This is a genomic window from Shewanella benthica KT99, assembly GCF_000172075.1.
GTDB lineage: Bacteria > Pseudomonadota > Gammaproteobacteria > Enterobacterales > Shewanellaceae > Shewanella > Shewanella benthica_A.
The window spans coordinates 1-57,671 of sequence record NZ_ABIC01000020.1 but is presented as its reverse complement, the minus strand read 5'-3'; the positions used below and the strand labels follow the sequence as shown (position 1 = coordinate 57,671).

The window sequence follows — 57,671 nt, the reverse complement described above, 5'->3', positions numbered from 1 at the left end:
ATCGGTAAGGATTTCGTAAGCTTCCTTTATCTCTTTGAAATTGGCTTCTGCGGCTTTATCGCCTGGGTTGCGATCCGGGTGAAACTTCATGGCTAAACGCTTATAAGCCTTTTTAATTTCACGTTCGCTGGATTCACGACCAACACTTAATACTTCGTAATAATCTCGCTTCGACATATTCTCACGCTTTCTTTGCTGATGTGGTAGCTATTCTAGTCGCTAATCTTGTAGCTCAAATCACAACTACGGGCATTAGAGTTTCCCCTAACGCCCGTATTCAATAACTCGGGGTTAGCCTTTATTACTTCTTGTCTTCTTTAACTTCTTCAAACTCTGCATCAACAACATCTTCGTCAGGCTTAGCCGCTTGTGCTTCGCCTTCTGGTGCTTGTTGTCCCTGCTCCGCTTGGGCCTTAGCCTGGGCAATTTCCATCAACTTAGACGATGCTTCCATCAGTTCTTGAATTGCTTTGTCAATTGCTTCCTTGTCTTTACCTTGAACCGCGGTGTCGACAGCAGCAATAGCAGCTTCGATCTTCTCTTTATCGTCACTTTGCAGTGCTTCACCCGCTTCTTCTATCTGCTTCTTAGTGGTATGAACCATGCCATCGGCCTGGTTACGAGCCGTTACTAACTCTTCGAACTTAGCATCTTCATCGGCATGAGCTTCGGCATCACGTACCATAGCTTCTACTTCTTCCTCACTCAGACCAGAAGAAGCTTTAATGGTGATTTTCTGCTCTTTGCCCGTTTTCTTATCGGCCGCAGAAACATGCAATATACCATCGGCATCGATATCGAAGGTAACTTCAATCTGTGGCTGACCACGTGGCGCTGCACCAATTCCTTCCAGGTTAAATTGACCCAGAGACTTGTTACCGCTCGATTGCTTACGCTCACCCTGAAGTACGTGAATAGTCACTGCACTCTGGTTATCATCGGCAGTAGAGAAGGTTTGCTGTGCCTTAGTCGGAATAGTGGTGTTTTTCTCGATAAGTTTAGTCATCATGCTACCCATGGTCTCAATACCCAGAGACAGAGGTGTAACGTCGAGTAGCAGTACATCTTTCACTTCACCAGAAAGTACACCAGCCTGAACTGCTGCACCGATAGCAACCGCTTCGTCCGGGTTAACGTCTTGACGAAGTTCTTTACCGAAGAACTCAGAAACCTCGGCGCGAACCTTAGGCATACGAGTCTGGCCACCAACAAGAATCACTTCATTGATATCTGACACTGAAAGGTCTGCATCGGCTAAAGCAATTTTTAATGGCTCAAGAGTACGAGTGATCAGGTCTTCAACCAGAGACTCAAGCTTGGCACGCGTGATCTTAACCACTAAGTGCTTAGGACCTGATGCATCGGCAGTGATGTAAGGCAGGTTAACTTCAGTCTGTGTGGTGCTGGAAAGTTCGATTTTTGCTTTCTCTGCTGCTTCTTTAAGACGCTGCATCGCCAATGGATCGTTACGTAGATTTAGACCTTGCTCCTTCTTGAACTCATCGGCAAGATACTTAATCAAACGGTTATCGAAATCTTCACCACCTAAGTGAGTGTCACCATTAGTCGCGAGTACTTCGAAGGTTTGCTCACCATCGACACTGTCTATTTCTATGATAGAGATATCGAAGGTACCGCCACCTAAGTCGTATACGGCAACTATGTTATCGCCTTGCTTCTTATCGATACCGTAAGCCAGTGCTGCAGCAGTAGGTTCGTTGATGATACGCTTAACTTCAAGACCGGCGATACGGCCAGCATCTTTAGTCGCTTGACGTTGTGAATCGTTGAAGTATGCAGGAACGGTAATCACAGCTTCGGTGACTTCTTCACCTAAGAAATCTTCGGCAGTCTTCTTCATTTTCTTCAAGGTTTCGGCCGAAACCTGAGGAGGAGCCATCTTCTTACCGTGAGCTTCAACCCATGCATCACCATTATCTGCTGCTATGATATTGAACGGCATGATGTCAACATCACGCTGAACTTCGTCATCTTTAAAACGACGACCGATAAGACGCTTAATGGCGTAAAAAGTATTAGTCGGGTTTGTCACAGCCTGGCGCTTTGCAGGTTGACCAACCAAAATCTCATCGCCAGTATAGGCGATAATAGAAGGCGTAGTACGTTCGCCTTCGGCATTTTCTAATACACGTGGTGTGCCGCCGTCTAATACAGCTACGCAAGAGTTTGTTGTGCCTAAATCGATACCAATAATTCTACCCATGGGGTGCTCCTGAAATCTTTTCTTAAGGAATGCTAAATTTGTTATCTGATGGAGATATGGGGTTAGTAAAAACGATTTCAAGCCTGAAATTAAGTTAGTAAGAAATAGTTCTTAATAATTTTATCTCAGCGAATGGCTTGCTATATTAGGTTTTACTTTGGCGCTAACCGACCCCATAATCTTGCCTTAACCTCTATATTGGGCCGTTTACATTGATTACAAGTGTAAATAGATAAAAACTGCCCACTTGGGCATTTTTTTGATCTTCGACTCAAACTCAGCACAAAAAATACAGTATAATGCATGCAATCCAAGAGTGCGTTCTCTTTGGCTTAAGTAAACAGCCGGGGAATCGTGTCGTTGTCTCTGCTGTAGTTAAGAGTGAAATCATTGAAACAATCAAATCAGGCCTATCTGTATGGCATTGGTGCCATCTGCCTTTGGTCAACGGTCGCCACCGCTTTCAAGTTGGCACTCGCCCATTTCAGCCCACTTCAGTTAGTGTTTGTCGCTACCATCACCTCTATCTTTGCCCTGGGCATTATTCTGCTGTTCCAAGGAAAGATACACCTAATAAGAGCGCAATTTAAAGCCAAGCCGCTATTTTACCTACAGACAGGTTTACTCAATCCCTTCCTTTATTATCTGGTGCTTTTCAAAGCCTATGACCTGCTACCGGCTCAACAGGCGCTATCCCTTAACTACACTTGGGCCATCTTGATGCCGCTATTGTCGGTACCACTTCTTTCCCAAAAACTAACAAAAAGTGACATGACTGCGGCCATCGTCGCCTATTTTGGGGTCTTCGTTATCGCTACCCAAGGAAATCTCACCAATTTTTCCTTCGAGAGTGGCACTGGTGTCATCCTCGCACTGACCAGCACAGTACTTTGGTCTCTGTATTGGATAGTCAACACCAAGAACAAGGGAGATCCGGTCGTGAGTCTACTACTCAGCTTCCTTGTGGGTTTCCCGTTCATTTTAGTCACACTATTATGGACTCAGGAACTGCCCAGTTGGAACTCACAAGCGTTCGCTGCGGGTATCTATGTCGGCTTGTTCGAGATGGGAGTCACCTTCGCACTCTGGTTAGTGGCACTTAAAAAAGCACAAAGAACGGCAAGCATCAGCACCTTAGTCTTCATGTCCCCCGTCATGTCTATCGGCTTTATTGCCTGGATTTTACAAGAACAGATAGCCAGTTCTACCTATATAGGTCTAGCCTTGATCTTAACGGCACTGGCATTGCAACAACTGCTGCCTCATTTGAATAAGCTGAAAAGAAAAGACAGCAGGAAATCAGCCTAAAACTTAAGTTCCAGAGAGGATGAAGCCCACTGAAAGATGAGCTTTGTGTGGTTAATTAACGCTATTTAGCTCTCTGTTAATCAAAAAACACTTTTGACTAAAATTTGTGGTATACATCAACCTGACCCACTCACACATTGACATTCAGTTGACCAAAACCTGTTTGCTCTTCATTGTGATAAGTTTGCCTTACAAAGTGTCTGCGAACCTCTACTTGCTGTCCCGGAAAGTCAACCGAGACCTCCCCAACGCCAGACTCTAATGACACTGAGCGATATAAAATTTCATGCCTGATTTCTGCATGGCCAACACTTAAGTCTACATGCCTCTGCATATGAGTCAGTTTCAGTCTATTCTTATTGTATAAATCACGACTAGAAGTGAGATTGACGATGAAAACGCCTGAAGCTAGTTTTTTTGAATGGCAACGCCAGTTTGGTTCTGAAATTGATTGTTTAAACCACCTAAAGCACATCAGATGGCCTACTGGTTTTATTTGTCCTAGGTGCAGTTGTGAGCATAGTTATCAGCTCACTACTCGTGATGTCTATGAATGTAGTCAGTGTCATAAACAAACATCTGTCACCGCAGATACTGTATTCCATGGTAGCCGTATTCCCTTAGCGAAGTGGTTTTGGGCCATCTACTTTCTCGGCTCAGATAAAGGCAGCATTTCAGCATTGAGGCTCAGTAAACTCATTGAGGTTAATTGGCGAACGGCACGCTTAATATTGAGCAAGTTGAGAACGGCAATGGGTCATAGAGACAGTCTATATAGGCTTTCAGGTCTCATTGAAATTGATGATGCCTTCGTTGGGGGAAAGAGAAAAGGTAAACGCCTGTGTTAATTGCTGTTGAAAGCAAAGTGAAACGCGCGGGATTTATCGCTATGCAGGCCGTCGACAGTGTTTGTCATGAAGCCGTTAACGATTTTGTTGCTAGGCACTTAAATGCACAGCAAGAAGTTCATACTGACGGACTAGCCGCTTTGAATATCATAGATAACACTCAACAGCATGAAGCTAGGGTTACACCGAGTGAGTTGGTCGATGAATGGTTGCCTTGGGTTCATATTGCAATAGGTAACTTAAAAGCCTTTTTACTCGGCACATTTCATGGAGTTTCGGGAAAATACCTTCAAGAATACCTTAGTGAGTTCTGTTATCGGTTTAACCGAAGAAAAATGGAAAAAGAAATCCCTAATAGGCGGTTAAATCTGGCAATAATTCATGCGCCTGTACATTCGTACTGAGTGAGGTACATAAGCATTAATGTTTTTGTAGAACTAATGTTGAGGTGCACGCCAGCAGGGGCTATTTCAGTCTGATTTAGCTCTGATAGGCTGCCGATCGTCTGGGGCGAGCTCAAAGAGTAAATATAGTTTTCAGAAGTAGCGGAAAAACTATAGGAGGAGACAAGACTGCAAAATATAACACAAGCTAAAGGAACATATTTCTTCATGATTATTGACATAGTTTTAACGTGAGCGGAGTTTACCTCCACATACTTCATCAAGAAATCACAAATCGGCACAAGTTACAAAAGCGTGACCCGGATCACGCCAGTCAAGGTGTGAAATTCAGTCAATAACGCTGGCAATGTCGACTTATTGACCATAAAGCACTGTTCAACAAATAAACGGCGGTATTCTCTGAGTCATTAGCCTCATGGTTAATAATTTTAAGCGCAATCCATCCAACTTTTTCACCACATTCTATTTCGATGTTGCACTGACTTAAAAGTGAATAGCCATTTCTACATCAATGCGGCTTAAATTAAAAATCCTGAGTCGCTCTAAACTGAGCAGATATTTAATGAGCCTGGTATTAAGATCTAGTTTTAGATTTAATCAAATATCGCCATCAGCAACTATAATTATGGATCCTATGTTGCGCCTATCTTGATTGGTGCAGCCCCCAATGGAGAGTCTAAAATGTTATTTCTTATATACTGGGAATTGAATGAAGAGATTGATGCGATGTCTCGACTACAGGCAGCTGAAAAACTTGCTGCCGCCGAGCTATTTCCACCTAAAAATGTCGACGTGATCAGATTCGACAGCACGCCAGATCTCTGGGGCATGACCTTAGTCGAGGCCTCTAATGTGGAAGATGTATCGAACGTAGTCAATATGTGGCGTATCGCCTGTCCGGGAATATTCAAAAAGACCAAGATCTCGCCCGCCAGACCAGTACAGGAATCTATGGCATCGATAGCCGAGCTAATTAAAAAACTTGCAGCGGACAAACATACATAACCGATTTTTTAATACCGACTCCTGAACAAATGGGGGTAAGATTAACCCTCTTTTCCCCATTCACTGATAATTTTCTAGCAGAAAATACCGTTCAGGGCTTCCAGGAAACGCAGGTACAGTTCCCACAATCTCAAAGCCAAGCTTTTGATAGAAAACAGGGGCTTGATAAGACAATGTATCGAGCTGGGCAACAAGGCAGCCCCGTTTCTTTGCCTCAACTTCTGCGAGTTCCATTAATCACTTCAATTTTCACTACACGGCCTCCAGCCGACATAAACCACAAACAGAACCTTATTAACTTGCTGAAACAATGTATAGCATTCCAGCATATAGACTCTGATTCTTAGAGATAATCATCTTGTGAAAAATCCAGTGTGGATGTGAGACTAGCTTTCGGGGGGCTTGGATGCCCCAGCTTCATTCCAAGCCATCAACTCCGAGAGGTATATTCCCCGACTCCGATCCACTTGTAGGTGGTCAAGGCTTCCAGTCCCATGGGACCACGAGCGTGGAGTTTCTGGGTGCTCACCGCCACCTCGGCGCCCAGGCCGAACTGGCCACCATCGGTGAAGCGGGTACTGGCATTAACGTAAACTACTGCCGAGTCCACCTGATTGATAAACGCTGCCGAGGCGTGAATGTTATCGGTTAATATCCCTTCCGAGTGCCCACTGGAATAAGTTCTTATATGACTTATAGCCCCATCCATATCATCGACAACCTTGATGCCTAAGGTCAGGGATAACCACTCTTGAGCATACGTTTCATCGGTGGCCTTCTCGATTGTCAGTCCTTGCTTTTCTGCAATAGTGATGGCCTTATCGCAGCCATAAAAACTCACACCTAAGGCCGCAAGTACCTGGTACAGCTGAGGTAACATCTCAGCAGCGATATCTCGATGGATTAATGCCGTATCCAGAGCATTACACACGGTAGGACGCTGCGCCTTAGCATTGGCGATGACTTGGATAGATTTGTCAATATCGGCATCTTTATCGGCGTATAGATGGCAGATGCCGACGCCGCCCAAAATCACCGGGATCGTCGCCTGTTCGGCGCATAAACGCTGCAAATTTGGACCACCTCGAGGCACTATCATATCGACATATTTATCCAGTTTAAGCAGCGCAGATACCAGACGACGATCCGAACTTTTAATCAGCTGCACCGCATCGGCGGGGAGTCCTTGCTCGACCACAGCCTCGCAGATAGCTTCGCTCAGGGCCAGATTCGACCGCAAGGTTTCCTTGCCGCCACGAAGAATCACGGCATTGCCCGTCTTAAGCGCTAAGACGGCGATATCGACGGTCACATTGGGACGCGCTTCGTAGATCACACCTATGACCCCAAGCGGGACTCGACGACGGGATAGACGCAGACCATTGTCCAGCAGCTGGCTCTCGAGCTCGGTACCCACGGGATCGCTCAGATTGATCACCTTATCGATATCGGCAATCACGGCTTTGAGACGGGGCTCATCCAGTAGCAGACGATCGACTATAGCATCATCGAGGCCGTTCTCTTTCGCGGCGGCCACATCTTTGGCGTTAGCAGCGACAATAACCTCACTGTGTTCATTCAACTTAGCGGCAATGGCTTCGAGCAAAGCCTTTTTTTGCAGACCATTTAGGCCCGCAAGTGCATAACTTGCCTGTTTGGCTTGCTGACCGAGTGCCTGCATATCTACTAGGTTATTCTCTATCACGTCTCTTCATCCTAAATTGTTTCGATGGACCCGCTAGCTAAGATCCATTAATTATCGTTTTAAAGAACGACCATATCGTTACGATGCACGATGGCATCGCCATAATCATAGCCGAGCAGAGATTCGATATTATCTGAATGCTCCCCCGCGATCTTAATAAGGTCTTTGGCGCTATAACGGCTCATGCCTCTGGCATATTCTTTACCGTCACTGTCAATAAGCTGCAGAGTCGCCCCGCGTTCGAACTCTCCCTGCACTGCAATTATGCCTTTAGAGAGTAAGCTTCGACCATTCTGCGTCACCGCCAATACAGCACCTTGGTCGAGCACCAGTTTACCTTGAGTCGCCTGACCCGCTAAGATCCACTGCTTACGGCTCTCCAACGGATTTTCCAACGCGGTAAAATGAGTGCCTACAGACTCCTTACAGACAGCTTTTTGTATCACCTTTGGATGATGACCCGAGGCAATAACCACTTCGACACCTGCCCGACGGGCAATATCCGCCGCTTGCAGTTTTGTCGCCATGCCACCGGTTCCCAGACCAGACACGGCGCCACCGGCTAACATGCGCAGGCTATCATCGATATTGACTACCTGCTTGATAAGTTTGGCATTGGGATTTGAGCGGGGGTCGGCATCGAATAAGCCCTGCTGATCCGTTAACAAGATAAGTAGGTCTGCATCACAAAGCAGCGCCGCTCTAGCCGAGAGGTTATCGTTATCCCCCACCTTAATCTCATTGGTCGCCACCGCATCATTCTCATTGATGATGGGGATAATGCCATGAGCGAGCAGTGCATTAAGTGTATCTCTGGCGTTGAGGTAGCGCTCCCGATCATGAAGATCGGCGCGAGTGAGCAGCATCTGGCCCACGTGCAAGCCATAGATGCTGAACAGTTGTGACCAGGCTAGAATAAGCTGACTCTGCCCCACAGCCGCTAATAGTTGTTTATTGGCTAGCGTATCGGGGAGTTCGGGGTAACCTAAGTGTTCTCGCCCTGCCGCGATCGCCCCTGAAGTACACAAGACGACTTCGACGCCCGCTTTCATCAGCGCCGCCATCTGCCTCGCTAACTCAACCATGTGCGCCTTATCTAGCTGCTTGCTGCCGGATGTCAGTACACTCGTTCCCAATTTTACTACTACGCGGCGGTAACCAATCTCACTTAAATTCATTGTCATTATAAAAAAAGAGCCGAACTTACCTTTATACTCAATCCTGAGGGAAAATGGTAGTCAGCTGGGCAAAAGAAGCATTAAAAGCATTTAATTGTGAATAAAACTCATAAAAAAAGGCCATGCATTGTATGACCTCAAATTAATTTTAATCACCAATATGCAATATTCACTTTGATTTCAACTTTGACGCCCTATTAGCCATAGATAAATTTTGCGATAAAGAGTGCGGCCAACACCACTACGCCGACACTGAGATCTTTATAACGACCACTCATCAACTTGATCACCGCGTAGGAAATAAACCCCATGGCTATCCCAGTCGCAATCGAAAAGGTCAGTGGCATCAAGATACAGACCACGACCACAGGGGCGGCTTCGGTCAAGTCTTCCCACTCCACATGCATCAGGCCTGACATCATCAGAATCGCCACATAAAACAGAGTACCAGCCGTAGCGTAGGCTGGCACCATGCTAGCCAGTGGTGAGATAAATAGCGAGAGTAAGAAAAGAAAACCAACCACCACAGCGGTTAAGCCCGTACGGCCACCAGCACTGACACCCGCAGTTGACTCCATATAGCTGGTCGTTGTCGAAGTTCCTAACATGGCCCCGGCTATGGTGGCCGTACTATCGGCTGTTAATGCACGTTTAAGCTTGGGCAGACGTCCCCTATCATCCAGGAATCCGCCTCGCTGGGCCACGGCGACTAAGGTGCCAGAGGTATCAAACAGGTCGACAAACAAGAAGGCGAATACCACCGATAACATGCTGATATCAAGCACACTGGCAAGATCCATCTTCATGAAAGTCGGCATAATGGAGGGAGGCATAGCAAGCACCCCAGAATATTGCACGTCGCCAAACAGTAATCCAAGTAAGGTAATAGACAGAATACTCACCACCACAGCCGATTTCATTCCCCGTTGTACCATGGCGATGATCAAGAAAAACCCCAATGCCGCCATAACAGCAGGAAACGCGGTGATATCTCCCATAGTCACTAGAGTCGTAGGACTCGCCACCACTATCCCGGCGCTTTTCAAACCAATCAGAGCGAGGAATAAGCCGATACCCGCGGCGATGCCAAGCCTCAAGGACATAGGAATACTGTTGACTATCCACTCTCTTATTCTCACCAAAGAGAGGATCAGAAAACAAATACCCGATAAGAATACCGCCCCAAGCGCCGTCTCCCAGGTGTAACCCATCTCGCCAACCACGGTATAAGTGAAAAAAGCATTGAGACCCATGCCCGGAGCCAAGGCGATGGGATAATTAGCCACGATTCCCATGATTAAACAACCAATAGCCGCGGCCAGGCATGTAGCCACAAACACGGCGCCATGATCCATGCCTGCATCGGCAAGCATCATAGGGTTAACGAAGATAATATAGGCCATGGTCAGAAACGTGGTTAACCCCGCCATCGCCTCCTGTTTTAACGATGTATGGTTCTCTTTGAGTTTAAATAGTTTTTCTAACATGACGCTCAATCCCTGAATATGAGTGTTGGAACATGTGATCCTAATAGGCTTATAGTCAGTGAAATCCAGCTAAATGACAAACACTGATAAGGCAAACACTGAAAGACAATAAGTCTTCAAGCTGAAGTTGACTGGATTGAATTCGCCACCTTGCGCCATAAACTGTTCAAACTGTAGAATAAAAGGCAAAAAAAAGCCTGCTCAATGAGCAGGCAAAGACTAATTCAAGTGTTCCAAATGGAAAGAGTTTCCGCGCTAACAGTTACACTGGTATATAGACTCGCTCAAAAACGATCATCAATATACAACTCGAGTCATAACATCCCAAAATGGATAAGGGTTGATAGATGGTAACTAGCTTGCTATCACAAGGGGTTAACTTAGATGATAGCAGGGACAGTCAGCCCTTTTGTTCTCTATAGATCAGCGTCTAAGGAAGGTTAGTCCTTAAAAGTCATCGGGTATAAGCCGCCACGTAAAGCCTCGGTACAAAACCAAGTGCTGTGCCAATAAGTGTGTTGCATTCCGGTATAAGACATAATCAATACTCCTAAACAAAGTTGTAATACATACTCTAGTCAAACTTGGTATGGCGTTAATCTAAACGCGATACCTCAGAGTCAACTCGTCGCTCGATTCCTTGGAGAATTATCCATCCTGGATAGACTTAGAGGTGGAAGGCATCATTGCCTAACCAACGAGAGAGACTATACCTAATGTGTAATTAAATTACAAGATTTATTTCAATTCAGCCTAAATAAAGCAAAAAACAGTCTATTTACGTAATTAAAGAACATAGTGACTATAAATAGAGACAAAAAGTAAACCAGCAGAAAATTAACCAGTAGTGAGTCACAGGAACAGGTATGAAATTGAGTATGAAAGAAGCTCACTAAAAAATATCGAAAAAAAGCCTGCTCAATGAGCAGGCAACGACTAATTTCAAGCGTTCCGAAAGGAAAGAGTTTCCGCGCTAACAGTTACACTGGCTTATCATTCAGACATTCAACGTTAAATTGAATGGCTTAACAACAAACATCTTGAGTCTAAAGATCCCAAAAGGGATTAAGGTTGATGGATGGTAACTAGATGGTTATCAATCAATATTCAAAATATTGAAGTAGATAACAGGGTAGTCAGCCCTTAAAACTGATACAACAAGGAGGGTTAGCCCTTGAAGCTCATCGGGTACAAGCCGCCACGCAAAGCCTCGGTACAGAACCAAGTATTTTGCCAATAAACGTACTGCATTCCAGTATAAGGCATAGTCAACACTCCTAACAAAGTTGTAATTAAATTACTCTAACCATTCATGCCTGTTGCCAGCGGGTAAGGCTTTTAAAGCAAAGGAAACACGTTAAAGTCAACTTGTCGCTCGATTCCTTGGAGAATTATCCTTCCTGGATAGACTTTATTGAAAGAGACTGTTTGCCTAATCAATGGAGTTATTATAGACAAATGTAGTTTTATTACAATAGTTATTTGATCTAGATTAATAAAACTTAATGATCAGGCTAAAACGACGATAAAGCGTGTAATTTTACAACGAGATGAAGAATTTTAAATCTATAAGCCTATTTTTTGCTACATAATGAAAACTGATGACAAGAATAAGCCACTCGACGTTAAATATTAATAAGTAGGTTTATGGGTACGGGTAGCCGTAAACCATCACATATTCCTAAGTCATGTATTGAAAAAGGCCGGCCAGTGGTGTGGCCGTCGAGCTAGCGTAAAGCGCCTGGCCTTAGATTGCACTGCCCGCGATATCCACGTGGGTAAGGCCATTGGCTTATTAGAGTTAAGGCCATGAGCACTCAGACCCGATGCCTCTAACAGAAACGCTGCCGGATACTGATGACCACGTTCCGTTACCGATAATAGATACCCATTATTCCTGAGTCATATACTTATATAGACCCACCAGCGGCGTGGCCGTCGGACTACCATAGAGCGGATGACCTTCTGTAGCACTGCCTGCTATGTCCACGTGGGTGAAGGCCATTGGCTTATTAGAGTTAAGGCCATGAGCACTCAGACCCGATGCCTCTAACAGAAACGCTGCCGGATACTGATGACCACGTTCCGTTACCGATAATAGATACCCATTATTCCTGAGTCATATACTTATATAGACCCACCAGCGGCGTGGCCGTCGGACTACCATAGAGCGGATGACCTTCTGTAGCACTGCCTGCTATGTCCACGTGGGTGAAGGCCATTGGCTTATTAGAGTTAAGGCCATGAGCACTCAGACCCGATGCCTCTAACAGAAACGCTGCCGGATACTGATGACCACGTTCCGTTACCGATAATAGATACCCATTATTCCTGAGTCATATACTTATATAGACCCACCAGCGGCGTGGCCGTCGGACTACCATAGAGCGGATGACCTTCTGTAGCACTGCCTGCTATGTCCACGTGGGTGAAGGCCATTGGCTTATTAGAGTTAAGGCCATGAGCACTCAGACCCGATGCCTCTAACAGAAACGCTGCCGGATACTGATGACCACGTTCCGTTACCGATGACGGTCCATTATTGGATGAGAGTATATCCGCCGCGCCCGATGGGTCGACGATCTTGGCAAAATCTTCACGCCGCAGCACAGACTGCTCGATAGGCTCGCCCCAGGCCAGACCTAAGTTGGCCATACTGGCAGCCACGCCCGCCTGCTTGGCCACCGCATTTTCTACGGTGGCAGTATATCCGCCGAAGCAGCGCACCACATGGCCGGTTAATGTCGCCACCGAAAACAACTCTGGCTTAACAGATTTTTCTGCTTTGATCCTCAGATGTGACAGCAGATCTGCCAGTATCAGACGTCCTTCCGCATCGGTATTGCCAATTCTGACTCGAATGCCGGCATGACTTGTGATGATCTCATCGGTAACGAAGGCTTCGCAGCCTATGCTATTACGCACCAAGCCAAGTTCGGCAACCACACGAATGCCCTTTGGCTTAAGCATAGATAATGTCTTCATCAGGCCAGCGACTGCCGCCGCGCCACCCTTGTCCCGGCTCATGCCTGCCATACCACCGGCAACCTTGATATCGGCGCCGCCAGTATCATAGATAACGCCTTTACCCGCATAGAAGTAAGTATGTTCTATCTCACCGCTGCCAACATACTCGAGTTTAACCACACGGGGTTGATGTCTGGCAACCGCAAATGAGGAGCGACCTACAGCGCTGAGCAAAGGATAATCACGCTCTAATACATCTCTATCTTCCACAACATCAACCTTGAGGCCTGAATCTTGATAGGCAGCAACACAGTAATCGGCAAAGGCTGCTGCAGACATACGCTCCGGCTCTGTGCCACATAAATCTCTGGCCAAGTTTCTTCCCGCCTCTATGGCATTCAGGCTCTGGCTAGCTTGGGTCGAATTAAACAGGCCTATGGCCTCGAATGCTGGTGTATCACCACTGACTTCACGTCTCTCCAGAGTTTGCCACAACTCCTGACCACAGGATAAGGCGGCAACTTGGGTAGAAAATTGATAGCGCTCATCACTGTCACCAGCAACAACCAATAAAGGACGAATAGCACCGGCATCTTTGGCTAGCTTAATGCCCGCTCTCGCCGCATCGGCAAAGATACGCACATCTTCAAAATCATCCTGACTGTTCTTCACCGGTGAGATGATCAAACGGCCACCAGCGAGTCCTGGGGCAAACAATAGCGTCGGAGATTGTCCTACGCGTTGGTCGACCTTAGCGCCGTGCTCCGCCAGCAATGTCACCTCGTCAAAACCAGATTTACTGATATCTGTGGCTATGACAACCAGAGCATCCCAACCACTGCCTTCGAAGATCGCATCATCATCGAGTACATCAACAAAATTAACCTGAGCCATGAACCATCCTTCTGCTTGTGAGATCGTATCATTAGATTCTATAAGTCACAGATAAAACCTTGTTTTAAATGAGTCATTACAGAACACATATTTTATAATTTTACGCACTTTATAATGCATTTATTGGCTAGTAATAATAACCGAAGTTAAGCCGATGCCAAGTGCTTATAAAATATTGCTGGAAACTTTGTATATCAACCTTTACATAAGCAACATCCTGGCCTGATAACCTTGGCGTTTAGCTGTGATAGAATGCGGTTAAATTTAGCCTCCAAGTCGTATTCTAAAGAGGAATTATCCGTGACAGCAATAAGCCAACTACAACCTCAAGCACTCTGGCAGTGGTTCGATCAGATCTGTGCGATCCCGCATCCTTCTAAGCATGAACAAGCGCTCAGCGAGCATATTCAAGCTTGGGCTAGAGACAAGCAACTTGCAGTTGTTGAAGATAAAGTCGGTAACCTCATCATCAAGAAACCTGCCACTCCGGGCATGGAAAACCGTAAGACAGTGGTCCTGCAGGCCCATATCGACATGGTGCCACAGAAGAATTCAGATAAGATCCATGACTTTGAGACAGATCCTATTATTCCCTACGTGGATGGTGATTGGGTTAAGGCTCAGGGTACGACTCTGGGTTCTGACAATGGCATTGGCATGGCGTCGGCATTAGCTGTTTTAGGCTCGGATGATATTCCCCACGGACCATTGGAAGTGCTGTTAACCATAGATGAAGAGGCTGGTATGACGGGTGCTTTTGGCCTGGAAGCCGGTTATCTGGATGCCGAGATCCTAATTAACACAGATTCTGAGCAAGAAGGCGAGATCTACATGGGTTGTGCCGGAGGTGTCGACGCCCAGATCAGTGTGCCTATGGTGTGGCAAGCCCCAGAGTCGAGCGACTCGACATACACCTTGACCCTATCGGGTTTAAAAGGCGGTCATTCGGGTGTGAACATACATCTTGGACGTGGTAATGCCAACAAGCTGCTGGCCCGTTTCCTGTTTAATTATACCGATGACTTGGCACTGAAATTAACTAACTTCACCGGTGGTTCTCTGCGTAACGCTATCCCCCGTGAAGCCAGTGTCAGCTTTATGCTACCCGCTGAAGATATCGCTCAACTCGAGACTGAAATTGAAAAGTTTCAGACGCTTATAAGGGCAGAGCTAGCCATTGCCGATCCCGATATGGTACTCGAACTAGCCGAAGCGTCTGCGGCCAAACAAGTCATGAGTGAAGATACTCAGAATATGCTGATTAACCTACTCAATGCGTGTCCAAATGGCGTGATCCGCATGAGTGATGAGGTTGAAGGTGTGACTGAGACTTCATTAAATGTCAGCGTCATCAGCACAGCAACACAGAGCGTTGAAATTCTCTGCTTAATTCGCTCACTGATAGATTCAGGTCGTGAAGAAATTGAGAGCGTATTAACCTCACTGACAAACTTAGCCGGCGTCAAGATAGCATTCGGCGGTGCTTACCCAGGATGGAAGCCAGATAACAGCTCACCTGTGATGGCCCTGGTGCGTGAAACCTATGACGACATCTACAACAAGAAGCCGGTGATCATGGTGATCCATGCGGGTCTTGAGTGTGGTCTGTTTAAGAAGCCTTATCCTGAGATGGACATGGTATCGATTGGTCCGACTATCCGCTACCCACATAGTCCTGATGAGAAGGTACTCATAGAGACTGTAGGCCTGTACTACAAGCTGCTGTTAGCGGTTCTGCAACGCATTCCAGAGAAAGATTAAACAAGATGTCGAGTTCCTAGGTGCTAGTATCTAAGGAGTTCGAATCTAGCACCTAGTTACGTCTTAAAACCCTTGACACTAGCACCTAACTACTTCTTTTATAATCCTTCTTTTAAAAAACGTTCTTTTAAAATCCTAAGTCCATCTGCAACTCTCTCACTTCATTGTCTGCCGCTCTGGTGTTAACCGCCGACTGACTCGCTAAGCCGACCGACACACCTAATAAACGAATGCCTCTCCCCTGCTGACGATCCAACGCTTGTGCGAGCAGACCGTAGAATAGCTTCACCGACATTTCATCGGCTCTATGCTCTATGGTGGTCTGTTTAAAATCACTAAATTTAAGCTTAACCACTTGCTTATTGATGCTGCGATCTTTGGCGCTACGTGTCATGCGCGCCGCCAACTCCTGAATAAGCTGAGGCATCACCCCATGACACTGATCCAGAGTATAGATATCCTTCGCCAGCGTCGTCTCGACCCCCACAGATTTACGCTCCCTGTGTGGATAGATGCTACGTTCATCTATCCCCTGAGCCCGTTCAATCAAGACAGTCCCAAATTTCCCGAAACGCTCGATCAGGGCCAATTTAGGATAATCCTGCAGATCGCCGCAGGTTTTAAGGCCGATATCCTCAAGCTTCTTGCCCGTCACCTTGCCCACACCAGGGATCTTAGTCAGGGGTAAGCTTTTCACGAAAGGGGAGATCATATCCGGGGTAATCACATATTGTCCGTTGGGTTTATTCAGATCTGAGGCGACCTTGGCAAGAAATTTAACCGGCGCAATCCCTGCAGAAGCCGTAAGGCCTGTGACCTCGAAGATCTCCTGCCTGATGGCTGCTGCTATTAAGGTCGCCGAACCCTGACATTGAGTGCAATCGGTGACATCCAGATAAGCCTCATCCAGAGAGAGGGGCTCAATCAGGTCGGTATAGTGGGCAAAAACTTCACGGATCTGCATCGAGACCTCTTTGTAGACTGACATGCGGCCAGGCACCAATACCAGATCGGGACAGAGTTTTAGCGCATAGCCTGAGGCCATGGCCGAACGGACACCGAAGACCCGCGCCTCATAGTTACAGGTGCTGATAACTCCACGGCGATCACTGCGCCCCCCCACGGCTATGGGCTTGCCCCTTAACTCAGGAAAGTCGCGCATCTCGACCGCGGCAAAATAGCAGTCCATATCGATATGAATAATTTTCTTCAAAGCCGTTTTCAAAACACTCTCTAGACAAGAAACCCTCTCACATCACTATACTGTATATAAAAACAGTATCCAACAAAAATGAGACCAAAGGAGAGGATTTGTACCAGAAGTGAACGCCAAAAGAGCAAGAAATAAACAAAAATGCCATCGAGTCGTTAACCCAACATGCTTATGTACCTCACTCAGTACGAATGTACCGGCGCATGAATTATTGCCAGATTTAACCGCCTATTAGGGATTTCTTTTTCCATTTTTCTTCGGTTAAACCGATAACAGAACTCACTAAGGTATGCTTGAAGGTATTTTCCCGAAACTCCATGAAATGTGCCGAGTAAAAAGGCTTTTAAGTTACCTATTGCAATATGAACCCAAGGCAACCATTCATCGACCAACTCACTCGGTGTAACCCTAGCTTCATGCTGTTGAGTGTTATCTATGATATTCAAAGCGGCTAGTCCGTCAATATGAACTTCTTGCTGTGCATTTAAGTGCCTAGCAACAAAATCGTTAACGGCTTCATGACAAACACTGTCGACGGCCTGCATAGCGATAAATCCCGCGCGTTTCACTTTGCTTTCAACAGCAATTAACACAGGCGTTTTCCCTGCGGCTCCACGTCCGCGTTTACCCTTTCTCTTTCCCCCAACGAAGGCATCATCAATTTCAATGAGACCTGAAAGCCTATATAGACTGTCTCTATGACCCATTGCCGTTCTCAACTTGCTCAATATTAAGCGTGCCGTTCGCCAATTAACCTCAATGAGTTTACTGAGCCTCAATGCTGAAATGCTGCCTTTATCTGAGCCGAGAAAGTAGATGGCCCAAAACCACTTCGCTAAGGGAAGGTTAAGGGAAGGTGGTTTAAACAATCAATTTCAGAACCAAACTGGCGTTGCCATTCAAAAAAACTAGCTTCAGGCGTTTTCATCGTCAATCTCACTTCTAGTCGTGATTTATACAATAAGAATAGACTGAAACTGACTCATATGCAGAGGCATGTAACCCAATGGCATTATCAAAGCAAAAAACTATCTAGGTTTAGCTAACATTCAAGTGTTCTGCATGGAATCTCAGATGCTGCTCGATGAAACTGGCAATAAAGAAGTAGCTGTGATCATAACCTTCATGGCTTTCAAGCACTAGAGGATAGCCACTCGCCTTGGCTGCAGCTTGCAGCGTCCCAGGTTTTAGCTGCTCGGTTAAGAAGTTATCCGCTTCCCCTTGGCTGACTAGAGCAGGCACAAATGATGCTCCATCCACCTCAGAGGCGTTACGCATTAGGGTACTGGCATCATAGTCGGACCAAGCCGATGTGTCCCGGCCCAAGTAAGCGCTAAAGGCTTTCTTGCCCCAAGGGCAATTAATCGGATTGCTGATAGGACTAAAAGCCGAAACGGACTGGTAGGCAGCAGTGTTTCTCAGAGCGATGACTAAGGCGCCATGTCCGCCCATTGAGTGCCCGGCAATAGAACGCTTATCGGTCACCGGGAACATGGACTCAACCAAGGCGGGTAACTCATGGACTATGTAGTCATACATCTGGTAATGCTTGTTCCACGGCGCCTGAGTCGCATTGACATAAAAACCGGCACCTTGACCTAAGTCGTAGCCCTCATCGTCGGCAACGTCACTGCCACGGGGACTGGTATCCGGCGCAACGATAGCGATGCCAAGCATCGCCGCCAAACGTTGGGCGCCCGCTTTGTGCATGAAGTTTTCATCACTACAAGTCAAACCAGATAACCAATAAAGTACCGGTACTTTCTGACCATTCGATGCTTGTGGTGGCAGGTAGATGGCGAAACGCATAGCACAGTTTAAGCTCGTGGATTGGTGACTATATTGCTTGTTCCAACCACCGAATATCTTATTACTACTGAGATTTTCTATTGTCATTATTTATCCTTATTACCGCTTCGAGAGCATTTATCAAAATGACTATTTGTCAAAGTGACTATTTATCGAAGTGGATCACACTACGAATGCTCTTGCCTTCATGCATAAGGTCGAACGCTTCATTGACCTGTTCAAGACCCATGGTATGAGTGATGAAGTCACTTAAGTTAAACTCACCAGCCAAGTAACGTTCAACATAGTCAGGTAACTCAGAGCGACCTTTAACACCACCGAACGCAGAACCTTTCCACACACGACCAGTCACAAGCTGGAATGGTCGGGTTGAGATCTCCTGACCTGCACCAGCGACACCGATAACCACAGACTCGCCCCATCCCTTATGACAGCACTCGAGCGCCGAGCGCATCACGTCGACGTTGCCGATACACTCGAAGGAGTAGTCAACGCCACCATCTGTAAGCTCAACGATGACATCCTGTATCGGCTTATCATAATCTTTAGGGTTGATAAAATCGGTAGCACCAAGCTTACGAGCCAGGGCAAACTTACTCTCGTTGATATCGATAACTATGATGCGGCCGGCTTTTGCCATAGTCGCACCAATAACGGCAGACAGACCAATACCGCCCATACCGAAGATAGCAACGGTTGCGCCCTCTTCAACCTTAGCCGTATTCATCACCGCGCCTATGCCAGTTGTTACACCACAGCCTAACAAGCACACTTCTTCTAACGGCGCCTCAGGGTTGACCTTAGCCAGAGAGATCTCAGGTAGGACTGTGTACTCAGAAAAAGTAGATGTACCCATGTAATGGAAGATGTCTTTACCGTCTTTGGAGAAACGAGTGGTGCCATCTGGCATCAAGCCTTTACCTTGAGTCTCACGGATTTTCTGACACAGGTTTGTCTTACCGGATTTACAGAACTTACACTCACCACACTCAGGGGTATAAAGTGGAATAACATGATCGCCGACCTGTACACTGGTCACGTCTTCACCGATAGACTCGACGATGCCGCCACCTTCGTGACCTAGAATACAAGGGAAAATCCCCTCAGGATCATCACCCGATAGTGTGAATGCATCGGTATGACATACGCCGGTTGCGACCATCTTGATGCGCACTTCACCTTTTTGTGGTGGCATAACATCGACAATTTCCATAGACAGAGGTTGGCCCACTGCCCAAGCTACCGCGGCTTTCGATTTGATTGTTTGTGCTGTCATTTTAGCTCCAAAATATAATGGGTTAAATCATGGGACCTATACCAGGGAAAGATGCTAAATCTAATTCCTAACACAGTGTCTTTTGAATATGGGATAAGTATATCCCTTAAGATTAAAATGATAATCCTACTTATAAGTAAATTACTTTTACCATATGGTAACAATGTTTATCTGGGAGGTACCTATGTTGATAGGTTCACCTGAAAGCTAAAATAAAACCATTACAAGTAAAACAGTAAACAAAAAATGCCAGTCAATATATGACTGGCATTTGGGTGATTGGCAGTTTGGTTACTTTCTTATGCCTGGGCCTAGCACCCAGGTTCACACTGCTAGATCTTAAACTGCTGAATATTAACGGTCGAGTCTTGTGTCCGCGAGGCTTGCGCAGCATAAAGTGTTTTTCCCTTTGCTTTAAACATCAGCCGCACTACGTAAGCTTCTCAGGACTTCTACTTCTGTGTGGCATTGTCTCAAAAGGGAATGGGTATTACATCATAGACTGAAGATAGTTTTGCAGACCGACTCGGCCTATGAGTCCTAGCTGCTTCTCTAACCAATACATATGATCCGATTCAGTCTCCTCTAACAAGACCACTAAGATCTCACGAGTCTGATAATCTTGCTTCTGTTCGCATAAAGCAATGGCCTTACGCAGATTATCGGCGACTTGATACTCGTAATTGAGATCATTTTGCAGCATTTCCTGAGTATTCTTACCAATATTTAACGGCTCACGACTGGCAACGTCGGGAGTGCCCTCGAGAAATAAAATACGCTGCACTAACTTACCAGCATGAACTCTCTCATCATCTGACTCATGGGAGATTCGCGTATGCAGCTCATTTAGCCCCCAGTCTTCATACATTAGACCATGAACGAAGTACTGATCCATTGCCGATAACTCGCCCGTCAGCAGCTGATTGAGTGTATCGATAACCTCTTGGTTGCCTTTCATCTGATAGCCTCTTATTTGTTGATTTTTGACTGCAGGTAATTCTGCGTACCGGTTAATGAGATCAACTCTTGCTGAGATTCGATCCAGTCTAAGTGCTCCTCTTCATCTTCGAGCAGATCTGCGAATAGATCACGACTGACATAGTCTCTCTGGGACTCACAAATCTCGATGGCGATCCTAAGCGCCAAGATTTGCTCCTCAATCATGGTCTTATCACAACTGAGCATCTCTTTGCAGTGCTCACCAATCCTGAGTTTTTGCAGTTGCTGCAGATTTGGTAAGCCTTCGAGAAACAGCACACGCTCAATTAACTTATCGGCATGCTTCATATCCTGGATAGATTTCTTATATGACTTATGATTCAGTTCTTCGAAGCCCCAGTTTTTATGCATGCGAGCATGGAGAAAATACTGATTTATAGCCGTCAGTTCGAAGGTGAGTATGTTATTGAGCTGAGCGAGTACCTGAGGTTGACCTTTCATCTCTGCGTCCCTTAATTATGAAACTTGATCTAAATCAAGTCACAGAGACTATTACAGAAAAGAAATAAATGCAATTATTGTTACTTTTCAATAGTTTAATAATGAAAATCATTCTTGTTTACATTCTTTTAGCGAGTGTCAGTTTTCGAGTGAAATATAAACTAATACCAGACAGGTATAAAAAAAGGCATCTTGAGTTCAAGATACCTTTCAGTTGTGGCTAGATGATGCGGTCTTTGGCGAGTTTTTCACGTCTGTCATCTTCGGCGGCCATTTTAGCTTTACGATTGTCACAAGGATCATCGCAATCGCACGCTTTATCTATCCCTAACCCCCCTAAGCCACCACAACTGCCTGCAACCGCAGTTCGTTTAACAAGATAACCAATAGACATCAACAGAAAAAACAGCAGTAACACAACAAATGTTGCGATAAATGTACTCATCAAATACTCCAAATGGCTGAGGCAATTATATCATCAGATCTCTTATGAAACCTAAGGATAAACTCGAGTTCTGATCTATCGCCTGAAATAGTCTTTAAAGCTTAACCTGCATATTTTAAATATTTACTGATTCACATAAGGTTTAAAAGCATCACTGTAAAATACTTTAAAGCCGCTATCTTTTTTCTCAATCAGCATGATGGCTAAGTTTTCTTGCTTAGCCAAGGCCAGAGACTTCTGTGTGCCTAATACCATCATGGCCGTCGCGTAACCATCGGCCACCATAGACTGCTTATGCAGTACAGTCACAGAAGCTAATCTATGATCGATTGGATAGCCATCTCTGGGATCGATAAGATGAGAGAACTGTCGTCCCTCTTCTTCATAGTAATTACGATAATCACCGGAAGTTGCCATCGCCATATCACCAGGTTCAATCACCTGCTGTACGTCACGCTCACCAATTTCAGGCTGCTCGATAGCGACGCGCCAGGGCGAGCCATCCATCTTATTGCCAAATACACTGAGCTCACCGCCAATTTCAACCAAATAACCTGATACATGATATCTATCGAGTATTACAGCAACGACATCGACGCCATAGCCCTTGGCGATCGATGAAAGGTCCACATATAAATCTGGATTAGTCTTAGTTAACTTATTGCCATCCAGGTGAAGATATTGCATCCCTGTTTTTGCCTTAGCTGCAGCGATCACTGCTGCGGAAGGTATGCTAGTCGGTCGCTTATCGGGTCCAAAACCCCATAGGTTCACTAGAGGACCTAAGGTGATATCTAAGGCGCCGTCCGTCACATCATAGAGATGTATTCCCTCGGCAATAACAAAAGCCGTGTCCAACGACACCGTCACCGTCTGTTCATGATTCATGGTGTTGAAGCGCGACAGCTCAGAGTTAGGTCGATAAGTAGACATCTGATCATTGACCTTCTCTAATGCGAGATCAATTTCAGCCTGAAGTAAGTTGACTTCCGGGATCTGCTCATTGGGTACCACTTTAATGTGATATGTCGTACCCATGGTATTGCCAGAAAGTGAAATTAGTTGTGCAGGTTGACTGCACCCAGAAACAAAAAAGGCTAGCCATACAAGGGCTAACCAGTTTACTAAGGTCTTGTTCATTTTGACCTAAATCCTTATCACTATAAAACTTATGATCTATTCTATGCTTGATTAAAGACAGTGAGGCGGTATTCCTCACTGTCTGTTTCAAGCTCAAATGACAGCTATCTCAAGATTCAAGCATTTAACACCGACTGGCAGCAGATGTGATTAGCCGCCGAAGTCATCCAGAAGGATGTTTTCATCTTCGACACCAAGATCTTTCAGCATACCGATAACGGCCGCGTTCATCATTGGCGGGCCACACATGTAGAATTCACAATCTTCCGGCGCTTCATGGTCACGCAAGTAGCTTTCAAACAGTACATTATGAATGAAGCCAGTCTTGCCTTCCCAGTTATCCTCAGGTTGAGGATCTGACAGTGCAACATGCCAATCGAAGTTTTCGTTTTCAGACGCTAGGCCATCGAAGTCTTCGACATAGAACATTTCACGCTTAGAGCGAGCACCGTACCAGAAACTTATCTTGCGGTCTGTCTTAAGACGCTTAAGCTGATCGAAGATATGAGAGCGCATAGGCGCCATACCCGCACCACCACCGACAAAGATCATCTCGTTGTCAGTTTCTTTAGCGAAGAACTCACCAAACGGACCTGAGATAGTCACCTTATCACCCTCTTTCAAGCTGAAGATGTACGAAGACATCTTACCGCAAGGCAGAGTTAGGTTACGTGGCGGAGGTGTGGCAATACGCACGTTCAACAGGATGATACCCGCCTCTTCAGGATAGTTCGCCATGGAGTATGCACGAATAGTTTCATCTTCTACTTTAGACTCTAGCTTGAAGAAGCCAAAGTGCTCCCAGTCACCACGGTATTGTGCAGGAATTTCGAAATCTGCATATTTAACATGGTGTACAGGCGCTTCAATTTGAATATAACCACCGGCACGGAACGGAACCGATTCGCCGCCAGGTATTTGAAGCTTAAGCTCTTTAATAAAAGTGGCTTTGTTATCGTTAGAGATAACGGTACATTCCCACTTTTTAACACCAAAGATCTCTTCTTCGAGCACGATATCCATATCGGTTTTAACGCTTACCTGACAAGATAAACGACAGCCCTCACGAGCCTCACCTTTGCTGATATGATCCAATTCAGTTGGCAAAATATCACCACCACCTGATTTAATGTGTACTTTACACTGACCACAAGTACCACCACCACCACATGCACTAGAGACGAAAATACCGCTCTCGGCCAATGCACCTAGTAGTTTGCCACCTGCAGGCAGTTTGATGCTTTTCTCAAGATCATCATTGATACTAATTGTAATGTCACCGGTATTTACCAGCTTTGACTTGGCAAACAAGATGATCAGTACCAAACCTAAGACGATAGCAGTAAACATACTCACACCGAGGTAAACCTCGAGTGGAGTAGATTTAAGAATATCCATTAACTTATCCTTAACAGTCCGAAACAGGAACCCAATGGGCCCTGTTTATAGGGACACACCAGAAAACGACATGAAACCAAGCGCCATCAGACCCGCAGTCACGAAGGTGATACCTAAGCCACGCAGCCCATCCGGTACATCAGAGTATTTCATCTTCTCGCGGATACCCGCTAACAAGACGATAGCCAATGCCCAACCGATACCCGAACCGACACCAAACACGAAACTCTCAGTGAGGTCATAGTCACGTTCGACCATAAAAGATACCGCACCAAAAATTGCACAGTTCACTGTGATAAGAGGTAGGAAGATGCCCAGAGCGTTATATAACGGCGGGAAAAACTTATCCAACACCATTTCTAAGATCTGTACTAGCGCCGCGATCACACCGATGAAGGTGATGAACTTCAAGAAGCTCAGATCGGCATCCGGCGCACCGGCCCAATCCAGAGCACCTGGTGCTAAAAGCCCCTGATAGATGATCTGGTTAACGGGTACTGAAATTGCCAGTACCACAATAACCGCAACACCCAGTCCCATAGCAGTAGTCACTTTCTTCGATACAGCCAGGAATGTACACATTCCCAGGAAGAAGGACAGCGCCATGTTCTCAATAAAAATAGAACGAATTAATAGACTTATATAATGTTCCATCGCGCTTACCCTTTTGCTTCTACTTGATCAGGCTTATAAATGCGAATGATCCAGATCATTGCTGCGATCAGGAAGAATGCACTCGGCGGTAGCAATAGCAGACCGTTAGGCTGATACCAACCACCATCAGAAATCTTTGCTAAGATCTCGATACCAAATAGTGAACCATTACCAAATAGCTCACGTATAAAGCCAACACCCAATAAGATCACACCATAACCTAAACCGTTACCAATACCATCCATAAAGCTCATCATAGGTGGTGTCTTCATCGCATAAGCTTCGGCGCGCCCCATCACAATACAGTTAGTAATGATAAGACCAACGAAAACCGACAATTGCTTAGATACGTCATAGGCATAAGCCTGCAGTACCTGATCGACCACGATTACCAAAGAAGCAATGATAGTCATCTGCACGATGATACGCACACTGCTTGGGATGTGATTACGCAGCATAGAGATGAACAAGTTTGAAAATGCCGTTACTGCAGTCAAAGCGATGGTCATCACCAGTGCAGTTTCCATCTTACTGGTTACAGCCAGAGCGCTACATACACCGAGTACTTGCAGAGCAATAGGGTTATTCGCCACTATCGGTCCAGACAGAACCTGCTTTAATTCTTTAGCGTTAGCCATTAGCTCAGTCCTCCTTTACGGACTTTCTCAATAAAATGAGCAAATCCTTCTTCACCCAACCAAAAATCGAGTGAGTTTTGCACACCATTACTGGTCAAGGTTGCACCAGATAGTGCATCGACACCGTGGACAGAAGCCGCAACAACTGGGTTCTTGGTGACCTTAATCGCTAAATCACCTTGTGCGTCATAGAGCTTCTTACCATGCCATTTAGCCATCCAGATAGGATTCTGAACTTCACCACCCAGACCCGGAGTCTCACCCGAACCTGTGAATGAGTAGTAAACCAGACTCTGAATGGTATTCATGTCAGGCTCTATGGCCAGAAATGCATACATGGTAGACCAGAGGCCATAACCCTTAATAGGCAAAATAAGCGTCTTAGGTTCACCTTGTTCATCATTGACGATATAGACAACGGCAGTATTGGCGACACGCTTAACCAAGGCGATATCATGCTTAGGAATGAAGGCATTAGCCGGATCGCGAGACACTTTATCAGCATCGAACAAATCTGCATCACCTTCGACCCATTCACCGGTCTTTAAATCCACAAGCTTAGCCACAACGAACTTCTTGTACTTAAGCTGTACGTCTAGCTTAGAAACAGGTGCAGACTTAGTATCAATAATGCCTGCGGCTTCAAGAATGTACTTTTGCTTATCCAGCAGTTTATTCTCAATCTGAAGTGGCCTTAACAGTACAGCTGCAGTCGATACGAAGACTGAACAGATGAAACATAAGCCAACAACGACAAAGAGGGTTCTGCCAAAGGAATCTTTGTTACTAGCCACGTGCAATCCTCCGCTTGATATTTGCCTGAACGACAAAATGGTCAAATAGTGGAGCAAACAGGTTGGCGAATAAGATAGCCAACATCATGCCTTCAGGGAACGCTGGGTTAATGACACGGATAAACACCGCCATAGCACCAATCAAGATCCCGTAAGCCCATTTTGCCGAGTTAGTGAATGAAGCCGACACAGGATCAGTCGCCATAAACATCATACCGAAAGCAAAACCACCTAAAACTAGGTGCCAGTACCAAGGCATCGCAAACATTGGGTTAGTGTCACTACCGATGAAGTTCAACAGGTAAGAGACGGCAATCATGCCCGCCATCACACCGGCAACGATGCGCCATGATGCTATACGTGCGTATATGATAACCGCGCCACCCAACAAGAGAGCAAGGGTAGACACTTCACCAATAGACCCCGGAATGAAACCTAGGAAAGCATCCCACCAATTCTGGTTTAATCCATATTCTAATGTGCCTTGAGCCGCTTGACTCAAGGCAGTAGCACCTGAGTAACCGTCTGCAGCTACCCAAGAGGTATCACCGGACATGCTAAGCGGATAAGCGAAGAATAGGAAGGCGCGACCAGCCAGTGCGGGGTTAAGGAAGTTACGCCCCGTACCACCGAAGATCTCTTTTGCAACGACCACACCGAAAGTAATACCCAGTGCTACCATCCACAGAGGAATTGTAGCTGGCAGAGTCAATGCAAACAGAATTGAGGTGACGAAGAAACCTTCGTTAATCTCATGACCGCGTACCGATGCAAACAAGACTTCCCAGATACCACCAACGGCGAATGTTACCGCATAGATAGGCAAGAAGAAACAGGCGCCATACCACATAAGGGCGGGCCATCCTGAACTTGCATTAAGCTCAGTACCAAATATGCCGAACAAGCTAACCTGCCAAACATCTGGTGTAGAGAAACCAGCAGCTATCGCGTCTTGAGCTTGCAGGCCTACGTTAAACATACCAACAAACATGGCAGGAAACACACAGGCCCACACCAAGATCATCATACGCTTCAGGTCTAAATTATCACGCACATGGGTTGCACCCTTGTTAACGTGACCCGGAGTATACAGACCCGTATATATTGCTTCGAAAAGTGCATAGCCCTTCTCGAGTTTACCGCCCTTCTCAAAATGCGGCTCAATTTTATCGAAAAACTGTTTCAAACCCATTAGCCTTCCCTCACGATCGTATCTAGACAGTCACGTAGGTAGGTCGCATAGTCATACTTACCCGGACATACGACAGTACACAATGCCAAATCTTCTTCATCCAATTCCAAGGCGCCCAAGGTAACGGCACCATCGTTATCGCCTGACACTAAGTCACGCAATAACATAGTCGGAAGAATATCCAGAGGCATCACACGCTCATAGTTACCGATTGGCACCATAGCTCTGTCAGAACCACCGGTACTCGTCGTCATATTAAACAGACGTGAAGGTGATAGATGACCTAAGAAAGAACGAGTGATAGAAAACTTATCACTGCCAGGCATAGCCCAACCGATAAATTCCTGCTCTCTGCCTTCTTCAAGCATAGATACCTGCAGATGGAAACGCCCCAGATAAGCGTGAGGCCCAATCGCAGTTCTTCCGCTCAAAACTGAGCCAGATACGACACGAACATCACCTTCTAAGGTTTCATTTGCAGTTAATTCTGTAAAAGAAGCACCGAGTTGAGTACGAACTAATCTTGGCTTACTCGCCTTAGGACCCGCTATGGCTACCACACGTTGAGTGTTTAATTCACCGGTAGTAAATAGCTGACCAATAGCGATGACATCTTGGTAACCCACATGCCAAACCGTTCTGTTAACCGATGCGGGTAGTAGGAAGTGTATATGTGTACCGACCAGACCCGCAGGATGTTTACCTGCAAACTCCTCGACTTGAGCATTGGCGGCTGGAATATCGGCTCCAGGCGCTTTACACACAAATACTTTACCTTGAGTCAATCTTGACAGAACCTTAAGTCCATTCTCAAAATCAGCTTTTTGCGTACCGATAACCACTTCAGGGTCTGCTGCAAGAGGTTGAGTATCTATCGCGGTAACGAAGATGCCGGCAGCTGTAGAATCTACTGCTGGGGCTTTACTGAAAGGACGAGTTCTCAATGCTGTCCACAACCCTGATTCAATAAGGTTGTCTCTAACTAGCTGCGAATCCAACGACGCTAATTCTGCTGCACCATATTTAGCAAAGGAGACACTCTCTTCCCCTTCAATATCTATGACGACTGATTGCAGAACGCGTTGTGCGCCCCGGTTAACTTCTGAAATTGTGCCACTGGCTAAAGCCGTATATTTAACACCAAGGTTCTTTTTATCTTCAAAGATAACCTGACCTTTTTTAACTTTATCACCCACTTTGATTTTCATCGTGGGGCGTAAGCCAATATACTCTTCACCCAAAGTAGCTACACGTTTGATGGCTGGGCCATCATGGACTACTTGCTCTGGCCCGCCTGCTATAGGTAGGTCCAATCCTTTCTTTATTGTAATCATATCCACAAGCACTACGTTATGAAGGAAAGATAATGCGCCGCGTTCCTGCTTAGTGCGACAGGTTTAAAACAAAGCCCACCTCGATGAGCTAGCGCAGACTTATCACGAAAATGCGATCGCAATCACGCTGTTCGCGCGCATTTTACAGTAAATATCACGCTATCGCCATGAAAAATGTGGGTGTTTTAATAGGATTGTGAATTTTTAAATTCGGCTTTAGCTCGCATTTTAGTGAATTATTTTGATTCAGCGCCTACTAATTCTAATAAGCCCTTTACCTAGCAAGGATATTGTCTTTGTCAAACTGTCAAATGAAGCCTAATTAATATTTATTTTACCAAAGCTTAGCGCATTCTAACCGCTTATTATTTGAGCGCCCATAATGAGATTTGCGAGCTGACATTAGCCCGAAAAAGTAATTTCAGGCATAAAATAAGCGGCTAATCCGCTTATTTTATGCCTGTTCCTGAATCATAAACCTTTCAAAATATCATCACTGAGCTTTAGCTCGTCATTCTTGTTAACGCTTATCCCCGCAGCTATTATCGACCGAGCGATACCCTTGGCCTGATCCAGAGAGTGCATGTCATAAGTGCCACATTGGTATTCATTAAGCTCAGGGATCTCAGATTGTTCGGCGACTTTGAGTACATCATTCATCGCCGCTAACCAAGCCTCGGCCACTTCCGCCTCGCCAGGCGTACCAATCAGGCTCATATAGAAGCCGGTACGACAGCCCATGGGAGAGATGTCGATGATTTCAACAGCATCGCCATTGAGGTGATCACGCATAAACCCGGCATAAAGATGCTCTAAGGTATGTATGCCCCGCTCACTCAAGATGTCTTGGTTCGGTACACAAAAACGCAGATCGAATACTGTGATGGAATCACCGCTAGGCGTCTTCATGGTTTTCGCTACACGAACCGCAGGGGCATGCATGCGAGTATGATCGACGGTAAAGCTATCTAATAATGGCATCTCTACTCTCCAAATTTGTAGGGCATGGGTAAGGCTTAATAACTCTGATGCTGCTGAAATAAAGCTACTGCCTTAACCTACTATAAGCATCTTCCGAAATCAGGTGGTATTTTCTTACCCCGACTCGATACTCCATATAAGCATCATAGACTTTTTTCATGGTTTCATCTTGTTCAGACTGCTCTTTGATTACCAGCTTAGAGACCTTAGCGAGCTCTTTCATCACTTCATCCGGAACTACCGCGAGTGTCATCAATACACTAAACAGGGTACACCAGCTCACCCCTCTGCCAATAAGCTAGGTTATCTTCTTTAGTTGATTCATCCCATCTCAACATCAAAAACACACTTAACATATTGATAATAGAATTATTGCGATAGATAAACAAAAGCTTGTGCTGAAATAAAGGTAAGCGATAAGCGGTAAGCGATAAGCGGTAAGCGATAAGCGGTAAGCGATAAGCGGTAAGCGATAAGCGGTAAGCGATAAGCGGTAAGCGATAAGCGGTAAGCGGTAAGCGATAAGCGGTAAGCGGTAAGCGATAAGCGGTAAGCGATAAGCGATAAGCGGTAAGCGATAAGCGGTAAGCGGTAAGCGGTAAGCGGTAAGCGATAAGCGGTAAGCGATAAGCCTTGCGGGACTCATTCTAATCAGAGTCCCAAATTAAGCTTCTAGGCATTATTGTCTAGGGCTTCTAGCCTTTACAATTTGGAGAGTCGGGGACATTTGACTCTACAAGCCACTCTTCGGCAGTGAACGTGTGTATAGATAAGGCATGTAAGCCATTAGCGAACTCATCGGCTAACGCCTCATTGACCGATCTATGCCTGCCAAGTAGGCGTTTACCCTCGAAAGCCGCACTGGTAATAATGACCTTAAAATGTGACTCTGAATTCGGAGGCACATGGTGATTGTCACTCTCGTTGATCACTTCCAGGTGACTAGGCGACAGGGCCGCGGTGAGTTTTTCGGTAATGAGTTGCTCTACTGACATAGGGATATTCTCAAACAAGCAAAATGCGATGGCGGCAGGTTAATACCTTAGCCACAAAAGATCAATCTTTGCCACACTCTCCTAGCCTTATATTAACGACAACTTTATACAGATTGATATGAGACAATAAAAATCCAGTCGAGTGGCAGGTATTATCAGTCAAGACAATCAGGCACTCTCGTCAAAAACAATCAAGGATTCTAGCCAAAATAATCTGCTATGACTCGCCTAAAGGTATAATTAATCCTAGGTTCGGTGGCTTTCAGGCGCTTAGGTAAGGCATGCTCCCACCTGTCTTGCATCGGCCAATGCATAATCAAGAGATCACCCGATTGCAACGCAAAGGTTTGCTTCTCATGAGTGACTTTATCTCTGATGATAAAGTCTCGAGTCGCACCCAGCGTAATAGAAGCGATATCACTGCCCACTGAAAATTCCGGCTCATTATCACAATGCCAGCCCATAGACTCCTTACCATCGACATAGCGGTTAACCAAGACGCCGTTGGATTCTAGACTAAAGTCCCGTTTGAGTTTTTGCCTCAGTCTGTCGGCATATTTAGGCCAGGGAAGCGCCTTGACCAGCAAGCCCGAATACTTGGTATCGCAGCCCGTATCTCCAAACCAGACTTGAGATCTGGGTATGCGATGTCGCTTACCATAGACTTCGATTTCGGGAGACTCGAATGGATAGCCCTGAACCTCTCTGAGTAAGGCCATCTGCTGAGCTGGTGTGAGATAGCCTTTGACCCAAGTTAACGGAAGCTCTGATCGTCTGTCCAGTAGCGGCTCCGATTCAACTTCTGTTTTAGCTTTAGCTTCAGAGTTAGAGTCAGAGCCAAGGAGTCTATTTAAGTCTAAACTTTGTTGTTGCATCACTTATTATAAACCTAAAGCGGTTAATGGAACATTCGACTCGCTATTAGCTAATATCAAGAGTTGTCGACAGTTATCGACCATATATACCTCAACCGCTAAATCTGCGATAATGCGCGCCCTCATTTTATTGGTACAGTTTGACTTATGACAACTCAATTTTCAGTAGCAGATATCGAACTTGATTTACATCGTTATCCGAGTGAACAGGAATCTAACCTACAGGCATGGGATGCTGCAGATGAACACCTGATCAAGCATCTGACTGAAATTGAGCAGACTGCTGTCACCACGGCTATCATCAATGATAATTTCGGCGCACTAACGGCGAGCCTTCTCTCTATCGACAGTCAGTGGCCACTTCTATTAGAAACTGACGCCAAAACCAGCCAGTTAGGTACCCTGCAAAACTTAGCCAAGAATAAACTCAGTAGCGAGAATATTCAGTGGATTAATAGTCGTGAAGCACTACCAAGTTCAGTTGAACTGGTATTGATGAAGCTGCCCAAGAATCTGACTTATTTCGCTCACCAGCTTAACCGACTATCGCAGATCTTACCTCAGGGAACTCAGGTACTCATCGGCGCCAAAGCAAAATCGATCAACAAGTCACTACTTGAAGTGTTTGCCAAAAATTTAGGCCCGGCAAGTGCCAGCCTTACCTGGAAGAAAACCCGAGTAATAACCTGCGTCAGTGATGGCAAGGTTCGCTCCCTTCCCCAAGGTGTCAATTGGTCGATTCCTGAGTTAAAGCTAGAGATCAGTAACCTGAGTAATGTGTTCGCCGCCAACAAACTGGATATCGGCGCCCATATCATGCTGGATAACATGCCTAAGGGTGAGTTCACCTCTATCATAGATCTGGGTTGTGGCAATGGCGTACTGGGCCTACATGCTAAGCAAGTCTTTCCCAAAGCCTATATTCATTTTATCGATGACTCTGAGATGGCTGTCGAGTCGGCAAGACAAAACTGGGCCCTCAATAACTTAGACACTGAAGGTTTAGTGGGCGAGCAAGCCACCTTCGGCTGGGATGACTGTTTAACTCACTTAAACGAAGGCGTGCGCCCAGATTTGATTCTGTGTAACCCCCCTTTCCATCAAGGCGAAGCCATAACCGACCATATCGCCTGGCAGATGTTTCTTCAATCTTGGCGCGCACTGAAAAATGGCGGCATATTGCATGTAGTAGGTAACCGTCATCTGGCTTATCACGTCAAACTGCAACGCATCTTTAAAAACTGCACCACTGTGGAGTCCAACGGCAAGTTTGTTATCTTGCAGGCACAGAAGATCAGCAAGAAAGCCGAGACACATGAAGATGAACACATAGAGCCGAGCAGTACTGCAGTTGATAGTTCTCAACCGAGCGAGCCACACCCACAGAGTGGGCTTTATGGTGGAAAGCGTTAACCACCTGTCGGATAACAAATCCTAGCCACTTGTCCGATAACAAGTGGTTAAGTATCTTTTTGGTTGGGTTCATTGGGCTGAATTGGTATTTGGATTTGTGCTAAATACCATAACTTCATTTTATCTATAGCCTGCGGCGGTGCCGTGCAGGATGTACCAATGTCGGGCTCACATGGATGTGAATGAACGACCTTAAGTGCAAACACTTCTGTGACACGGCGCCCTATCTATTTAGGGAATGGGTCTCTATAGCCTATGCCGTTTCAAACAACGTCCATGTTTAACGGCCAGTTCGGCAAAATATGTCCATATACAAATGCCAGTTCAGCTTCCATGCTTCTCGTTCATGAGCTTATGGCTTTGCCATATTCACCCTGCCTCTCGTTCGAAGAGTATCACTTCGCGATACCTCACCCTGTCACGGAAGGTCACAGCCGCGTTCACACCAGATTATTTATTTCTTCGATTGAAGGTTTACCAAAATTCCTTCACTCGTTTTTGGACAGAAACGGCTTAGATCATTGAGTCGAATAAGCCTGACATTGATTAGAAAAAGTATCTTAGTTTATCTAAAACCCCTAATTCGCTCTGACCCCTTTATCTTCTAGGTTTAGTCGGATTTGCTCGGCTGCGCCTCATATCTATGCCAAATATGTTGGTTATCCTTAGGACGTCAGTAATAGCGCCTATGAATCTCGCAATTCTCGACGTAAGATCTTCCCAACATTTGATTTTGGCAATTCATCTCTAAATTCGATTATCCTTGGGTTTTATAACCGGTAAGATATTTTCTACAATGTTTTTTTATTTCATCAACGGTCACATTACCTTTGCGTACAATAAATAATTTAACTTTTTCTCCTGTGGCGTCATCAGGAATGCCAATGGCCGCAGCTTCGATGATGTGAGGGTGAAGTGTTGCAACTTCTTCAATTTCAGTTGAAAAAACATTAAATCCCGAAACTAGAATCATATCTTTTTTACGGTCTTCAATATAAAAAAGCCCATCGTCATCCATTCTTCCTATATCGCCAGAGCTTAACCAACCTCCTGCATGCATTACAGTATTGGTTTCGGCTTCTTGTTGCCAATAGCCTTTCATCACTTGGGGCCCTCTAATTTGAATTTCACCAATTTGGTTGGGACCTAAAGGTTCATTTTTATCATTAACGATACGGAGTTCAGTGCTGGGTAAAGGGACACCAATTGAAGAAATAAATGATTGTTGTTGATGAGTACCTGCAGCGACCACTGGGGAACATTCAGTTAAGCCATAACCTTCTATGACAGACATTCCAGTGAGCTCTTGCCAACGATCAGCAATATGTTTCTGCGTCGGCATTCCACCTGCAATAGTAAAACGAGCGTGACTAAAATCTAATTCTTGAAAACCAGCATGATTGCTGCTGGAATCAAGCAATAAATCCCTCCTAACTTTCTATCATTTTGGGTCTAAAACGAGTTACAAAAGGCAAGTAATAAAGCTCAAGTCGAACAATGATTATTCTTGTAAATTAGCGAGTATAGATGTGGCTGCGAGCTTCCCAAAAGGGACTTTTTGGCAAAGCCTACAGGGATTAGGATGATAAGTCATGCAGGTGTAAATTAGCAGGGTTCGAAACTAGCGTTACCTTTTGTATTGATTAAATAAATTGTGGCGTGTGAATTTCGCATAAGACTTAAATGTGTATTTATAAGGTGTCTTGTTGCGGCAGGTTTTGAGGAGAGCCATTGAGTCGTTTCTCAATGGCTTGACTTCTATTCATCAACGACGAGGGTGCCACGGTTTATACTTGTCCATTATTTCTACAGCAGCTCTAAGGGTTATCGGTTTACATAAATATCCATCAGCCCCTAACTGCTGGGCTAATTTTATATCCGGCATCCCGGTTAGTGCGGTTATAATTATTACAGGAGTATTTAGTGTTAACAGGTTATGTTTAAAGCGTTTTAAAATTTGATAACCATTTATTTCGGACATCATGACATCTAAAAAAATAATATCTGGTCGGAGTAAATTTGACATAGCGATGACATCATTACCAGAATTTACCGTCGTAACATGGTAGTCATCGGCTAAAATAGCCAGTAATTGGCTTGAGCAAACGGGATCGTCATCTACAATGAGTACGCGAACTTTTTCCATCCCCCCCCCTTTGACAACAGAGCTAAAGAGCTGACTTTATCAATTTGCATCCTTTCTTTTGCATTCAGTCTAGACTTGCAAATCAAGCCTGTTTTTTCTTCGCTCTATTAATCGTCTTGTATAGTAACTCAGCATCATACTTTGACGCTTCCTGCGCTCTATTCTCTGCCGACGTTCTACTATAAAAACTTTAGCAATTTCAACAGTATCTAATATAAAACCTTTAAAATAATTCATATTCGTTTTATGACTAAAATTACAAATTAATAAACTTTCGAAATATCGCAATTAACACTCTGTAAAGTATAGTGCAATTGGGCCATTGCTGTATTTACTCCTTGCATAACCCCTTGGAGCAAGTATTCGAGAGTGACCCTACTCTGGTGGAGAGAAAAGTAACCTTGCCCTTTGCTTTAGCGTTAGTCCCGGTGAAAATGCTTCGCTGAACATAGACCTCCATTCACTGAAAGTGACAATGAGCGGATTGAAGCTGTTAATGGGTTTAGTGATGCCATACTCCACCGTCTCCCCTCTTTGACATAAGTACCAAACATGCGATCCCAGATGATCAACACGCCAGCATAGTTCTTATCTATATATTGAGGATTACGGCCATGATGCACCCTATGATGTGACGGGGTATTGAATATCCACTCGATTGGACCTAAGGTTTTGACCGCCTGAGTATGAACGAAAAACTGTAGCCCCAAGTTGAGCAATACCACGAATACCACCCATTTTGGATCGAAGCCAACCACCACTAACGGCAGCCAGAATACCCACATTCCCGCTAAGGGGTACATCAGAGATTGTCTGAATGCGGTACTGAAATTCATACTTTCCGAACTGTGATGAGCTACATGGGCAGCCCACATCCAACGTATCCTGTGGCTGCCACGATGGAACCAGTAGTAACAAAAATCTTGGGCTATCATGAGTAACACAAAGTTGATGGCATTCATCTCGATATCAAATAAGCGCCAAGCAAAAAACATCAGATAGAGTTTAGCGATTAGCAGACCCGTTAAAATGTCTGCCCCTTGATGCATTCCGGCCAGACCGAAATTACACAAGACCTCGGGGAGATGATATCGGGCGCGATGGGGTAATTTCTTCCGCCTATCACCCAGATACCATTCCAGCAAGATGCAGATAAAGAAGATAGGTGCCAGCATGATAAGCAGCATCTCAGGGTGAGCGATCAGTGTACTAAATTCCATCAGACTTCCTTGCTGTTATTTTTTCTAAAACTGATTGTTATTACTGTTGGTGAAAACAGCAGCAAATTAAATCAGCACCTCTGCATCCAAGTGCTAGTGCACTCATTGATGATACTTAAGCTAAACTCGGCTCTACCAGCGGGCAAAATGGTCTTCGGTGAGGCCCATGACATTGTGCAAGGTATGCTTGTTGCCTAAGTTATCTATGATCTGGCCAGAATAGTGGCCAACATACTGCCTGAAGTTACTCTTTAACAGCCAGAGGTTTAGTTTCTCTGAGCGACAATTTTTGGGCTGAAAACTCAGATCTATTTGACCATTATCGGAATAGATACGCCAACTCGCTGCGGGCTTAGATTCAGCACTGCCAGCATCTCGGGTAAACTCGAAATGTACCGGACCTAGCAGGTGCCGCTCGCCATTGATCCAAAATACATTTTCACTGGCACCGGTCTCATTCACACCCGCGGCGAGGTTTAAGCCTATGATCCCATCTGGTGTATGGGCATTGATGCTCGCCCAACGCCAGCTCGTCTCTCGACGCATATATCCGGCGGAAAAATCGTATCCCGCTAATGCCTGGTTGAGTGGTTGATACTCATCGTGAATGGTCAGGTTTCCCTTAGGCTTTAAGCCATTATGTTTCTGGGTATAGGTCCAGCCACTGTATCCCGTCGGGGTACAGAGTGAGATGGGCAGACTCAAGGGAGGTGATTCGAGTTCAAGTTCGGCCTCGATAGACTCAGTTGAGATAGCCAGATGCCACACACCCTCGCGCAAGTTAAACTCAATGCTGCCTTTTTTGCTGCTGATCTTAGCGCTGCCCGTCAGTGGAGAAGGCTCCATCTGATAGCCCACACCCGGAGGTTTGAGCCAAGATGTTTCCGTTATTTGATTCTGATTGATGTCGTAGAGATAGCAAAAAGCACTGCCGACATAGCGAATATCGGCGATGGCGACACCTATGATGTATCTAGGTGTCACCAGACTAACAAATTGAAACTGTTTGAAATGAAAGTGCTTCTTCAAGGATGAAACTGGCTTATCCATCTCATTGAAATAGGCGAACTTGTCTAGTGCTAAGTCCGCTACTGACCCATCAAAATAACCAAAAATAGGCTTACCTTGATCATCCATGAGTTCCTTCGGTGCCGCCATTGTTGATATTTTATTAGCTTGCCAAGCGGAGCTAGTCTGCGCTAATCCCATTAAATACATCCTGTATAGAATTTGAACTTTTACTCTAACCTGATGGGATTCGAGATTAAAGTCAAATCTTAGATTCATTTAGACTTAGCAAGTAGACTAGCTGTGGAAACCAAAATCATTTCTGGTATGCTGACACCACCTAGTTTTTGATAATACTCAAATAAGAAAATCAGCACATGAAACGTCTCATTTTATTGTTCACCGCATCCGTTTTACTCTCGGCCTGTGCCAACCAAACTCCGAGTCATATCGCCTTGAATCCACAAGTACCTGATGTTCAAAAACAAACTAATTCTCATCAGACACTTGCCATCGAGACAATAGATACTCGTTCGGCCAATTTCATCGTGAGATTTAACAATGGTGACGATGCGGCCAAACTAGTCAGTCCTTCAGAGGCCCCAAGAAAGCAGATTGATCGTGTCTTTCGTGAAGGATTTACCCAAGCGGGTTATCAAATAGATCCAAGCTCGGTCAAGCGTATGCAGATACAGTTAGAGCAGCTGCTCACCGATGTGACTGAATCGACCTTCGGTTTCGAGGCCAAGAGCAATATCATCATTAATGTTATCGTCAAAAATAGTAACCAGGAGTTGACCAAGCGTTACTCGGCTCGGGGCAGATTATCGGGCCCCTTTAGTGCAGATTTTGCCACTTTAGAGCTTGAGATGAATAAATTACTCGGCCAACTCAGCGGCGAGATACTCAACGACCCTGAGCTCAATCAATTTATCCAACAATAATCTGCGCTAAGCCAGTTGCAGAATAATTTTGAACTAAACAGAGAAGCCCTATGTTCCGTAGAATAAGCACATTATTGATGCTCGGCTTGAGCATGAGTCTAAGCTCCATGGCCTTAGCCATAGATATTCAACCTAATACTCTTTACCCTCAAGTTGAGCTCGACACCAGCATGGGAAAAATTGTGGTGGAACTGGACAGAACTAGAGCCCCTATCACAGTGGATAACTTTCTCACTTATGTGGTTAAGGGTCATTACAACAACACCCTGTTCCATCGTGTCATCGCCAACTTTGTGGTTCAAGGCGGTGGACTCGACCTTAAACAGGAAGAGAAGCCCTATGATGCCCCTATCGTTAACGAATCGGGTAATGGGTTATCCAACAGCTTCGGCACTATCGCCATGGCAAGGGATAATGATCCTCACTCGGCCACCAGCCAATTCTATTTCAATGTTGCAGATAATGATCGCTTAGACCCGTCATCGAGACGTTGGGGCTATGCCGTCTTTGGTGAAGTCACCCAAGGTGAAGAGGTGCTTGTTGCAATGGCTGCCGTGGCGACAGAGCACAACAATAAGTTAGACTGGCCTGACTTTCCTGTTGAAGACATCATTTTAAAGAAAGCGACGCTGTTACCTCGAAAATAGCGCCTAAATAGATATTAAAACTTAATCAGCATCGAAATAAGTAACTAAAAAATAGCCAAAAATGAATTTAATTCAAAAACGTTCAATATTTTTCACAAATATTGTTCAAGATTTAATTTTTAGTCCTATACTGATTACGTTGTAATAAGGAGGCGATTTGATGACCCCAACTGAGTTCATCGATAATAAAGCGCCCCAGCTGGCCCAATATGGAAAAGCGTTTCTGAGTGATCAGCTCGATTTTAATGAGGTCCAGTTATATCTATGGGACACCCTAGAAGAGTGGCAACAGTTCAATCATCAGGGTGACGCGCAGTCAGATACGGAGAGAGTGTTCTGGCATCTACTGCATGCTTTTGACAAATGGCCCGATTGGATGATCCGCGGCAATCAATACCTGCGTAAGCAAATTGATGAATGTTGTGATTATCTTAATCTTGGTGGCCAAGTGCCAAATAACTGCATTGGTATCAGACCTAACTCCTAACGCTCTTTATCTTTATTCTAAGAGCAGAACAAACGTAAACCCAAAGCCTGGACCTTAACGTTTGGGCTTTTTTTGTGCCGACTTAAGCTAGTCATTTGAACTATTTGGTATTAAGCTAGGTCGATTAGTATCTCTTAAGTCTCCCTATGTCATCTTCAGTCTCTTCCATGCTTGACCAAGTCAAAGACGCTTTCTCAATTTACTGCCACAAACGTGTCTTAGTCCTGCTTTTGCTCGGTTTTTCCGCCGGCCTACCCTTGATGTTGGTGTTCTCGACACTGTCATTCTGGTTAAGAGAGTCCGGCATAGACAGAACAACCATCGGATATTTCAGCTGGATTGCCCTCGCCTACGGATTCAAGTGGGCCTGGTCCCCCTTAGTAGACAGACTCTCTCTGCCCATCTTCACCAGGCTACTCGGTCGCAGACGAGGCTGGATGCTATTTGCTCAAATACTCTTGGTGGGAGCCATTTTAGGCATGTCTTGCAGTGATCCAGTCAAAGATCTTGAGAGGCTGGCACTGTTTGCCCTCATGGTCGCCTTTGCCTCCGCCACCCAAGATATCGTCATCGATGCCTTTAGAATCGAATCTGCACCAGAGAAGATGCAGGCCGCTCTCGCGGCGGCATATCAAGTGGGCTATCGCAGTGCGATGATCATTGCCACCGCGGGCGCATTGACCATTGCAGCTTGGGTCACCCCAGGTAACGATGAATACAACCTATTGTCCTGGCAGATGGCTTATATGATCATGGCTGGCCTAATGTCCGTCGGCATTCTGACCACACTATTTTGTAAAGAGCCTGACGTAGAGGTTAAGCAGGCCAACGAGCAAGAGCTGCTCATCATGCAAGAGTTGAAGCAACGCTACCCTAAGGTTATCGCCAATACCTTATCTTGGCTATACACGGCCAGCGTGTTGCCATTTATGGATTTTTTCAAGCGCTATGGGCGCAACGCCATACTGATCTTATTGCTGATATCCTGTTACCGCATCTCAGATATCGTCATGGGGATCATGGCAAATGTATTCTATGTTGATATGGGCTTCACTAAGACCGAGATAGCGACAATCAGTAAAGTTTATGGCCTGATCATGACGCTAGTCGGTGCTGGGTTTGGCGGTTTATTGATCGTCAGATATGGCACCATGAAGATACTCTTCATCGGCGCCTTGTTGGTGGCTGTGACTAACCTACTCTTCGCCTGGCAAGCTGTAATAGGCTATAACGTGCCATTTTTAACCTTAGCAATTTCCATCGATAATTTCAGTGCAGGCATTGCCACTGCAGCCTTCATCGCCTATCTATCCAGCTTAACGAGCACGGGATACAGTGCGACTCAATACGCCCTGCTCTCATCCATCATGTTACTTTTCCCTAAGTTCATCGCCGGATTCTCCGGAGTCTATGTCGATAGCTTCGGTTATGTGAACTTCTTCATTGCCGCCAGCCTTATCGGCTTTCCTGTTCTACTGCTGGTGTTTATTGTCGATAAACGTACTCGCCATGACGAGCTGAATAAGATTAATGACGGCATGACAGACGCATCAAATGAAGCTTCGGTGACTAAGACTTAGCCTTGGCTGTTGCTATTTCACTTTCATCTAAAAATAAAAAAGACGCTTAATATGCTGTTCTTTAAGCGTCTTTTATCTTAATTTTTTCGAAGAAAAAATTAATCTCGGAAGTTATTAAACTGAAATGGTTGACCTAAGTCTGCTTCGCGAGCCAACGCCATCACGGCCTGCAGATCGTCACGCTTCTTACCCGTGACACGAACCGAATCACCTTGAATTGAAGATTGAACTTTAATCTTACTGTCTTTTATCATCTTCACTAACTTCTTAGCAATTAAAGTTTCGATGCCTTCTTTGAATTTAACTTTCAATGAGAAGGTTTTTCCGCTGTGAACCGCTTTATCATCGACATCCATAGATGCCGGATCAACGTTACGCTTACTCATCTGCATGCGCAAAATATCGATCAATTGTTGGCACTGAAAGTCATCTTCAGCAGATAGCGTCACGATATGATCTTTATATTCGATGCTCGCTTCTTTGCCGCGAAAGTCGAAACGACTCTTAAGTTCACGTACCGAGTTATCGACCGCATTACGTAGTTCAACTTCGTCGACTTCAGAAACTATATCCATTGATGGCATTTCGAGTATCCTGTTAGCATATTTTAGTGGCACTAGTTTACCGTATTTAGGTTATATAATCAGGCTGACTCCTTTCATCGGCATATTAATTCTGCTTAATAACCCCTAGAAACGATAGTTTAATAGTGACAAGGGCTCGCCATTTTTTTATGATAAAAAAAACCACCAGACACATAAGAAATTTTGATCTCTAAACGACATATTTTTAGGCTTATCTTGGTCATAGCATTGATAGTCATCAGTTACCTGGTATTTTCCAGGCCGCATTATCCTCAGCTTTTTGCAAATATGGATAAAGTAGGCCATCTTGGTAGCTTCTTCTGCTTATCTCTACTGACATATTTAGCATTTAAGCCCAAGTGGTATCTGCTTACAGCGACGCTGTCGATTTATGCCGTCTTCATTGAACTCGTTCAGGCAAGGCTACCCTATCGCAGCGCATCAGTAGCCGACTTTATCGCCGACATGGCAGGTATTGCTCTCTTCTACTTCTGCCTTTGGAGTTATCGGCGTTACTTTCGTGCCACTAAGATCACCGAATCCCCTTAACCTGGAAAATAGCTAATCTAGCGTAATCGCTAGTCTTTAATTAGCGCTAATCATGGCCCTAAACTCGGCAAGGACACTTATGTATAATCCATCGATTGCCATCCTTGGCGCTGGCGCCATCGGACAGTTGATTTATCATCAGCTGGTAAATGCCCAACTCTCCCCCTATTTTATTACCCGGGGCAAGACCCAAGAGAAACAAGTGCTCACCCTGACCCATTTAGACGGTCAAGAGACACAGTCCACAGCGGCACTCCATTGTATAACGTCCTCAGGCACACATGAAAGTAAGTGCCTACTACCAGGCAAGACTCAGTTACTCATCGTCTGTGTAAAGTCCTATCAGGTCAAAGATGCATTAAAAGCAGTCATATCACAGCTTCCGCTAAGCTGTCATATACTGCTGCTTCACAACGGCTTAGGTCCTCATCTTGAGGTTGAGCCTTTGCTCCAAGGCAGAGGTTTGAGTTTAGCAACGACCTCTCAGGGCGCATTCAGACAAGGCACTTGGCGGCTCAAACAAACTGGCACAGGAATCACCCAGATAGGCCACTTCAGTGGTCCACTGATGCCATCGGCTCTGAAGCAGATACTGCTGGGGGCAATTCCCAGCAGTGAGTGGTGCGAGCCCATTTTGCCGTTTCTGTGGCAGAAACTGGCTATCAATGCGGCAATAAACCCGCTTACAGCAATAGAAGACTGTCCGAATGGAGCCCTAGCAGCACCTCAATACGAGCAAGAGATCTGCGATATAGTCACTGAACTGGTGGACGTTGCTATGGCCACTGGGGTTGAATTGAACGAGTTAGCACTCACCAACCGAGTGTACAGTGTTATCGAACTCACCAGCGCTAACTTCTCTTCGATGCATCAAGATGTAGCGAATAAACGTCGAACTGAGATAGACAGTATCAACGGTTACATAGTCGAAAGAGCCAAGGAACATGGGTTAACTGCCAAGGTCAACCTTTCACTGCTAAACCGCATAAAAGCAATCGAAGCTAACTACCTAGTTTGATCCTATTCTTCGACCAATTATTTTCCTACAGAGCAACTGAAAACGACTATCGAAAGGCAGTAATTCATTTTTAAGTCTACTATTAGGTCATCGAGCAGTAGACTGAAAACAATGGATTAGTTTATGCAAAGAGAGCAATGGAACTCGCGAGTTGGCTTTATTCTCGCCGCCGTGGGCTCCGCCATCGGTCTGGGGAATATCTGGCGATTCCCCTATATGGCCTATGAAAATGGCGGTGGTGCATTCTTTATCCCCTACCTGTTTGCCATGATATCTGCCGGTATCCCCTTTATGATCATGGAGTTTAGCCTGGGCCATAAGCTAAGAGGCGCAGCCCCTAAGGTCTTTGCCAAGCTAGGGCAGAGTTATGGACTAAGACTAGAGTGGTTAGGTTGGTTTCAGGTTTTTATCGCCGCCATTATCGCCATCTATTATGTTGCCATCATAGGCTGGGCGATATCATTTCTCGGTTTTTCGTTCACCCAGAGTTGGGGGGCCGATACCAATGCCTTCTTCTTCAAAGAGTATTTACAGTTAGAAGACAACTCACCCACCAGGCTAGGTCAGTTTCAGTTGCATATCGCGATCCCCATGGCCATTGCCTGGTCTATTACCTCGCTTGCCATCTTCACCGGGGTCAGAGGCGGAATAGAGCGAGCCAGCAAGATCATGATGCCGTTACTTTTCATCATGGTGCTGACCCTTATTGGACGCATTATCATGCTACCCGGAGCTCTGGAAGGCTTAAATTATCTGTTTGAACCAGATTTCAGTAGAATTTTCGATGCTAAGGTCTGGTCCGCCGCCTACGGACAGATATTTTTCACTCTCAGCGTCGGCTTTGCCATCATGCTGGCTTATTCTAGCTACTTACCTGAGAAATCAGACATAAGCAACAATGCCTTCATGACAGTGTTAATTAATTGTGGCTTCTCAATCATGTCGGGGATCATGATTTTTGCTGTCTTGGGTTATATGGCACAGGAGCAAGGCAAGGAACTGACCGAGGTCGTTTCCTCTGGCGTGGGACTCGCCTTCGTCACCATTCCGGCTGCCATCAATTTACTCCCCCTCCCTTACATATTTGGGCCACTCTTCTTTCTCGCATTAGTGGTTGCCGGGTTAAGCTCCCACATATCTATCATCGAAGCAGTCACATCGGCAGTGATGGACAAGCTAAACCTGGCCCGTAAAAAGGCTACATTATTGGTCTGCGGTACTGGCTTCCTCGCCTCAATGGCTTTTGCAACCAACGGCGGTTTACTGCTTCTCGACCTTGTAGATTACTTTATTAATAATGTTGCCCTGCTCTTTAGCTGTTTTGTCGAACTCATCATACTTGCCTGGTTGTTTAAAATTGCCGACATCAGGGATTATGCCAATCGCTTATCTGAGTTTACTTTGGGTAGATGGTTCGACTTGTGTTTACGCTTTGTCAGCCCCGCCATGCTCGCCATCATCTTAGTGAAAAACCTGATCAATACCGTCACCGATGGTTATGGTGGCTACCCAATCGAAGATCAACTTATCTTGGGCTGGGGGCTAATCGCTACCATGCTGGTGATCTCATTAATCATTAACCTGTTCACATCTGACAAGGAGGACGTTTTATGACAACTGGCGCCATTATCATGATGACTTTAGCCCTGTGCATTACTTGGGGCGGTGCCGCCTTGTGCATAGCCATCGCAATGAAAAAGAAGAAAAAACCAAAAAGTTAACCGCTATTTTTACTTCAACATGCCAGTCTCTTAGCCCTTAAGCAAAGCCTTGATGCAATTGGGCACACAAAGAGGTAAATTAGTCGGCTATCTTCTGAGAAAACTCTCAACATTGCGGCAAGACAATGAAAAATATCTCCTTACTTGAATCGAATCGAGTACTGATGGCGTTACTTGGCTACGGCTTTATGCTGGCTTTGATTATTATCAGTATTAATTTCTGCGATCGTCCCATTGCGGATGCCATGCATGCCCATGGCTATTCAGGCACATTCCTTAAATTGCTAAGCCAGATCCCGACTGTGCTCGAAGTCATCGCGGCAGTTTTCATTATAGGCGTGTTAATTAAGCGCAGCCGCGAACGTTTCAGTTCACTCATCATTAATCTTATCGCCACGATTGTCTTAGCCAGCTTAGTGAGAGTATCTGCCAAGATGGCTTTCGGTCGTACCTGGCCAGAGACCTGGGTCAATGACAACCCATCATGGATTAATGATGGCGTTGAGGCTTTTCATCCCTTTACTCAGGGTATTGCCTACAACTCGTTTCCATCTGGCCATGCATTATTTACCTTCTCTCTAGCCACAGTATTTTGGTATCACTTCCCGCGTCTTCGACCCGTTTGGTTAGCCTGTATGCTAGGAGTGTTCATCGGGCAGCTTGGACAAAATTATCATTTTCTTGGTGACTTGCTTGCCGGAGCCACACTGGGTACGCTTATCGCTCATATGGTTATCCTAGCGAGTAACAAAGCCAACAGCATAAAAAAGCCCCGACCAGATGACCGAGGCTTAGCATGACAAAGAAGCAGCTTACTTGCTGGTATCTATGGCATCGAATGACTTGACCAAATCGTCCACAGCTTTCATCTGAGTCAGGTAGTTTTCTAACTGATCCAATGGCAAGGCACATGGGCCATCGCATTTGGCATTATCAGGATCCGGATGTGCTTCGATGAACAGACCAGCCAAACCTAAGGCCATGCCACTTCTTGCAAGCTCAGTTGCCTGAGCGCGGCGACCACCAGCACTGTCGGTTCGCCCACCAGGACGCTGAAGAGCATGAGTGACATCGAAAATAACAGGGTAGCCAGATTGCTTCATTTCATCCATGCCAAGCATATCGACGACTAGGTTGTTATAACCGAAACTAGAGCCCCGTTCACACAGAATAATATTATCATTACCGGCTTCATTGAACTTAGTGATGATATGACGCATCTCATGAGGCGCTAAGAACTGCGGCTTCTTCACATTGATGATGGCGCCGGTTTTTGCCATGGCAACCACAAGATCAGTTTGACGCGCTAAAAAAGCGGGTAACTGAATGATATCGACCACTTCCGCCACTGGTGCACACTGGTGTATCTCATGCACATCGGTGATCAAAGGCAGATTAAAAGTTTGCTTAATCTCCTGAAAGATCTTCAGCCCCTCTTCCATACCCGGGCCACGATATGAATTTATCGACGAGCGATTAGCCTTATCGAATGAGGCTTTAAAAACATAAGGAATACCTAACTTCTGCGTCACTTCGGCATATGTTTCAGCGATCTTCATCGCTAAATCACGAGATTCGAGCACATTCATGCCACCGAATAACACGAAAGGTTTATCGTTTGCAATCTCGATATCACCTAGAACTATGACTTTATTACTCATCAATACTTCTCTCTAAAAGGCCAAGGCAATTGCCTTAGCGTTAACCAATAAAACATTTAGCTGCATGCTGTGTTTGAAGCTTATAGGCCTTGGGATGAAATTATCTGTAATAACTATCCACACATCTAGGCTATATGTATAGACCTTCACACAGCTTATAGGCCTTGGGATGAAATTATCTGTAATAACTATCCACACATCCAGGCTATATGTATAGACCTTCACACAGCTTATAGGCCTTGGGATGAAATTATCTGTAATAGCTGTCCACACATCCATGCCATATATGTACCCACAGCATAGCCTAATACCGCAAGTAGTACACCAACAGGCGCTAATGCAGGATGGAATGCTGCGGCGACCACAGGCGCAGAGGCCGCGCCGCCCACATTAGCCTGACTGCCCACCGCCATATAAAACAGTGGCGCCTTAATCAGCTTAGCCACAATGAGCATAAAGCTAGCATGAACTAACATCCAGATGATGCCGATGGCGAAATACCATAAGTTATCCGGATCTGCCAGCTTGGATACATCCATATGCAAGCCGATAGTTGCCACTAGAATATACAGGAACACAGAAGCAACTTTTGAAGCACCGGCAGCCTCCAAATGGCGTACAGGACTGAATGACATGGCCAGGCCAATAGTCGTTACTGTGACTATCAACCAGAAGAATTTAGACGTTAAACTGTAATCTCGGGTCCAGGGGTAATTAGCCTCGAAGAAGGGTCCAAGGAAATCGGCAAACATGTGAGCTAGACCCGTGACACCAAAACCAACCGCCACGATCAACATCAGGTCGTTTAGACTGGGAATACGGGAGTTTTCGGCGTGGTACTTTTCTACCTTGTCTTTCAACTCTTCGATTGCCCTAGTATCAGCTCCCGTCCAGGCATCGATCTGCTTGGCCTTAGAAGCCATAAACAGCAATATGGCCATCCAGATATTGGCGACAATCACATCGACAGTCACCATGATGGAGAAGATATCGCCACCGGCCTCATAGATCTCTTTCATCGCAGCCTGATTCGCGCCACCACCGATCCAGCTTCCGGCTAAGGTCGTCATGCCACGCCAAACGGCTTCGGGCCCAGTGACTCCCAAAATTTCCGGATGTACGGCTGAAATGATAAGCAAGGCGATAGGTCCACCGATCACAATTCCCACAGTGCCGGTCAGGAACATGATAATGGCCTTTGGACCTAGGGAGATGATGGCTTTAAGATCGACGCTTAAGATCAATAAGACTAAACAAGCCGGAAGTAGGTATCTTGATGCCACGAAGTAAAGCTGCGAGGTGTTGCCATCGATGACGTTAAAAGTGTTAAGCAATGAGGGAAGGAAATAGCACATCAGCAGTGCGGGGATATATTTGTAAAACTTGGTCCAGAAAGGATGTTTACTGTTACTGGTATAAAAAACGAAACCTAAAATCGCCGTCAACAGACCCAAGGCCGTGGCATCATTTGTCACTATGGCTGTGCTACTCATGCTGTATTATCTCCCTTCGATAGCATTATTGTTATTATAATTTTTTATTATTAGCTTTAGTATTTCTTGCTTTTGATTAGTTTAACGGCTCGATACAGGCGATATAGAGCTAAATGAGAGTGACCGGAATCCTTGCCTGCCACTCGGTATTTATTGAAAACTGCTTATCGATGAGCCCTCTGAAGCGTAACAGCCAGCGAATTTAGACACATGTTAATGATAAACTTCTTGTTTACCCTTGAGCTCTTTGAGTTGCATCTTAACCAGTTCAATCATAGGGTCGTGCGGGCTGTTATCGACAAAGTGTTTAAGGTCCGCAGCGGCCACACTGATACAACCTAGCTGTTGCGCGATAAAAGCACGTTCTCGATTAAGATTAAGATCATCTGAATGCCATTGCAGCAGTAAATTACAACACTCCATCGCTGGCTCAAACTGATGTGAGATGATACTACCGGCTTTAAGCTCGTGTATCATTCTGGAGACCAGACGCTTCGAGCTTACAGGCTTAAGATAACTCGATTTAAAGCCTACGCTATTACCCAGTTCTCCCCGCACTAACACGTGAAGTTCATGTCGTGTTAAGTCATCACCGGTTAACGGATCGATATAACGGATCTTGTCATCGATTCGGCTACATAGCACAGTGGTACCAGGCAGTAGCAGAGGCTCTAGTTCTAGATCGAGTTGCTTTGCAAGCAACATCAACACTGTGGCCAAAGTCGTGCTATTTCCCTGACGTGTGATGACACAAGCCCCTAAATCAGCAGCTTCGACGCTAAAATAGGATTCGCGGGCGCAAAAACCTAAATCTTGATAAAACCAATGTAAAAGACCCTCTAATCTCTCATGACGATCCACTACATAATGACTCAAGACTGAGCCCGCAATCTCTAACCAAGCCCATTTGGCTGATTCGAGTTTTGAGAAGCCCAGATGCTGTGAAATTTCAAATGCCATTTCCGGCAATTGAATACTGTCTTTCAGAGTCAGTGTCGTCATTAGACCATTAGCACCGCTTGCTTAAAAATGGCTATCTTACCGGCATATACCACCCAAGCAATCGCGCCGAAAGCGGCAAACACCTTGAATAGCTTTCCTTTGTTAGCCTTTAAAGAAATAGTAGCTAAAAGGATATATGCCACAACAGCGCCTAACTTCTCGGTGATCCAAGGGTCGATGAAGGGATATTGCTGAATGACGAAACACAAGGTCAAACCAGATAATAACAGTAATGTATCGATGACATGGGGAGCGATTTTCATCAGCTTCTTATCCATGATAGGTGACTGACGCATATGAAGCACGAAACGCACTAAAAAAAACAATACACTAGCGGCAACGAAGGTCAAATGAACGTGCTTAATAGCAGGATAAAAACTGGTTAGGGTTTCCATTTAAAACTCTTATTAGGCTGACAAAGGCGGTAGTGTACCCGATCCCCCTCCCCATCACCAATATCCCGATCAGCCTTGTGCTAATTTTCACATTATCGATGAGTTTTACTTGTCGGATAACAATTTTCAAATCTCTTTTTTGATTGCTTCATTGGGCTAGTTCGGTATTTGGTTAGTATCTGGTAAGCATGGCTTCATCGGTATTTATAGCCTGCGGCTCGCTAAATGTGCAAACACTTCTGTGACCCGCCGCAAGCACGGTCCCTGTGGGCTCTGCCGTGACCTCCATGTCACGGAAGGTCACAGCCGCGTTCACACCTAAGTATTTGCCTCTCCGATTTGAGTTTTACTGGTTAGTAACACGTTTCTGTCGGATAGGCGGCACTTGTTGCCAAGTGCCGCCCTCCTAAGAACCCAGCGTGCAACTTTCACTGCACTGGGCTCAAGCCTCCACTAAGGCGTGTTACGTTACCCAGCTACCTACATTACATTGCAGCCAGAGCCGGTTCGAACCAAGAATTACGACTTTGCTTTTTCGGTTTCCTCTTAACCAAATAGGCTAGATATTGAGGATCGAATGGCGTAGCAGCACTCCTGATTTTCACATGTCTCTTTATCGGCGTTTGAGCTATCTGAACCAGATTAAAATGGCAGTCCATGTTGGCGATTTTCTGCCAGCCGTGGAATTGCCACCCACCTATGCGATTCATGTAGTATTTTCGACGTACCCAGTCTTTGCTTTTCGTTAGGTGACGCCTTACCGCCCATCGCCATAACAACCAGAAAAGTTGATGGACTACATAATCGAAAGTTCGCTTTGCCACCCAATGACGATAATAATTCGCCCATCCTCTCAGCTTCGGATTCAAAATCTTAATGAGATCGTTTACTGGAATAGTTGCGTGCTTTTTGATGAGTTCGCGTAAGTTACTCAAAAATGATAATAGATTGCTCTTACTTGGTTTAATAAGCAGTGCTGGAATCAAGCAATCGTGCTAACTCTCATATCATTGGCAACAGTGAAGCATCGCTTAAGGCTTATAAGAAGTATGTTGGCCCACATTTAAAAGCTGTTAAATGACTTGCATGAGTATAAGTAAGTCAAATCATGAAAACGGAAATATGACGATCTCAAAGACTAACAAGCTTTGGGGCAAAAGTTATTTAGTAAGTTCCGAGGTTACGGTTAACAGCAAAGCCTAATCGAAGAGAAAAAATCAGCCAGTGTAGATACGGCTGCGAGCTTCGATTTCAAGGATGAAATCGCAGAGCCCACACTGATGTGCTTGCGGCGTCTCGCAGAAGCATCTGCACATGCCTCGCCGGCCAGGCGGTAGGTAACCATGAAGTTATGGCCTTCAAAATACTATCCAACAACAAAATAGCTAGAAGCTAAATCAGAATGTCATCAGGCTTCATTCGAAGCCCTAGGAGTTATCTTGGGCGATTAATCGAGCCACCCAGCATAAAAAGAAGTCATTTCACCACATAAAATCTCTGACAACATGAGCGCCAGTTAGCACGTAAGATGTAGATTTATCTGCTATTAAAATGCCATGCGGATTGGTTTTATGCAACCGCGATAAGTGGACACCCATAAGATTTTGGCACTTTAATTCAATCGGCACTTATTGCAGGTATATAGCAACCCATGCTAGAAGCGATGTTTAAACCGTACAAAAATATGTAACGATAATTACGTGATATTTGATGTTTTTATCAATAGATTTCTTATGGGAAATTCTGATATCTCAAAAAAGACTGAATAATTGTGCTAACGAGGGATGGGTCCATATATGTGGCTGCGAGCTTCCAAAACAAGGATGTTTTGGCAGAGCCCACAGGGAAGTGCTTGCGGCGGTTCGCAGAAGCATCTGCACATCCCCCGCTGGGAAGCGTTAGATAACCATGAAGGTAAAAGTTAACACTCATTTCCCAATACCAACTCAGCTAGAAGCTAAACCAGAATGTCATCAGGCTTCATTCGAAGCCCTAGGAGTTATCTTGGGTATCGGCCTAAGGTACATCTGTCATTACTACCAAAATCTCGAACGGTTGCGACGTTCTCGTAGCCAAGCTCAATCATCTTTTTCCTCAGCGGCATGGCTTGCTGATAGCCATGTTCCAGTAGAAGATAGCCGCCGGGGGCTAAATAGTCTCGAGCACTCGCTGCAATATAATAAAGATCGGCAAAGCCCGCTTCACCCGCAGTCAGTGCACTCTGAGGCTCAAACCTGACATCCCCTTGATCCAGATGCGCATCGGTCTCATCGATATATGGCGGATTGGAGACGATGAGATTAAAGTCATAACAGGTTACCGAATCAAACCAGTCACTCTGGATGATCTCAACCTGTTGCAGCTTGAGATGCTCTCGATTCGCTTTTGCCAGTGCCACCGCCTCAATGATCTTATCGACAGCAGTGATCTGCCACTCTTTTTTCTCATAAGCCAAGGAGAGTGCAATAGCGCCGGTTCCTGTACCTAAATCCAACACCTGAGCATTTTCTGCCAGTGGCAGATTTAACGCGGTTTCTACCAGAATTTCTGTGTCGGGACGCGGAATAAGTGTCGTAGGATTAACCATGAAAGGCAGAGACCAAAACTCTCTTTCACCAACAATGTGTGCGATGGGTGTACCCAGCACACGGCGTTGGACCATCTTGGTGTAATCGACAACCTGATCCGATGTTAGACGTTCATCGGGCCAGGTATACAAGTAACCACGCTGTTGATGAATGATGTGTAGTAACATCACCTCTGCATCAAGCTTAGGTGTATCTGAGACATCGACCAATTGGGGTGAAGCCCAATCTAGGGCTCCAGCTAGAGTCAAGTGCAAGGGATTTCCTTAGTTTGATGCTTAATTCAAGCGTGTTAAGTGGAGAGAGATCCAAAGGATCACCCTTCAGACAAGGCCGCTAACATATCGGCTTGATTTTCTTGCATCAAGGGAACGATCAACACATCCAATTCACCTTCCATGATCTCATTGAGACGATAGAGAGTCAGGTTGATTCGATGATCGCTGACGCGTCCCTGGGGATAGTTATAGGTACGAATACGCTCGGATCGATCGCCACTACCGACTAAGTTACGGCGTGTGGTCTCTTCGACGCTACGACGCTTCTCATCTTCAACCGCTTGAATACGGGCTGTGAGCACGCTCATGGCCTGTGCACGGTTCTTATGTTGTGAACGTTGATCTTGGCACTCAACCACAATACCCGATGGTATGTGAGTAAGACGGATTGCTGAATCAGTTTTGTTGACGTGTTGTCCACCTGCACCCGAAGCGCGGAACGTATCCACCTTCAAGTCTGCCGGATTTATCTTAATCGCCTCGGCTTCCGGTACTTCGACAAGGACTGCAACAGTACAAGCAGAGGTATGAACACGGCCTTGAGATTCTGTTTCTGGCACGCGCTGGACTCTGTGTCCACCAGACTCAAACTTAAGTCTGCCATATACACCTTCACCGGAAACTTTAATGATGATCTCTTTAAAGCCACCATGCTCTCCCTCGTTAGCATTCATTATCTCTGTCTGCCAACGATTAGATTCGAAATATCGACTGTACATGCGGTATAGATCACCGGCAAAAATAGCGGCTTCATCGCCACCCGCGCCGGCACGAATTTCAACGAAAGCATTGTTGTCATCGTTAGGATCTTTTGGCAGCAGCAAGATCTGCAGCTCATCTTCAAGCTTCTTGATGAGAGACTTAGCTTCTTTCATCTCCTCCTGAGCCATCTGTTTGATCTCAGGATCATTTTCGCTCAACATCTCTTTCGCGGCGTCTAGATCTTCAGTCGCTTGCTGAAAGCCTTTGAATGCGGCAACGACATCTTCAAGCTGCGAATATTCTTTCGAGAGCGCACGAAAGCGCGTCTGATCTGCAATAATGCCTGGATCGCTCAACAGAGCCAATACTTCTTCATTACGCTCAAGCAAGCCTTCAAGCTTGCGGATAACACTATCCTTCATTAAAACGTTAACCTTAGTTTTTATCTAATCCGAGCGCAGTTCTGAGCTGGCCTATGCGATTAAGATCGCCTTGACGGCTAGCAGCAGTCAAGGCTCGAGTTGGTGCATGAATCAATTTATTGGTTAACTTATTGGCGAGTTCGAGTAGCAGTTGTTCGCTATCTCCACCTTGGGCTAATTTTTTGATCGCTCGCTCAACTAACTCATCTTTTATCGCCATACTTTGGCTGCGATACTCACGGATGCTGTCTACCGACTCTAATGAGCGGACCCACTCCATGAAAAGATGTGACTCTTCTTCTGCAATTATCTCAGCTTGCTCGGCAGCCTCTCTTCTTGAGGCCATATTCTGTTCTATGATGCTTTGCAGGTCATCCACTGTGTAGAGGAAAGCATCGTCAAGGTCGGCCACCTCGGCTTCAATATCACGAGGAACTGCGATATCAACCAATAACATAGGCTGATGACGACGCTGCTTCAGCGCTTTTTCTACCATGCCTTTACCGAGTATCGGTAATGGACTCGCGGTAGATGATATCACGATATCGGCCTGAGGGAGAAAATCAGGGATCTGCTCGAGTGTGATAGCCGTCGCACCGAACTCCTCACACATACCTTCGGCACGTGAGAGTGTACGGTTTGCCACCACCATAGAATCAACACCGTTATCTTTTAAGTGCCTAGCAACCAGTTCAATGGTTTCACCGGCACCGATTAGCAGGACTTTTGTCGCGCTAAGTGCAGAGAAAATATGCTTAGCCATGCTAACGGCTGCAAATGCCACTGACACAGCTGCGGCACCGATCTCGGTTTCAGTTCTGACTCTCTTGGCTACCGAGAAAGTATTCTGAAACATGCGGTCCATAGTGATAGCGACAGTTCCAGCTTCTCTTGCCTTAGTAAAAGATTGCTTTACTTGACCTAAGATTTGCGGCTCACCAAGGATCAGTGAATCTAATCCCGATGAGACACGCATCAAGTGCTGCACCACGGCTTGACCATGGAATTTGTATAGGCACGACTCAACCTCCTCGTGGGAAAGTTGGTGATACTCTTCCAGCCAACGCACGACCTCCGCTTCATCTGCGGTATTGGTATACAACTCAGTGCGGTTACAGGTTGAAATTATCACAGCTTCACCGGTCTTGCTATGCTTCGCCAGACTCTTCATGGCTTCATGAATTTTATCTGGTGAAAACGCGACCTTTTCACGCAGGTCAACCGTGGCTGTTTTGTGATTAATACCGATCGCTAAAAGGCTCATCTGACTCGTTTTGATCTCTTGGCATCTAATTTATTGTCGGACATTCTACTTAATTGAATGAACTAAAAACAGAATATGCTTAACAAAACCGAATAATAATCTCAGTTCTTATCCATTTATCCAATTTAAGTTACCTGTTTTCACGGCAAAGAATAATGGTTAGCTTAGTTTGATACCCACGGCTAGCGCATTTTAATCCCTGACTCTAACAGGGTTGAGCGATACTCGTCGTCCAACCCTGCCATCTTCTTTTTAGCCACTATACTCGCGCGTTTTGTCTGGTCTTGCTTGAACACAGTCATTGCTATTTTTCTCATCACATTAAAAGCAAGCGGACCTCGGCCTTTACGGATCCGTGTTTCAGTGGTCTCTTTACCTGTCGTTTTTTCATGTACGTCTGATGTCACTTTGATAATGCTTTTTAAGCCAACCCACTGATATTTATTATTTAACCAACTTTTACTAACCAGCACTTGCTGACAACGTCTTGTTTCAATTCACCCTGTAGACCAGAATGATGACCTTTAAGCGCTAGAATATAGTCAGCCTTTTGCTTAACGATTAGCTTTGCTATCTCTATTTCATCCGCTTTTAATCGGCAGATAACACGGGCAATAGTGTCATGCCGAGGAATACCTGCTTTAAAAGGACGATACTGACGAAGCCAATCAAGCTTTAGATGTCCAAAGTTTTCAATGTCTTCCCATCCTTCAGAGCCTGACATAACCGCACTTATAGCGAGTAAAATAATCTCTAATAAGTTATGTTTTTTACAACGCTCAATACGGGGATCCGCAATCGAATCAAAATGTTTTAAAAAAGTAGCAGTCATTAACATCACCAAAAAAGAGTATTTGGTGATCTGATCGCTACTTGAGCATAAAGTTCAATTTATAATGATCTTGCCGTGGTTTGATACCTAAGTGCGACGAGACATACAGTGAATTTCGCATTTAGGTCTGGTATTCTTAACAAGCCTTCGTATCATAGAGAGCCTCACTATCAGCAATAGATGAATAATTTGAGCTATATCACAAAAACACCTCTTCTTTTGGTGATCCTAAGCCTAAGTTTACTATCGGCATGTACCACGACTGCAACGAACTTAGTCCCAATACAAGTCGATAAAGTATCTCAAGCCCATGCTTGGGAGATGCGAGGCAAGCTTGCTGTCAAAACACCCAAGGATAGTTTCAGCACTAATTTATACTGGCTGCACACCCAGACAAAAAGTGAACTCAAACTCACCACTATGCTTGGCACGACCGTTTTGTCCTTAATCACTGAACATGGCATGACACGCTTAGAGGTTGATGGAAAAACATATGAGCACCATGATGCTCAGCAATTGCTAACCAAGGTCACAGGCTGGTCTATCCCAGTCAACGCTTTACCGCTATGGATAACGGGCCAAGTTTCCCCGGATGATGAAGTCAGCTCATTTGACGAAAAGAATAGGCCAGTAAGCTTATTTACGCCATTAGAGTCTCCTCCTTGGCAGGTCGAGTTCCTCAAATGGCAACATCAGAGTGGTGCTCAGATCCCCAGATTATTGCAATTAAAGCGAGTCGACCTGCGACTCAAAATACAGGTTAATGAATGGCAAGCTCTCGCTGATAGAGATCCAACGACAAATAAGATTAAAAAAACACACCAATTAATGCGAGCACACGCTAGATGAAAGACACATATTTATCACTAGGTTGGCCCGCTCCGGCAAAACTCAACCTTTTTTTACACATCAATAATCAGCGTAAAGATGGCTACCATGAACTACAAACTCTGTTTCAATTTGTCGATTATTGTGATTATTTAGACTTTAGAGTAACCCAATCATCAGATTTAACCTTACATTCGAATATGAGTAACGCTGTCGCAGATTGCGATAACTTAATTCTCTTAGCCGCAAAATCATTGCAGAAATTTTGTAATGGCCAAAAAGGCGCGGAAATTTGGCTTGATAAACGTTTACCAATGGGCGGAGGAATAGGTGGTGGCTCGTCCGATGCTGCCACCACTTTAGTGGCATTGAATGCACTCTGGGACACGCAATTATCTAAGGAGAAACTGATGAAGTTAGGCTTAGTTCTTGGTGCCGATGTACCTGTTTTTATTAATGGTTTATCTGCATTTGCCGAAGGTGTCGGCGAAAAACTAATCCCAGTTTCACCGAAAGAATATTGGTACTTAATCCTTATACCCGATGTACATGTTTCCACTGCAGCTGTGTTCCAAGATCCACAACTTACCCGCGACACTCCTAAGTTAGACATAGACTCCTTGATGAGTGCCCCATGGAAAAATGATTGCCAAGATTTCGTCGTTAAACGCTACCCTCAAGTTGCCAACACCTTGGGCTGGCTGATAGAATACGCGCCGTCTAGAATGACTGGAACCGGAGCGTGTATTTTCGGTCAGTTCGAACTGCAGCATCAAGCCTTAGAGGTCCTGGCTAAATTGCCGAAGGACATGCGAGGTTTTGTCGCCAAAGGGACTAATATATCGCCCCTAGAGTCGCATTTAGCTCGACTATAGAGGCTAAAACTCTGGAGTAGACTTAATCTTACTCCAGCCACTAAAAAGAAGC

At 45.3% G+C, this 57,671-nt stretch carries 53 protein-coding genes and 8 pseudogenes (1 of these 61 running past the window's edge); 16 read left to right on the top strand and 45 right to left on the bottom strand.

All coding sequences use genetic code 11. From position 1 onward, the window contains the following. Together dnaJ and dnaK are read right to left on the bottom strand one after the other, a co-directional pair. Positions 1-177, bottom strand: partial view of a molecular chaperone DnaJ gene (gene dnaJ, locus KT99_RS11015; RefSeq protein WP_005499983.1) — the beginning only. Its footprint begins 942 nt before the window's first position; only the first 177 of its 1,119 coding nucleotides appear in the window; the start codon lies at positions 175-177; its stop codon lies off the left edge, out of view. A gap of 124 nt (positions 178-301) precedes the next feature. Further along, the gene (gene dnaK, locus KT99_RS11010) at positions 302-2,224 is read right to left on the bottom strand and encodes a molecular chaperone DnaK (RefSeq protein ID WP_005499982.1); all 1,923 of its coding nucleotides are present in this window, start codon (positions 2,222-2,224) and stop codon (positions 302-304) included. A gap of 390 nt (positions 2,225-2,614) precedes the next feature. Here dnaK and KT99_RS11005 point away from each other — a divergent pair, with 390 nt between their 5' ends. Beyond that, positions 2,615-3,532, top strand: coding sequence for a DMT family transporter (locus tag KT99_RS11005; RefSeq protein WP_040571881.1), 918 nt, complete (start codon positions 2,615-2,617; stop codon positions 3,530-3,532). Positions 3,533-3,662: 130 nt separating this feature from the next. Here the strand turns inward: KT99_RS11005 and KT99_RS11000 are convergent, their stop codons facing one another. Next, the gene (locus KT99_RS11000; protein ID WP_040571880.1) at positions 3,663-3,866 is read right to left on the bottom strand and encodes a hypothetical protein; all 204 of its coding nucleotides are present in this window, start codon (positions 3,864-3,866) and stop codon (positions 3,663-3,665) included. Between the two features lie 58 nt (positions 3,867-3,924). On the opposite strand from KT99_RS11000, the pseudogene KT99_RS10995 reads away from it, so the two are divergent. Next, positions 3,925-4,784, top strand: a pseudogene (locus KT99_RS10995) (IS1595 family transposase). 681 nt (positions 4,785-5,465) lie between these two features. Then, entirely contained in the window at positions 5,466-5,789 is a 324-nt protein-coding gene (locus KT99_RS10990) for a hypothetical protein (RefSeq protein WP_040571879.1), read from the top strand. A 60-nt stretch (positions 5,790-5,849) separates the two neighbouring features. Here KT99_RS10990 and KT99_RS10985 read toward each other — a convergent pair. The 7 genes and pseudogenes from KT99_RS10985 to KT99_RS10965 form a co-directional block, all read right to left on the bottom strand. Further along, positions 5,850-6,026: pseudogene (locus tag KT99_RS10985) on the bottom strand (GNAT family N-acetyltransferase); the annotation flags it as partial. A 193-nt stretch (positions 6,027-6,219) separates the two neighbouring features. Beyond that, positions 6,220-7,470 (bottom strand): glutamate-5-semialdehyde dehydrogenase, encoded by a 1,251-nt coding sequence (locus KT99_RS10980; protein ID WP_040571886.1) that lies wholly within the window; start codon positions 7,468-7,470, stop codon positions 6,220-6,222. Positions 7,471-7,553: 83 nt separating this feature from the next. Continuing rightward, on the bottom strand, positions 7,554-8,672 hold the full coding sequence (proB, locus tag KT99_RS10975; RefSeq protein WP_005499971.1) for a glutamate 5-kinase: 1,119 nt from the start codon (positions 8,670-8,672) through the stop codon (positions 7,554-7,556). A 197-nt stretch (positions 8,673-8,869) separates the two neighbouring features. Further along, positions 8,870-10,159 carry an NCS2 family permease gene (locus KT99_RS10970; protein WP_005499969.1) on the bottom strand — a complete coding sequence of 430 codons (1,290 nt, stop codon included), beginning with the start codon at positions 10,157-10,159 and terminating at the stop codon, positions 8,870-8,872. Between the two features lie 1,891 nt (positions 10,160-12,050). After that, positions 12,051-12,260: pseudogene (locus KT99_RS22850) on the bottom strand (leucyl aminopeptidase family protein); the annotation flags it as partial. A 7-nt stretch (positions 12,261-12,267) separates the two neighbouring features. After that, positions 12,268-12,495, bottom strand: a pseudogene (locus KT99_RS23390) (leucyl aminopeptidase family protein); the annotation flags it as partial. After that, positions 12,485-14,020, bottom strand: a complete 1,536-nt coding sequence (locus KT99_RS10965) for a M17 family metallopeptidase (protein ID WP_005499967.1) — start codon at positions 14,018-14,020, stop codon at positions 12,485-12,487. The pseudogene KT99_RS23390 and the gene KT99_RS10965, both read right to left, overlap by 11 nt. A gap of 300 nt (positions 14,021-14,320) precedes the next feature. On the opposite strand from KT99_RS10965, the gene KT99_RS10960 reads away from it, so the two are divergent. Then, a complete protein-coding gene (locus KT99_RS10960) occupies positions 14,321-15,781 on the top strand; it encodes an aminoacyl-histidine dipeptidase (RefSeq protein WP_005499966.1) in 1,461 nt (486 codons plus the stop codon). A 127-nt stretch (positions 15,782-15,908) separates the two neighbouring features. Here KT99_RS10960 and dinB read toward each other — a convergent pair whose 3' ends face one another. From dinB to KT99_RS10870, 19 genes and pseudogenes are all read right to left on the bottom strand, one after another. After that, on the bottom strand, positions 15,909-16,994 hold the full coding sequence (gene dinB / locus KT99_RS10955) for a DNA polymerase IV (protein WP_040571885.1): 1,086 nt from the start codon (positions 16,992-16,994) through the stop codon (positions 15,909-15,911). A 182-nt stretch (positions 16,995-17,176) separates the two neighbouring features. Next, positions 17,177-17,922 (bottom strand): annotated as a pseudogene (locus tag KT99_RS10950) (IS1595 family transposase). Between the two features lie 110 nt (positions 17,923-18,032). Then, positions 18,033-18,890 carry an S-formylglutathione hydrolase gene (fghA, locus tag KT99_RS10945; protein ID WP_005499963.1) on the bottom strand — a complete coding sequence of 286 codons (858 nt, stop codon included), beginning with the start codon at positions 18,888-18,890 and terminating at the stop codon, positions 18,033-18,035. Positions 18,891-18,948: 58 nt separating this feature from the next. Further along, complete coding sequence (locus KT99_RS10940) at positions 18,949-20,079, bottom strand: S-(hydroxymethyl)glutathione dehydrogenase/class III alcohol dehydrogenase (RefSeq protein ID WP_005499962.1); 1,131 nt, start codon at positions 20,077-20,079, stop codon at positions 18,949-18,951. Positions 20,080-20,569: 490 nt separating this feature from the next. Then, positions 20,570-21,037, bottom strand: a complete 468-nt coding sequence (gene bfr, locus KT99_RS10935; RefSeq protein ID WP_005499961.1) for a bacterioferritin — start codon at positions 21,035-21,037, stop codon at positions 20,570-20,572. Between the two features lie 11 nt (positions 21,038-21,048). After that, positions 21,049-21,519: a bacterioferritin gene (gene bfr / locus KT99_RS10930; protein ID WP_005499955.1), complete on the bottom strand. Its 471-nt coding sequence runs from the start codon at positions 21,517-21,519 to the stop codon at positions 21,049-21,051. A 220-nt stretch (positions 21,520-21,739) separates the two neighbouring features. Then, on the bottom strand, positions 21,740-21,964 hold the full coding sequence (gene nqrM, locus KT99_RS10925) for a (Na+)-NQR maturation NqrM (RefSeq protein ID WP_005499953.1): 225 nt from the start codon (positions 21,962-21,964) through the stop codon (positions 21,740-21,742). A 123-nt stretch (positions 21,965-22,087) separates the two neighbouring features. Beyond that, positions 22,088-23,104, bottom strand: a complete 1,017-nt coding sequence (locus KT99_RS10920; protein ID WP_005499952.1) for an FAD:protein FMN transferase — start codon at positions 23,102-23,104, stop codon at positions 22,088-22,090. 150 nt (positions 23,105-23,254) lie between these two features. After that, entirely contained in the window at positions 23,255-24,502 is a 1,248-nt protein-coding gene (gene nqrF / locus KT99_RS10915; protein ID WP_005499950.1) for an NADH:ubiquinone reductase (Na(+)-transporting) subunit F, read from the bottom strand. 45 nt (positions 24,503-24,547) lie between these two features. Next, on the bottom strand, positions 24,548-25,156 hold the full coding sequence (gene nqrE, locus KT99_RS10910; RefSeq protein WP_005499948.1) for an NADH:ubiquinone reductase (Na(+)-transporting) subunit E: 609 nt from the start codon (positions 25,154-25,156) through the stop codon (positions 24,548-24,550). 5 nt (positions 25,157-25,161) lie between these two features. After that, the gene (locus KT99_RS10905) at positions 25,162-25,794 is read right to left on the bottom strand and encodes an NADH:ubiquinone reductase (Na(+)-transporting) subunit D (protein ID WP_005499947.1); all 633 of its coding nucleotides are present in this window, start codon (positions 25,792-25,794) and stop codon (positions 25,162-25,164) included. Further along, entirely contained in the window at positions 25,794-26,588 is a 795-nt protein-coding gene (locus KT99_RS10900; RefSeq protein ID WP_005499946.1) for a Na(+)-translocating NADH-quinone reductase subunit C, read from the bottom strand. Before KT99_RS10900 ends, KT99_RS10905 begins: the two co-directional genes overlap by 1 nt. Next, positions 26,581-27,780, bottom strand: coding sequence for an NADH:ubiquinone reductase (Na(+)-transporting) subunit B (locus KT99_RS10895; RefSeq protein WP_005499944.1), 1,200 nt, complete (start codon positions 27,778-27,780; stop codon positions 26,581-26,583). The genes KT99_RS10900 and KT99_RS10895 overlap by 8 nt, the downstream gene beginning before the upstream one ends. Then, positions 27,780-29,114, bottom strand: a complete 1,335-nt coding sequence (locus tag KT99_RS10890; protein ID WP_005499942.1) for a Na(+)-translocating NADH-quinone reductase subunit A — start codon at positions 29,112-29,114, stop codon at positions 27,780-27,782. The genes KT99_RS10895 and KT99_RS10890 overlap by 1 nt, the downstream gene beginning before the upstream one ends. 471 nt (positions 29,115-29,585) lie before the next feature. Further along, the gene (luxS, locus tag KT99_RS10885) at positions 29,586-30,095 is read right to left on the bottom strand and encodes an S-ribosylhomocysteine lyase (RefSeq protein ID WP_005499940.1); all 510 of its coding nucleotides are present in this window, start codon (positions 30,093-30,095) and stop codon (positions 29,586-29,588) included. A gap of 64 nt (positions 30,096-30,159) precedes the next feature. Further along, the gene (locus KT99_RS10880) at positions 30,160-30,348 is read right to left on the bottom strand and encodes a hypothetical protein (RefSeq protein ID WP_005499938.1); all 189 of its coding nucleotides are present in this window, start codon (positions 30,346-30,348) and stop codon (positions 30,160-30,162) included. Positions 30,349-30,444: 96 nt separating this feature from the next. Next, positions 30,445-30,741 carry a hypothetical protein gene (locus KT99_RS20805; RefSeq protein ID WP_157752200.1) on the bottom strand — a complete coding sequence of 99 codons (297 nt, stop codon included), beginning with the start codon at positions 30,739-30,741 and terminating at the stop codon, positions 30,445-30,447. Between the two features lie 49 nt (positions 30,742-30,790). Continuing rightward, entirely contained in the window at positions 30,791-31,090 is a 300-nt protein-coding gene (locus tag KT99_RS10875) for a BolA family protein (RefSeq protein WP_005499936.1), read from the bottom strand. Positions 31,091-31,290: 200 nt separating this feature from the next. Continuing rightward, positions 31,291-31,965 (bottom strand): alpha-ketoglutarate-dependent dioxygenase AlkB family protein, encoded by a 675-nt coding sequence (locus KT99_RS10870; RefSeq protein ID WP_005499934.1) that lies wholly within the window; start codon positions 31,963-31,965, stop codon positions 31,291-31,293. 147 nt (positions 31,966-32,112) lie between these two features. Between KT99_RS10870 and KT99_RS10865 the strand changes: the two genes are divergently transcribed. Further along, entirely contained in the window at positions 32,113-33,378 is a 1,266-nt protein-coding gene (locus tag KT99_RS10865; RefSeq protein ID WP_005499932.1) for a methyltransferase, read from the top strand. Between the two features lie 757 nt (positions 33,379-34,135). Here KT99_RS10865 and KT99_RS10860 read toward each other — a convergent pair. From KT99_RS10860 to KT99_RS10845, 4 genes and pseudogenes are all read right to left on the bottom strand, one after another. Beyond that, the gene (locus KT99_RS10860) at positions 34,136-34,798 is read right to left on the bottom strand and encodes an AMP-binding protein (RefSeq protein ID WP_005499930.1); all 663 of its coding nucleotides are present in this window, start codon (positions 34,796-34,798) and stop codon (positions 34,136-34,138) included. A gap of 345 nt (positions 34,799-35,143) precedes the next feature. Next, entirely contained in the window at positions 35,144-35,524 is a 381-nt protein-coding gene (locus KT99_RS10855; protein ID WP_005499928.1) for a response regulator, read from the bottom strand. Positions 35,525-35,899: 375 nt separating this feature from the next. Then, a pseudogene (locus KT99_RS10850) lies at positions 35,900-36,744 on the bottom strand (sterol desaturase family protein). Between the two features lie 132 nt (positions 36,745-36,876). Further along, on the bottom strand, positions 36,877-37,953 hold the full coding sequence (locus KT99_RS10845; RefSeq protein ID WP_005499926.1) for a DUF2804 domain-containing protein: 1,077 nt from the start codon (positions 37,951-37,953) through the stop codon (positions 36,877-36,879). A gap of 176 nt (positions 37,954-38,129) precedes the next feature. Here KT99_RS10845 and KT99_RS10840 point away from each other — a divergent pair, with 176 nt between their 5' ends. The 4 genes from KT99_RS10840 (at position 38,130) to KT99_RS10825 (ending at position 41,410) form a co-directional block, all read left to right on the top strand. Next, on the top strand, positions 38,130-38,696 hold the full coding sequence (locus KT99_RS10840; RefSeq protein WP_005499925.1) for a YajG family lipoprotein: 567 nt from the start codon (positions 38,130-38,132) through the stop codon (positions 38,694-38,696). A 50-nt stretch (positions 38,697-38,746) separates the two neighbouring features. Further along, positions 38,747-39,343 (top strand): peptidylprolyl isomerase, encoded by a 597-nt coding sequence (locus KT99_RS10835; protein ID WP_040571878.1) that lies wholly within the window; start codon positions 38,747-38,749, stop codon positions 39,341-39,343. A gap of 160 nt (positions 39,344-39,503) precedes the next feature. Next, positions 39,504-39,830, top strand: a complete 327-nt coding sequence (locus KT99_RS10830) for a hypothetical protein (protein ID WP_005499923.1) — start codon at positions 39,504-39,506, stop codon at positions 39,828-39,830. 146 nt (positions 39,831-39,976) lie between these two features. Further along, a complete protein-coding gene (locus tag KT99_RS10825; RefSeq protein ID WP_040571877.1) occupies positions 39,977-41,410 on the top strand; it encodes an AmpG family muropeptide MFS transporter in 1,434 nt (477 codons plus the stop codon). A gap of 98 nt (positions 41,411-41,508) precedes the next feature. Here the strand turns inward: KT99_RS10825 and KT99_RS10820 are convergent, their stop codons facing one another. Continuing rightward, complete coding sequence (locus KT99_RS10820) at positions 41,509-41,994, bottom strand: YajQ family cyclic di-GMP-binding protein (RefSeq protein ID WP_005499920.1); 486 nt, start codon at positions 41,992-41,994, stop codon at positions 41,509-41,511. A 183-nt stretch (positions 41,995-42,177) separates the two neighbouring features. Between KT99_RS10820 and KT99_RS10815 the strand changes: the two genes are divergently transcribed. The 5 genes from KT99_RS10815 (at position 42,178) to KT99_RS10800 (ending at position 46,082) form a co-directional block, all read left to right on the top strand. Continuing rightward, the gene (locus KT99_RS10815; protein WP_040571876.1) at positions 42,178-42,543 is read left to right on the top strand and encodes a VanZ family protein; all 366 of its coding nucleotides are present in this window, start codon (positions 42,178-42,180) and stop codon (positions 42,541-42,543) included. A 79-nt stretch (positions 42,544-42,622) separates the two neighbouring features. Further along, complete coding sequence (locus tag KT99_RS10810; RefSeq protein ID WP_005499912.1) at positions 42,623-43,561, top strand: ketopantoate reductase family protein; 939 nt, start codon at positions 42,623-42,625, stop codon at positions 43,559-43,561. Between the two features lie 123 nt (positions 43,562-43,684). Further along, complete coding sequence (locus tag KT99_RS10805; RefSeq protein WP_005499909.1) at positions 43,685-45,175, top strand: sodium-dependent transporter; 1,491 nt, start codon at positions 43,685-43,687, stop codon at positions 45,173-45,175. Continuing rightward, the gene (locus KT99_RS20800) at positions 45,172-45,282 is read left to right on the top strand and encodes a methionine/alanine import family NSS transporter small subunit (RefSeq protein ID WP_005499908.1); all 111 of its coding nucleotides are present in this window, start codon (positions 45,172-45,174) and stop codon (positions 45,280-45,282) included. Before KT99_RS10805 ends, KT99_RS20800 begins: the two co-directional genes overlap by 4 nt. A gap of 125 nt (positions 45,283-45,407) precedes the next feature. Beyond that, positions 45,408-46,082: a phosphatase PAP2 family protein gene (locus KT99_RS10800; protein ID WP_005499906.1), complete on the top strand. Its 675-nt coding sequence runs from the start codon at positions 45,408-45,410 to the stop codon at positions 46,080-46,082. A gap of 12 nt (positions 46,083-46,094) precedes the next feature. On the opposite strand, the gene kdsA is transcribed toward KT99_RS10800, so the two are convergent. The 11 genes and pseudogenes from kdsA to KT99_RS23570 form a co-directional block, all read right to left on the bottom strand. Beyond that, positions 46,095-46,943: a 3-deoxy-8-phosphooctulonate synthase gene (gene kdsA, locus KT99_RS10795; RefSeq protein ID WP_005499904.1), complete on the bottom strand. Its 849-nt coding sequence runs from the start codon at positions 46,941-46,943 to the stop codon at positions 46,095-46,097. Between the two features lie 230 nt (positions 46,944-47,173). Further along, the gene (locus KT99_RS10790) at positions 47,174-48,436 is read right to left on the bottom strand and encodes a DUF819 family protein (protein WP_005499902.1); all 1,263 of its coding nucleotides are present in this window, start codon (positions 48,434-48,436) and stop codon (positions 47,174-47,176) included. A gap of 213 nt (positions 48,437-48,649) precedes the next feature. Next, positions 48,650-49,438 carry a transglutaminase family protein gene (locus KT99_RS10785; protein WP_005499899.1) on the bottom strand — a complete coding sequence of 263 codons (789 nt, stop codon included), beginning with the start codon at positions 49,436-49,438 and terminating at the stop codon, positions 48,650-48,652. Next, a complete protein-coding gene (locus KT99_RS10780; RefSeq protein WP_005499897.1) occupies positions 49,438-49,833 on the bottom strand; it encodes a SirB2 family protein in 396 nt (131 codons plus the stop codon). The genes KT99_RS10785 and KT99_RS10780 overlap by 1 nt, the downstream gene beginning before the upstream one ends. 172 nt (positions 49,834-50,005) lie before the next feature. Then, positions 50,006-50,149, bottom strand: a complete 144-nt coding sequence (locus KT99_RS22305; protein ID WP_198402017.1) for a hypothetical protein — start codon at positions 50,147-50,149, stop codon at positions 50,006-50,008. 169 nt (positions 50,150-50,318) lie between these two features. After that, a pseudogene (locus KT99_RS10775) lies at positions 50,319-50,807 on the bottom strand (group II intron maturase-specific domain-containing protein); the annotation flags it as partial. A 1,025-nt stretch (positions 50,808-51,832) separates the two neighbouring features. Further along, positions 51,833-52,675 (bottom strand): peptide chain release factor N(5)-glutamine methyltransferase, encoded by an 843-nt coding sequence (gene prmC / locus KT99_RS10770; RefSeq protein WP_040571875.1) that lies wholly within the window; start codon positions 52,673-52,675, stop codon positions 51,833-51,835. A gap of 59 nt (positions 52,676-52,734) precedes the next feature. Further along, complete coding sequence (gene prfA / locus KT99_RS10765) at positions 52,735-53,820, bottom strand: peptide chain release factor 1 (RefSeq protein ID WP_005499889.1); 1,086 nt, start codon at positions 53,818-53,820, stop codon at positions 52,735-52,737. Between the two features lie 13 nt (positions 53,821-53,833). After that, the gene (gene hemA / locus KT99_RS10760; RefSeq protein WP_005499884.1) at positions 53,834-55,084 is read right to left on the bottom strand and encodes a glutamyl-tRNA reductase; all 1,251 of its coding nucleotides are present in this window, start codon (positions 55,082-55,084) and stop codon (positions 53,834-53,836) included. A gap of 182 nt (positions 55,085-55,266) precedes the next feature. Continuing rightward, positions 55,267-55,491: a hypothetical protein gene (locus KT99_RS23575; protein ID WP_420038545.1), complete on the bottom strand. Its 225-nt coding sequence runs from the start codon at positions 55,489-55,491 to the stop codon at positions 55,267-55,269. A 194-nt stretch (positions 55,492-55,685) separates the two neighbouring features. Beyond that, positions 55,686-55,916, bottom strand: a pseudogene (locus KT99_RS23570) (transposase family protein); the annotation flags it as partial. Positions 55,917-56,096: 180 nt separating this feature from the next. Between KT99_RS23570 and lolB the strand changes: the two are divergent. Both lolB and ispE read left to right on the top strand, forming a co-directional pair. Further along, a complete protein-coding gene (gene lolB, locus KT99_RS10745) occupies positions 56,097-56,765 on the top strand; it encodes a lipoprotein insertase outer membrane protein LolB (RefSeq protein ID WP_005499875.1) in 669 nt (222 codons plus the stop codon). Next, positions 56,762-57,619: a 4-(cytidine 5'-diphospho)-2-C-methyl-D-erythritol kinase gene (ispE, locus tag KT99_RS10740; RefSeq protein WP_005499874.1), complete on the top strand. Its 858-nt coding sequence runs from the start codon at positions 56,762-56,764 to the stop codon at positions 57,617-57,619. The genes lolB and ispE overlap by 4 nt, the downstream gene beginning before the upstream one ends. The last annotated feature ends 52 nt before the right edge of the window (positions 57,620-57,671 follow it).

Coding starts and splice junctions, on each gene's coding strand:
- dnaK (WP_005499982.1), bottom strand. CDS start 2,224: ATGGGTAGAATTATTGGTATCGATTTAGGCACAACAAACTCTTGCGTA.
- KT99_RS11000 (WP_040571880.1), bottom strand. CDS start 3,866: ATGCAGAGGCATGTAGACTTAAGTGTTGGCCATGCAGAAATCAGGCAT.
- KT99_RS10990 (WP_040571879.1), top strand. CDS start 5,466: ATGTTATTTCTTATATACTGGGAATTGAATGAAGAGATTGATGCGATG.
- KT99_RS10980 (WP_040571886.1), bottom strand. CDS start 7,470: ATGCAGGCACTCGGTCAGCAAGCCAAACAGGCAAGTTATGCACTTGCG.
- proB (WP_005499971.1), bottom strand. CDS start 8,672: ATGAATTTAAGTGAGATTGGTTACCGCCGCGTAGTAGTAAAATTGGGA.
- KT99_RS10970 (WP_005499969.1), bottom strand. CDS start 10,159: ATGTTAGAAAAACTATTTAAACTCAAAGAGAACCATACATCGTTAAAA.
- KT99_RS10965 (WP_005499967.1), bottom strand. CDS start 14,020: ATGGCTCAGGTTAATTTTGTTGATGTACTCGATGATGATGCGATCTTC.
- fghA (WP_005499963.1), bottom strand. CDS start 18,890: ATGACAATAGAAAATCTCAGTAGTAATAAGATATTCGGTGGTTGGAAC.
- KT99_RS10940 (WP_005499962.1), bottom strand. CDS start 20,079: ATGACAGCACAAACAATCAAATCGAAAGCCGCGGTAGCTTGGGCAGTG.
- bfr (WP_005499961.1), bottom strand. CDS start 21,037: ATGAAAGGCAACCAAGAGGTTATCGATACACTCAATCAGCTGCTGACG.
- bfr (WP_005499955.1), bottom strand. CDS start 21,519: ATGAAAGGTCAACCTCAGGTACTCGCTCAGCTCAATAACATACTCACC.
- nqrM (WP_005499953.1), bottom strand. CDS start 21,964: ATGAGTACATTTATCGCAACATTTGTTGTGTTACTGCTGTTTTTTCTG.
- KT99_RS10920 (WP_005499952.1), bottom strand. CDS start 23,104: ATGAACAAGACCTTAGTAAACTGGTTAGCCCTTGTATGGCTAGCCTTT.
- nqrF (WP_005499950.1), bottom strand. CDS start 24,502: ATGGATATTCTTAAATCTACTCCACTCGAGGTTTACCTCGGTGTGAGT.
- nqrE (WP_005499948.1), bottom strand. CDS start 25,156: ATGGAACATTATATAAGTCTATTAATTCGTTCTATTTTTATTGAGAAC.
- KT99_RS10905 (WP_005499947.1), bottom strand. CDS start 25,794: ATGGCTAACGCTAAAGAATTAAAGCAGGTTCTGTCTGGACCGATAGTG.
- KT99_RS10895 (WP_005499944.1), bottom strand. CDS start 27,780: ATGGGTTTGAAACAGTTTTTCGATAAAATTGAGCCGCATTTTGAGAAG.
- KT99_RS10890 (WP_005499942.1), bottom strand. CDS start 29,114: ATGATTACAATAAAGAAAGGATTGGACCTACCTATAGCAGGCGGGCCA.
- luxS (WP_005499940.1), bottom strand. CDS start 30,095: ATGCCATTATTAGATAGCTTTACCGTCGATCATACTCGCATGCATGCC.
- KT99_RS10880 (WP_005499938.1), bottom strand. CDS start 30,348: ATGACACTCGCGGTAGTTCCGGATGAAGTGATGAAAGAGCTCGCTAAG.
- KT99_RS20805 (WP_157752200.1), bottom strand. CDS start 30,741: ATGAGTCCCGCAAGGCTTATCGCTTACCGCTTATCGCTTACCGCTTAC.
- KT99_RS10875 (WP_005499936.1), bottom strand. CDS start 31,090: ATGTCAGTAGAGCAACTCATTACCGAAAAACTCACCGCGGCCCTGTCG.
- KT99_RS10870 (WP_005499934.1), bottom strand. CDS start 31,965: ATGCAACAACAAAGTTTAGACTTAAATAGACTCCTTGGCTCTGACTCT.
- KT99_RS10865 (WP_005499932.1), top strand. CDS start 32,113: ATGACAACTCAATTTTCAGTAGCAGATATCGAACTTGATTTACATCGT.
- KT99_RS10855 (WP_005499928.1), bottom strand. CDS start 35,524: ATGGAAAAAGTTCGCGTACTCATTGTAGATGACGATCCCGTTTGCTCA.
- KT99_RS10845 (WP_005499926.1), bottom strand. CDS start 37,953: ATGGGATTAGCGCAGACTAGCTCCGCTTGGCAAGCTAATAAAATATCA.
- KT99_RS10840 (WP_005499925.1), top strand. CDS start 38,130: ATGAAACGTCTCATTTTATTGTTCACCGCATCCGTTTTACTCTCGGCC.
- KT99_RS10835 (WP_040571878.1), top strand. CDS start 38,747: ATGTTCCGTAGAATAAGCACATTATTGATGCTCGGCTTGAGCATGAGT.
- KT99_RS10830 (WP_005499923.1), top strand. CDS start 39,504: ATGACCCCAACTGAGTTCATCGATAATAAAGCGCCCCAGCTGGCCCAA.
- KT99_RS10825 (WP_040571877.1), top strand. CDS start 39,977: ATGTCATCTTCAGTCTCTTCCATGCTTGACCAAGTCAAAGACGCTTTC.
- KT99_RS10820 (WP_005499920.1), bottom strand. CDS start 41,994: ATGCCATCAATGGATATAGTTTCTGAAGTCGACGAAGTTGAACTACGT.
- KT99_RS10810 (WP_005499912.1), top strand. CDS start 42,623: ATGTATAATCCATCGATTGCCATCCTTGGCGCTGGCGCCATCGGACAG.
- KT99_RS10805 (WP_005499909.1), top strand. CDS start 43,685: ATGCAAAGAGAGCAATGGAACTCGCGAGTTGGCTTTATTCTCGCCGCC.
- KT99_RS20800 (WP_005499908.1), top strand. CDS start 45,172: ATGACAACTGGCGCCATTATCATGATGACTTTAGCCCTGTGCATTACT.
- KT99_RS10800 (WP_005499906.1), top strand. CDS start 45,408: ATGAAAAATATCTCCTTACTTGAATCGAATCGAGTACTGATGGCGTTA.
- kdsA (WP_005499904.1), bottom strand. CDS start 46,943: ATGAGTAATAAAGTCATAGTTCTAGGTGATATCGAGATTGCAAACGAT.
- KT99_RS10790 (WP_005499902.1), bottom strand. CDS start 48,436: ATGAGTAGCACAGCCATAGTGACAAATGATGCCACGGCCTTGGGTCTG.
- KT99_RS10785 (WP_005499899.1), bottom strand. CDS start 49,438: ATGACGACACTGACTCTGAAAGACAGTATTCAATTGCCGGAAATGGCA.
- KT99_RS10780 (WP_005499897.1), bottom strand. CDS start 49,833: ATGGAAACCCTAACCAGTTTTTATCCTGCTATTAAGCACGTTCATTTG.
- prfA (WP_005499889.1), bottom strand. CDS start 53,820: ATGAAGGATAGTGTTATCCGCAAGCTTGAAGGCTTGCTTGAGCGTAAT.
- hemA (WP_005499884.1), bottom strand. CDS start 55,084: ATGAGCCTTTTAGCGATCGGTATTAATCACAAAACAGCCACGGTTGAC.
- lolB (WP_005499875.1), top strand. CDS start 56,097: ATGAATAATTTGAGCTATATCACAAAAACACCTCTTCTTTTGGTGATC.
- ispE (WP_005499874.1), top strand. CDS start 56,762: ATGAAAGACACATATTTATCACTAGGTTGGCCCGCTCCGGCAAAACTC.